Annotated in this window: 56 protein-coding genes (1 of these 56 only partly in view); 31 read left to right on the top strand and 25 right to left on the bottom strand. The window is 60.8% G+C overall.

What is annotated here, in order from left to right:
* From ACXAED_RS24955 to ACXAED_RS24975, 5 genes are all read left to right on the top strand, one after another.
* Positions 1-554 (top strand): electron transfer flavoprotein subunit beta/FixA family protein (locus tag ACXAED_RS24955; protein WP_475054527.1); only part of this gene is annotated, 554 nt, incomplete at its 5' end.
* On the top strand, positions 554-1,480 hold the full coding sequence (locus tag ACXAED_RS24960; RefSeq protein ID WP_274836317.1) for an FAD-binding protein: 927 nt from the start codon (positions 554-556) through the stop codon (positions 1,478-1,480). The genes ACXAED_RS24955 and ACXAED_RS24960, both read left to right, overlap by 1 nt.
* Positions 1,477-2,676 carry a 3-oxoadipyl-CoA thiolase gene (gene pcaF / locus ACXAED_RS24965; RefSeq protein WP_007120599.1) on the top strand — a complete coding sequence of 400 codons (1,200 nt, stop codon included), beginning with the start codon at positions 1,477-1,479 and terminating at the stop codon, positions 2,674-2,676. Before ACXAED_RS24960 ends, pcaF begins: the two co-directional genes overlap by 4 nt.
* A gap of 323 nt (positions 2,677-2,999) precedes the next feature.
* Entirely contained in the window at positions 3,000-3,209 is a 210-nt protein-coding gene (locus ACXAED_RS24970; protein WP_007120600.1) for a helix-turn-helix domain-containing protein, read from the top strand.
* A 76-nt stretch (positions 3,210-3,285) separates the two neighbouring features.
* Entirely contained in the window at positions 3,286-3,486 is a 201-nt protein-coding gene (locus tag ACXAED_RS24975) for a hypothetical protein (RefSeq protein ID WP_007120601.1), read from the top strand.
* Here the strand turns inward: ACXAED_RS24975 and ACXAED_RS24980 are convergent.
* Positions 3,480-4,058 (bottom strand): hypothetical protein, encoded by a 579-nt coding sequence (locus tag ACXAED_RS24980; RefSeq protein WP_007120602.1) that lies wholly within the window; start codon positions 4,056-4,058, stop codon positions 3,480-3,482. The genes ACXAED_RS24975 and ACXAED_RS24980 overlap by 7 nt on opposite strands.
* Positions 4,059-4,190: 132 nt before the next feature.
* Between ACXAED_RS24980 and ACXAED_RS24985 the strand changes: the two genes are divergently transcribed.
* From ACXAED_RS24985 to ACXAED_RS25065, 17 genes are all read left to right on the top strand, one after another.
* A complete protein-coding gene (locus tag ACXAED_RS24985; protein WP_007120603.1) occupies positions 4,191-4,505 on the top strand; it encodes a hypothetical protein in 315 nt (104 codons plus the stop codon).
* A gap of 79 nt (positions 4,506-4,584) precedes the next feature.
* Positions 4,585-5,142 (top strand): lytic transglycosylase domain-containing protein, encoded by a 558-nt coding sequence (locus ACXAED_RS24990; protein WP_007120604.1) that lies wholly within the window; start codon positions 4,585-4,587, stop codon positions 5,140-5,142.
* Between the two features lie 16 nt (positions 5,143-5,158).
* Positions 5,159-5,440: a TrbC/VirB2 family protein gene (locus tag ACXAED_RS24995; RefSeq protein ID WP_007120605.1), complete on the top strand. Its 282-nt coding sequence runs from the start codon at positions 5,159-5,161 to the stop codon at positions 5,438-5,440.
* 15 nt (positions 5,441-5,455) lie between these two features.
* Entirely contained in the window at positions 5,456-5,734 is a 279-nt protein-coding gene (locus ACXAED_RS25000; RefSeq protein WP_038070148.1) for a VirB3 family type IV secretion system protein, read from the top strand.
* Positions 5,709-8,102 (top strand): VirB4 family type IV secretion/conjugal transfer ATPase, encoded by a 2,394-nt coding sequence (locus ACXAED_RS25005; protein ID WP_007120607.1) that lies wholly within the window; start codon positions 5,709-5,711, stop codon positions 8,100-8,102. The genes ACXAED_RS25000 and ACXAED_RS25005 overlap by 26 nt, the downstream gene beginning before the upstream one ends.
* Positions 8,099-8,308 (top strand): hypothetical protein, encoded by a 210-nt coding sequence (locus tag ACXAED_RS25010; RefSeq protein WP_007120608.1) that lies wholly within the window; start codon positions 8,099-8,101, stop codon positions 8,306-8,308. The genes ACXAED_RS25005 and ACXAED_RS25010 overlap by 4 nt, the downstream gene beginning before the upstream one ends.
* Positions 8,305-9,417: a lytic transglycosylase domain-containing protein gene (locus ACXAED_RS25015; RefSeq protein WP_007120609.1), complete on the top strand. Its 1,113-nt coding sequence runs from the start codon at positions 8,305-8,307 to the stop codon at positions 9,415-9,417. The genes ACXAED_RS25010 and ACXAED_RS25015 overlap by 4 nt, the downstream gene beginning before the upstream one ends.
* Positions 9,414-10,181 (top strand): type IV secretion system protein, encoded by a 768-nt coding sequence (locus tag ACXAED_RS25020; RefSeq protein ID WP_274836316.1) that lies wholly within the window; start codon positions 9,414-9,416, stop codon positions 10,179-10,181. Before ACXAED_RS25015 ends, ACXAED_RS25020 begins: the two co-directional genes overlap by 4 nt.
* 8 nt (positions 10,182-10,189) lie before the next feature.
* A complete protein-coding gene (locus ACXAED_RS25025) occupies positions 10,190-10,615 on the top strand; it encodes a hypothetical protein (protein ID WP_274836315.1) in 426 nt (141 codons plus the stop codon).
* Entirely contained in the window at positions 10,616-11,629 is a 1,014-nt protein-coding gene (locus ACXAED_RS25030; protein ID WP_274836314.1) for a TrbL/VirB6 family protein, read from the top strand. It abuts the gene before it with no gap.
* 17 nt (positions 11,630-11,646) lie between these two features.
* Entirely contained in the window at positions 11,647-12,327 is a 681-nt protein-coding gene (locus tag ACXAED_RS25035; RefSeq protein ID WP_274838960.1) for a VirB8 family type IV secretion system protein, read from the top strand.
* 5 nt (positions 12,328-12,332) lie between these two features.
* Positions 12,333-13,067: a TrbG/VirB9 family P-type conjugative transfer protein gene (locus ACXAED_RS25040; protein WP_274836312.1), complete on the top strand. Its 735-nt coding sequence runs from the start codon at positions 12,333-12,335 to the stop codon at positions 13,065-13,067.
* Positions 13,068-13,069: 2 nt separating this feature from the next.
* Positions 13,070-14,494: a TraB/TrbI/VirB10 family type IV secretion system protein gene (locus ACXAED_RS25045; RefSeq protein ID WP_274836311.1), complete on the top strand. Its 1,425-nt coding sequence runs from the start codon at positions 13,070-13,072 to the stop codon at positions 14,492-14,494.
* Positions 14,491-15,507 carry a P-type DNA transfer ATPase VirB11 gene (gene virB11 / locus ACXAED_RS25050; protein WP_274836310.1) on the top strand — a complete coding sequence of 339 codons (1,017 nt, stop codon included), beginning with the start codon at positions 14,491-14,493 and terminating at the stop codon, positions 15,505-15,507. Before ACXAED_RS25045 ends, virB11 begins: the two co-directional genes overlap by 4 nt.
* Positions 15,508-15,599: 92 nt before the next feature.
* Positions 15,600-16,682 carry an ABC-three component system protein gene (locus ACXAED_RS25055; protein WP_274836309.1) on the top strand — a complete coding sequence of 361 codons (1,083 nt, stop codon included), beginning with the start codon at positions 15,600-15,602 and terminating at the stop codon, positions 16,680-16,682.
* On the top strand, positions 16,670-17,161 hold the full coding sequence (locus ACXAED_RS25060; RefSeq protein WP_165198482.1) for an ABC-three component system middle component 2: 492 nt from the start codon (positions 16,670-16,672) through the stop codon (positions 17,159-17,161). Before ACXAED_RS25055 ends, ACXAED_RS25060 begins: the two co-directional genes overlap by 13 nt.
* Positions 17,158-19,005, top strand: a complete 1,848-nt coding sequence (locus tag ACXAED_RS25065; protein ID WP_475054534.1) for an AAA family ATPase — start codon at positions 17,158-17,160, stop codon at positions 19,003-19,005. Before ACXAED_RS25060 ends, ACXAED_RS25065 begins: the two co-directional genes overlap by 4 nt.
* 15 nt (positions 19,006-19,020) lie before the next feature.
* Here ACXAED_RS25065 and ACXAED_RS25070 read toward each other — a convergent pair whose 3' ends face one another.
* The 6 genes from ACXAED_RS25070 to ACXAED_RS25095 form a co-directional block, all read right to left on the bottom strand.
* Positions 19,021-19,938 carry a GIY-YIG nuclease family protein gene (locus ACXAED_RS25070; protein ID WP_274836307.1) on the bottom strand — a complete coding sequence of 306 codons (918 nt, stop codon included), beginning with the start codon at positions 19,936-19,938 and terminating at the stop codon, positions 19,021-19,023.
* Between the two features lie 63 nt (positions 19,939-20,001).
* Entirely contained in the window at positions 20,002-21,915 is a 1,914-nt protein-coding gene (locus ACXAED_RS25075) for a type IV secretory system conjugative DNA transfer family protein (RefSeq protein ID WP_274836306.1), read from the bottom strand.
* Between the two features lie 16 nt (positions 21,916-21,931).
* Positions 21,932-23,872 carry a relaxase/mobilization nuclease domain-containing protein gene (locus ACXAED_RS25080; RefSeq protein ID WP_274836305.1) on the bottom strand — a complete coding sequence of 647 codons (1,941 nt, stop codon included), beginning with the start codon at positions 23,870-23,872 and terminating at the stop codon, positions 21,932-21,934.
* The gene (locus tag ACXAED_RS25085) at positions 23,865-24,485 is read right to left on the bottom strand and encodes a helix-turn-helix domain-containing protein (RefSeq protein ID WP_274836304.1); all 621 of its coding nucleotides are present in this window, start codon (positions 24,483-24,485) and stop codon (positions 23,865-23,867) included. Before ACXAED_RS25085 ends, ACXAED_RS25080 begins: the two co-directional genes overlap by 8 nt.
* A 411-nt stretch (positions 24,486-24,896) precedes the next feature.
* Positions 24,897-25,073: a hypothetical protein gene (locus ACXAED_RS25090; RefSeq protein WP_165198475.1), complete on the bottom strand. Its 177-nt coding sequence runs from the start codon at positions 25,071-25,073 to the stop codon at positions 24,897-24,899.
* Between the two features lie 634 nt (positions 25,074-25,707).
* The gene (locus ACXAED_RS25095; protein WP_017470241.1) at positions 25,708-26,046 is read right to left on the bottom strand and encodes a DUF736 domain-containing protein; all 339 of its coding nucleotides are present in this window, start codon (positions 26,044-26,046) and stop codon (positions 25,708-25,710) included.
* Positions 26,047-27,162: 1,116 nt separating this feature from the next.
* Between ACXAED_RS25095 and ACXAED_RS25100 the strand changes: the two genes are divergently transcribed.
* Both ACXAED_RS25100 and ACXAED_RS25105 read left to right on the top strand, forming a co-directional pair.
* Positions 27,163-28,536, top strand: a complete 1,374-nt coding sequence (locus ACXAED_RS25100; RefSeq protein WP_274836347.1) for a hypothetical protein — start codon at positions 27,163-27,165, stop codon at positions 28,534-28,536.
* Between the two features lie 190 nt (positions 28,537-28,726).
* Positions 28,727-30,106: a hypothetical protein gene (locus tag ACXAED_RS25105; RefSeq protein WP_274836346.1), complete on the top strand. Its 1,380-nt coding sequence runs from the start codon at positions 28,727-28,729 to the stop codon at positions 30,104-30,106.
* Between the two features lie 245 nt (positions 30,107-30,351).
* Here ACXAED_RS25105 and ACXAED_RS25110 read toward each other — a convergent pair whose 3' ends face one another.
* A complete protein-coding gene (locus ACXAED_RS25110; RefSeq protein ID WP_274836345.1) occupies positions 30,352-30,777 on the bottom strand; it encodes a hypothetical protein in 426 nt (141 codons plus the stop codon).
* Between the two features lie 5 nt (positions 30,778-30,782).
* Complete coding sequence (locus tag ACXAED_RS25115) at positions 30,783-31,316, bottom strand: helix-turn-helix domain-containing protein (protein ID WP_274836344.1); 534 nt, start codon at positions 31,314-31,316, stop codon at positions 30,783-30,785.
* A 498-nt stretch (positions 31,317-31,814) separates the two neighbouring features.
* Here ACXAED_RS25115 and ACXAED_RS25120 point away from each other — a divergent pair, with 498 nt between their 5' ends.
* Positions 31,815-32,597 (top strand): hypothetical protein, encoded by a 783-nt coding sequence (locus ACXAED_RS25120; RefSeq protein WP_475054539.1) that lies wholly within the window; start codon positions 31,815-31,817, stop codon positions 32,595-32,597.
* 89 nt (positions 32,598-32,686) lie between these two features.
* On the opposite strand, the gene ACXAED_RS25125 is transcribed toward ACXAED_RS25120, so the two are convergent.
* The 6 genes from ACXAED_RS25125 to ACXAED_RS25150 form a co-directional block, all read right to left on the bottom strand.
* Complete coding sequence (locus ACXAED_RS25125) at positions 32,687-33,259, bottom strand: hypothetical protein (RefSeq protein ID WP_274836342.1); 573 nt, start codon at positions 33,257-33,259, stop codon at positions 32,687-32,689.
* Between the two features lie 105 nt (positions 33,260-33,364).
* Positions 33,365-34,384 carry a S8 family serine peptidase gene (locus tag ACXAED_RS25130; protein WP_475054541.1) on the bottom strand — a complete coding sequence of 340 codons (1,020 nt, stop codon included), beginning with the start codon at positions 34,382-34,384 and terminating at the stop codon, positions 33,365-33,367.
* Positions 34,317-35,831, bottom strand: a complete 1,515-nt coding sequence (locus ACXAED_RS25135; RefSeq protein ID WP_475054543.1) for a S8 family serine peptidase — start codon at positions 35,829-35,831, stop codon at positions 34,317-34,319. The genes ACXAED_RS25130 and ACXAED_RS25135 overlap by 68 nt, the downstream gene beginning before the upstream one ends.
* Positions 35,737-36,819 carry an AAA family ATPase gene (locus tag ACXAED_RS25140; RefSeq protein ID WP_274836340.1) on the bottom strand — a complete coding sequence of 361 codons (1,083 nt, stop codon included), beginning with the start codon at positions 36,817-36,819 and terminating at the stop codon, positions 35,737-35,739. Before ACXAED_RS25140 ends, ACXAED_RS25135 begins: the two co-directional genes overlap by 95 nt.
* A 176-nt stretch (positions 36,820-36,995) precedes the next feature.
* A complete protein-coding gene (scpB, locus tag ACXAED_RS25145; RefSeq protein WP_274836339.1) occupies positions 36,996-37,610 on the bottom strand; it encodes an SMC-Scp complex subunit ScpB in 615 nt (204 codons plus the stop codon).
* Positions 37,611-37,612: 2 nt separating this feature from the next.
* Positions 37,613-38,497 (bottom strand): DUF1403 family protein, encoded by an 885-nt coding sequence (locus tag ACXAED_RS25150; RefSeq protein WP_274836338.1) that lies wholly within the window; start codon positions 38,495-38,497, stop codon positions 37,613-37,615.
* Between the two features lie 224 nt (positions 38,498-38,721).
* Between ACXAED_RS25150 and ACXAED_RS25155 the strand changes: the two genes are divergently transcribed.
* From ACXAED_RS25155 to ACXAED_RS25170, 4 genes are all read left to right on the top strand, one after another.
* Complete coding sequence (locus ACXAED_RS25155) at positions 38,722-39,594, top strand: tyrosine-type recombinase/integrase (protein ID WP_475053963.1); 873 nt, start codon at positions 38,722-38,724, stop codon at positions 39,592-39,594.
* Positions 39,595-39,606: 12 nt separating this feature from the next.
* The gene (locus ACXAED_RS25160) at positions 39,607-40,809 is read left to right on the top strand and encodes an IS91 family transposase (RefSeq protein ID WP_475053965.1); all 1,203 of its coding nucleotides are present in this window, start codon (positions 39,607-39,609) and stop codon (positions 40,807-40,809) included.
* Positions 40,806-41,030, top strand: a complete 225-nt coding sequence (locus ACXAED_RS25165; RefSeq protein ID WP_475053968.1) for a hypothetical protein — start codon at positions 40,806-40,808, stop codon at positions 41,028-41,030. Before ACXAED_RS25160 ends, ACXAED_RS25165 begins: the two co-directional genes overlap by 4 nt.
* A gap of 410 nt (positions 41,031-41,440) precedes the next feature.
* Positions 41,441-42,466, top strand: a complete 1,026-nt coding sequence (locus tag ACXAED_RS25170; protein WP_274836337.1) for a tyrosine-type recombinase/integrase — start codon at positions 41,441-41,443, stop codon at positions 42,464-42,466.
* Positions 42,467-42,478: 12 nt separating this feature from the next.
* Here the strand turns inward: ACXAED_RS25170 and repC are convergent, their stop codons facing one another.
* The 4 genes from repC to ACXAED_RS25190 form a co-directional block, all read right to left on the bottom strand.
* Positions 42,479-43,759 carry a plasmid replication protein RepC gene (gene repC / locus ACXAED_RS25175; RefSeq protein ID WP_274836336.1) on the bottom strand — a complete coding sequence of 427 codons (1,281 nt, stop codon included), beginning with the start codon at positions 43,757-43,759 and terminating at the stop codon, positions 42,479-42,481.
* 226 nt (positions 43,760-43,985) lie between these two features.
* Positions 43,986-45,008, bottom strand: a complete 1,023-nt coding sequence (locus ACXAED_RS25180) for a ParB N-terminal domain-containing protein (RefSeq protein ID WP_274836335.1) — start codon at positions 45,006-45,008, stop codon at positions 43,986-43,988.
* Complete coding sequence (locus ACXAED_RS25185; protein WP_274836334.1) at positions 45,005-46,360, bottom strand: ParA family protein; 1,356 nt, start codon at positions 46,358-46,360, stop codon at positions 45,005-45,007. Before ACXAED_RS25185 ends, ACXAED_RS25180 begins: the two co-directional genes overlap by 4 nt.
* A 209-nt stretch (positions 46,361-46,569) precedes the next feature.
* Positions 46,570-46,908: a DUF736 domain-containing protein gene (locus tag ACXAED_RS25190; protein ID WP_165198474.1), complete on the bottom strand. Its 339-nt coding sequence runs from the start codon at positions 46,906-46,908 to the stop codon at positions 46,570-46,572.
* Between the two features lie 640 nt (positions 46,909-47,548).
* Between ACXAED_RS25190 and ACXAED_RS25195 the strand changes: the two genes are divergently transcribed.
* Together ACXAED_RS25195 and ACXAED_RS25200 are read left to right on the top strand one after the other, a co-directional pair.
* Positions 47,549-47,890, top strand: coding sequence for a type II toxin-antitoxin system RelE/ParE family toxin (locus ACXAED_RS25195; RefSeq protein WP_274836333.1), 342 nt, complete (start codon positions 47,549-47,551; stop codon positions 47,888-47,890).
* Positions 47,887-48,180 (top strand): helix-turn-helix domain-containing protein, encoded by a 294-nt coding sequence (locus ACXAED_RS25200; RefSeq protein ID WP_274836332.1) that lies wholly within the window; start codon positions 47,887-47,889, stop codon positions 48,178-48,180. The genes ACXAED_RS25195 and ACXAED_RS25200 overlap by 4 nt, the downstream gene beginning before the upstream one ends.
* 8 nt (positions 48,181-48,188) lie before the next feature.
* On the opposite strand, the gene ACXAED_RS25205 is transcribed toward ACXAED_RS25200, so the two are convergent.
* The 6 genes from ACXAED_RS25205 to ACXAED_RS25230 form a co-directional block, all read right to left on the bottom strand.
* Positions 48,189-49,100 (bottom strand): DUF2493 domain-containing protein, encoded by a 912-nt coding sequence (locus ACXAED_RS25205; protein ID WP_274836331.1) that lies wholly within the window; start codon positions 49,098-49,100, stop codon positions 48,189-48,191.
* A 298-nt stretch (positions 49,101-49,398) separates the two neighbouring features.
* Complete coding sequence (locus tag ACXAED_RS25210) at positions 49,399-50,445, bottom strand: DUF7146 domain-containing protein (protein WP_475054549.1); 1,047 nt, start codon at positions 50,443-50,445, stop codon at positions 49,399-49,401.
* Complete coding sequence (locus ACXAED_RS25215) at positions 50,442-54,839, bottom strand: strawberry notch-like NTP hydrolase domain-containing protein (protein ID WP_274836329.1); 4,398 nt, start codon at positions 54,837-54,839, stop codon at positions 50,442-50,444. Before ACXAED_RS25215 ends, ACXAED_RS25210 begins: the two co-directional genes overlap by 4 nt.
* A 515-nt stretch (positions 54,840-55,354) precedes the next feature.
* Positions 55,355-55,990 carry a hypothetical protein gene (locus ACXAED_RS25220; RefSeq protein ID WP_274836328.1) on the bottom strand — a complete coding sequence of 212 codons (636 nt, stop codon included), beginning with the start codon at positions 55,988-55,990 and terminating at the stop codon, positions 55,355-55,357.
* A 104-nt stretch (positions 55,991-56,094) separates the two neighbouring features.
* Positions 56,095-56,571 carry a DUF6915 family protein gene (locus tag ACXAED_RS25225; RefSeq protein ID WP_274836327.1) on the bottom strand — a complete coding sequence of 159 codons (477 nt, stop codon included), beginning with the start codon at positions 56,569-56,571 and terminating at the stop codon, positions 56,095-56,097.
* Position 56,572: 1 nt separating this feature from the next.
* A protein-coding gene (locus tag ACXAED_RS25230; protein WP_274836326.1) for a DUF6878 family protein crosses the window boundary here: on the bottom strand, positions 56,573-56,811 show its 3' portion. 145 nt of this gene lie beyond the right edge of the window; the window shows 239 of its 384 coding nt (coding positions 146-384); the start codon falls outside the window, past its right edge; it ends in the stop codon at positions 56,573-56,575.

Below are 56,811 nucleotides of genomic sequence, written 5' to 3' on the forward strand. Positions count from 1 at the left end.
AGGAAACGCTGCGCACGGCGCTGGCGATGGGCGCGGACCGGGCGATCCTGGTTGTGGCCGCTGACGACGTGCACCAGGACATCGAGCCGCTGGCCGTGGCCAAGATCCTGAAGGCCGTGATCGACGCCGAGGCACCGGGCCTGGTGATCGCAGGCAAGCAGGCGATCGACAACGACATGAACTCGACCGGCCAGATGCTGGCGGCCCTGCTGGGCTGGGGTCAGGCGACCTATGCCTCTGAGGTTGCGATCGAGGGCGACAGCGCCGTCGTGACCCGCGAAGTGGACGGCGGCCTGCAGACCGTCAAGGTGAAGCTGCCGGCGATCGTCACCGCCGACCTGCGCCTGAACGAGCCGCGCTACGCCTCGCTGCCCAACATCATGAAAGCCAAGAAGAAACCGCTGGACGAGAAGACCGCCGCCGATTTCGGCGTCGATGTCACGCCGCGCCTGACCGTCGTCAAGACGGCAGAGCCCGCCGCGCGCTCGGCCGGGGAAATGGTTGGCTCGGTCGACGAGCTGGTGTCGAAGCTGAAAGAAAAGGGGATCGTGTAATGGCTGTTCTTCTCCTTGCAGAAATCGCCGGTGGTGCACTGGCGCTGGACGCCACTGCCAAGGCGGTGACCGCTGCCAAATCGCTGGGCGATGTGACCGTTCTGGTTGCGGGCCCCGCTGCCGCAGGCGAGGCCGCCGCGAAGATCGACGGCGTGGCAAAGGTTCTGGTGGCGGATGACGCCGCCTATGCCAACGGCCTGGCCGAGCCGGTCGCCGATCTGGTGGTCAGCCTGGCAGGCAATTATGAACATATCGTTGCCCCCTCCACGGCGAGCGCGAAAAACATCCTGCCGCGCGTGGCAGCCCTGCTGGATGTGATGGTTCTGTCGGACGTGACGGCCATCCTGGACGGGTCCACGTTCGAGCGCCCGATCTACGCGGGCAACGCGATGCAGACGGTAAAGTCCAACGATTCCAAGAAGTTACTGACCGTCCGCACCACCGCCTTCGACGCGGCTGGCCAGGGTGGCTCGGCCGCCGTCGAGGCCATCGCAGCAGCCGGCAACGCGGGCCTGAGCGCCTGGGTCGAGGACAAGGTCGCGGCGTCGGATCGTCCGGAACTGACCTCGGCCAAGGTCGTGGTCTCGGGCGGGCGCGGCGTCGGTTCCGAGGAAAATTTCGCGATTATTGAAGCACTTGCGGACAAACTGGGTGCTGCCGTCGGCGCCTCGCGCGCGGCTGTGGACTCTGGGTTCGCACCGAACGACTGGCAGGTCGGCCAGACCGGCAAGGTCGTGGCGCCCGAGCTGTATATCGCGGTCGGGATTTCCGGGGCAATTCAACACCTTGCGGGGATGAAGGACAGTAAGGTCATCGTCGCCATCAACAAGGACGAAGAGGCCCCCATCTTCCAAATCGCCGATTACGGCCTCGTCGCAGACCTCTTCGACGCAGTCCCGGACCTGACAAAGGCACTCAAAGAATGACAAACGTCTATATCTGCGATTACATCCGCACACCAATCGGTCGCTATGGCGGCGCGCTTTCTTCTGTGCGAGCCGACGATCTTGGCGCAATCCCACTCAGGGCCTTGGCCAGCCGAAACCCGGGGCTAGATCTAGCGACCATTGACGAAGTGATTTTTGGCTGCGCCAACCAAGCGGGAGAGGACAACCGTAATGTTGCTCGCATGTCGCTTCTACTAGCTGGATTTCCGGATTGTGTACCGGGGACAACAATGAATCGGTTGTGCGGGTCGGGCATGGATGCGATAATCACGGCCGCCCGCGCTATCAAATCAGGAGAGGCCGATCTCATTGTCGCAGGTGGTGTGGAAAGCATGTCGCGTGCTCCGTTTGTGATGCCAAAAGCTACAACAGTATTCTCGCGCGAGAATAGTGTGGAAGACACCACCATCGGCTGGCGCTTCGTCAATAGACTGATGAAGAGCCAATACGGCGTCGACAGTATGCCTGAAACGGCCGAAAACGTGGCTGAAGTCTTCGGCATCAACCGCGCCGACCAAGATGCTTTCGCCCTACATTCCCAGCAAAAGGCGAGCGTTGCTATGGCGAACGGTCGTTTGGCCCGTGAAATTGTCCCGGTAGAGATTCCTCAGCGAAAGGGGGAGCCAAAGATCGTCGTACAGGATGAACACCCTCGCGCGAGTACGACTTTGGAAGCGCTCGCCCAACTGAAAACTTTCGTAAAAGCGGATGGCACGGTAACCGCAGGGAATTCTTCAGGCGTGAACGATGGTGCCGCAGCATTGATCCTTGCCACCAGCGACGTCGCAAAAAAATTTGGCCTCACGCCGGTCGCAAGGGTCTTGGGCGGCGCAACCGCCGGCGTTGCACCGCGCATCATGGGTTTCGGGCCGGCACCGGCGTCGAAAAAGCTGATGGCGCGACTTGGACTGAAACAAGAAGACTTCTCGGTGATCGAACTTAACGAAGCCTTTGCTTCGCAGGGTCTGGCCACACTACGGCACCTGGGGATCGCGGATGATGATGCCCGCGTGAACCCAAACGGCGGCGCTATTGCTCTCGGCCATCCGCTTGGCATGTCGGGTGCCCGCATCACCGGCTCAGCGATGCTGGACCTCAAACCTGGAGAAAAGTCGTTGTCGACCATGTGTATTGGCGTGGGACAGGGAATTGCAATCGCACTCGAAGCTGTCTGAGGTGCCGTGACAGCCTAAAAATTACCATAATCATGATTACGCGATTATTGGTCGACCCCAAATTTTCCGTGTAGAATTCGCCCTCTACCACCTCCCTGTGGGCGATACCCTGGCGGTACCGGAACCTCTCTCCGGTGCCGCCCTTTCCTGAAAGAACGATTGAACGGCCCATAATGTTTGCGAGACGGATCATCACGTGACCTGCGTTTCGGCAGGCATTCCATTCCGGCGATCTCGCGCCATCCCAAGATTTCTTCTCTGCACTTCCGAATGTAACATATATCGCGTGGCGATATTTCGCGCATCGTGTCCGTTTCAACGGCATGAACTTGCGGGACCGTGTAGCACTAAACATCCAGGAATTGAGACGCGCCCGCAGCCTCAGCCAGGAGGAGCTTGCTCATCGGGCCGATGTGAGTCGCGGCCATATGGGCAAGCTCGAGAACGCCAAGTTCGCGGCCTCCCTCGACCTTCTCGAACGTATCGCCAAAGCACTGAACGTAGATCCAGCAGAGCTCTTCACAAAACGCTAGCCAGTTTTTGCCAGCCCCTGATGCGTCCTGGAGCGGAACGTCTCAAGAGGTAGTCAAATGGAGTGCAGAGAGTTCGATGGGTAAGAAGAAGACAGGCTGGCCCTTCCAGAACGGGTTTCTGAACGACGGTGCGCAGGAGATTCACCTGTTCACCGATTACCGTTGGAATGATGGCTCGGTGAGCCGCCGCTGGCATGTCGATCCAGAACGCTTTGATGCTTGTCTGGTCGAGCTTCGCCCAGTTTCCCTGAAGGCATCAGACCGTTCGGATCAGTAGGAGAACCACTCCGAGTGGCCCATGTTGCCCTCGTAGTCGCCGTATTCAACCATGATACTGCGCAAATAGAAGTACGAGGAACCTCCGCCGGTCGGATAGGCGATCTCCTGACCGCCTTCCGATACGAATGCCTCGGGCCAGGGCGTGTGGGATCGGTAGACCCGCTGGATGTACCGGCAGGTGCGGTTCTCTCGGTCGCAGGAACGGAGAGACCAGTCCCAATACTGTTCACCTCCCCTTTCTCTATAGGCTTGACCGGTGAACCAGATCACATGGGTGCGGTTCAGCCATTCGTATTCGGGCAGAGTGGTGTCGAGCTCGCCCTCCCCGCCGGGCCCGCCCAGCTCGACCGGCACATGTGCGAAGGTGCAGACCCCGAAGGGCGGCAGGCTCGGCCAGGGCGTGATGCGGCGGATCATAGTGCGATAGGCCCGTGCACAGACTGCGCTCGGGGGGAAGCCGCCAGCCATGCAGAGCATGATGGCGCAGTCGATGTCATAGGCCTGCGCCTTCCCCGGGGCTCCGAACACCGCCATCACCCCCATCGCCGCTGCCATCGCCTGTCGCTTCATGTCGCTCTCCCGCAAAAGTTGCGCAGACTATCGCGCAATATGTATTTATCTGCAATATGTCGTATTGACTCCATATGACTTTATGGATTTAAGCGCAGGAAGTAGAAGGGCTCTCGTGGGGAGAGTCCGAACATGCCGATAGCGCGCAACCAGATCCTGATCACCATCGATGGTGTCAAAGACCTGTCCGAACAGGGCATCGCGTTCCGCTGCCGGTATGAACTCGTGGGGTTCACGGACGATGGCAAGCCGCGCTACCAGTGCATCTACCTGCGCGAGGGTGAGCCGGAAGCCATTCTGGTCTCGACCCGGATCACCCCGCACGGGCCTGAGCCGCGGTATTTCAACATATGGCCAGGGCTCTTCAAACATCATCTCGAGTTCGGTGACGGGCGCGATCTGCGCTTTGGTCCTGACTACAGCATCACCCTCGAGGAGCGCGGCTGACGTTATCGCCTTCGGCCGCGACGGCACAGCCCGGACTTCGGGCTGGACCTTTCACGGTGAGCGCCCTGCCTGGGCTGGTTTGGAACATAGCGCTGAAGCCGAGGTCGTTCTGGCCTCGTTGGACGCCACGCCGCCTTCCAGTCGCGACGACACCCTCTCCCTGATCCGCACGACTGCCGTCCGCCACCAGGGGAACCGTGCCCTGCGGCAGGTCAGCCTTGATGCGGACGACTGGCAAATTCTGTTCCGCGCCCTGGTCGAGGCTGAAAGCAGCTACAACCCGACCGCCGTCAGCCCGAAGGATGCCTATGGTCTTGGCCAGCTGATGCCGGATACTGCCCGTGCGCTCGGCGTCGATCCGCGCGATCCCTCCCAGAACCTCGATGGCGCGGCGCGGTATCTGCTCGCACAACTCGGAACGTTCAAGGACATCGACTTGGCGCTCGCGGCCTACAATGCCGGACCGCACCGGGTGGTCGAGTATTCCGGCATCCCGCCTTTCATCGAGACCCGCGACTACATCGCGCGCATCCACCGGATCCGGTCCCGACTTGCGGGTACACCTGTTTCCGCGCCGGACATCCGCGTCGCAGACCGGGTTCCAGCCCGCGCGCCGGTCCTCATCGATCTTCAGTAAAACAAGGGAACTTCGCATGCTTCGACATCGCCTCAGCCGCCTCTTGCCTGCCACCACAACCTTGGCGGCTCTCGCAAGCCCTGCCTTCGCGCAGGACTTGTCGCCGATCCAGACCATGCTGGAAACCGTCGAGGCCGCGCTGACCGGTCCGATTGGGATCGCGGTTGCCACACTCGCCGTCATCGGCACTGGTTTCATGTGCATGATGGGGCGGCTGAACTGGGGCTGGTTCGCCTCGGTCATCATCGGGATCGTGCTGATCTTCTCGGCCGGCACCATCGTCGACGGCTTCTCCTGAGGTTGGAGAATAGAGTTGGCAGAACGATCCCCCCTTTTTCTGGGCCTCGCCCGACCGCCCAAGTATCTGGGCCTCCCTGTCGGATACCTCGTGGTGCTGGCGACCGGGGTCGTTCTGCCGTTCATCTGGACCAAGTCCATGGTCTTCTTCCTGATCGGCCTCGTCGCCTATCCGATCCTCTGGTTCGTCGCCGACCGCGAGCCGCATTTCTTCGAGGTCCTGCGCGTTTCCTACGGCTCGGTGCGCCCGACGAAGAACCGCGCCCTGCATGGAGGCGACAGCTTTGGCGCTTGATGCGGGCACACTTTCCACTCACGGAACCGCTCTGCTTCAGGCTGGCGGCGGGGAGTTCGCGCGGGAGAGCTATCTCGCTGATCACCTGCCGTATTTCGCGCTTGCCGATGACGATGTGATGGTGCTGCGCGAGGGCGATCTGATGGCGACCCTGCGCCTTGATGGTCTGAACCCGATGACCAGCGAAGACGCACGGCTCGATGCGCTCAAGCGCGCGGTTGCCGCCATCGTCGCCCAGACCGGCAATGCCTTCGGCTTTTACATCCACCGCATCTCCGTGCCACAGGATCTGGGGATGCGCCCCATCGAGGGCGACAGCTTCGCCGCCGCGATAGATGCCCGCTGGCAGGCCCATGTGAAAGACCTGCGCCCGGCCAAGCGCCAACTCTATCTCAGCGTGATCCGGCGCCCCGATATCTCCGCGCGCATTCCATTCCTTCGGACGCTGGCCCGCAAAGCCTGGGTCAAGGACCGCGCGACGCGCCTGCAGGAGCTGAACGAGGTCATGGGCTTTTTCGAGGTGGCTCTGTCTTCGGCCAACCCTGTGCGCCTGACCCGCACGGGTGGTGAATGGCTGGGCTATCTAAACACGCTGAACGCGGGCAGCTTCTCCCCCATAGCCTTCGGACAAAGCGCTCTGCCTCTTTCACATATTTTGAGCAATTGCCGCGCGACCTTCGACGGCGACGTCGTCACCCTGACCGACGCCGTGACTGGGCGGGTCAAATACGGCGCGCTCTTTTCGATGAAGACCTACCCGGCATTGACCGATGTGACGCTGCTCGACGCGCTCGACCTGCCGCTCGACATCGTGCTCACGAACTCCTTCAGCCCGATCCCGAACAACATCATGGCCGAACGCATCCAGCGCATCATCCGCCAGATGCAGGCCTCCGACGATGCGGCCGTCTCCCTGCGCGAACAATTGGGCCAGGCTGCCGACGACCAGGAGGCAGGACGCATCGCCTTCGGGGACCATCACCTCTCCATCGCGGTCTACGCGCCGGACCGCGACACGCTCGAACGGGCCGCCGCCCAGATCAAACGCGTGGGTCAGGAGATCATGTCCGTCATCGTGCGCGAGAACATGGCGCTGAAAGCCACCTACTTCGCACAATCCCCCGGCAATTTCGGCTACCGCGCTCGCAAGACGCCGATTTCCTCCATCAATTTCGCCGACTTCGCAGCTCTGCATGGTAGCGTCGAAGGACGCGGTCCTGATCAGTCGCCCTGGGGTCAGACCATTTCGGTCCTGCCCACGGTCGGCACCTCTGGTTATCGCTTCAATTTCCACGAGGCGGGAGCCCCAGGCAAGGAACCGACCGTTGGCCATACGCTGGTTCTGGGGCGCACCGGGACCGGCAAGACGCTCACCACTGCCTTTCTCGCAGCGCAGGCGCAGCGGGTCGGCGCACGGCTTTTCTTCTTCGACAAGGATCGCGGCCTGGAGATGGCCGTGCGCGCCCTCGGCGGGCGCTATAACGAAATCCGGGCTGGCGTGCCGACAGGTCTGAACCCGCTCGCCACCGAAACCGACGAGCGCGGCCGCGCCTGGCTCTCGGACTGGCTTGCGACACTTCTCACACGGAATGGCACGCTCTCGGGCGAGCAATCCCGCCATATCCAAAGCGCGGTCGGCCAGAACGCCGATGCGGGGGCGGCGCTGCAGCGTTTCGCCAGTTTCGAGACCCTGTTCCAGTCACTCGATGATGATGGCGAGCTGCAATCCCGCGTTGCCGAATGGGCCCCCGGCGGGCGCTATGGCTGGGTGTTCGACGAGCCCGAGCGCGGCGCGGGCCTCAAGCTCACGGGCGACATCGTCGGGTTTGATATGACCGAGATCCTCGACATGACGACCGAGCGCATGGCGGTACTCTCCTACATCTTCCGCCAGATCGAACGCGTGGTCGAAGACCGCCGTCCCACCATCATCGTGCTCGACGAAGCGTGGAAGCTCTTGGACGATCCGTATTTCGGGGCGCGGCTGGAAAACTGGCTGGTGACGCTTCGCAAGATGAACTGCGTCGTCATCATGATGACGCAGTATCCGAGCCAGTTGCGCGACAGCCGCGTCGGCAAAACCATCGTCGAGACGGTGCCGACGCAGATCCTCTTCCCGAACGATCGCGCCACCGTCTCCGATTACGATTTTCTCCGCGTCAACGCCAAGGAGGCTGCCCTTCTCGTGCAGCCGACCATCGGCCAGCGCATCGCGCTTATCCGCTCGGCGGGCGACAGCGTCTTCGTCGATGCCGATCTCTCCGCACTTGGCGACCTCCTTCCCATCCTTGGCGGCGGCGCCACTGGCGAGGCCCGCGTGCCTGCCGATTGGCGCGCCAATCCCGATTTCTGGAGACATGTGATATGAGTTCGAAACCCCTCCTCGCGCTTTGCGCCGCCGCGAGCCTTCTTTCCGCTTGCGAGAAATACACCGAGAAAACCTCGCCCTGTTTCGGACGCAATGGCGAGCCGCAAGTGACGCGGTCCGCCCTGTCCTTCTCGACCATGGGCGCACCGGTGCAGGAGACGGCCAAGCCTGACTGCACCTTCGAGCCCCTGCCCCGTTCGGAATGAGCCGCGCCGCGATCATATCCGCCGGGCTCTGCCTCGGCCTCAGCGCCCTGCCTGCGCATGCCCAGGGCGTGCCGACACAGGACAATTCCGCGATCGGTCGCGCCATCGCCCGGGTGAGGGCATTGGCCGAGGATCTAAGCGTCCAGCAGGACAAGGATCGGACCGAGTCCACGCTGGCGGATGTGCAGGCCGACCAGCTGCGCGTCCTCGAGGAAATGACCGCTGCCATTACCGGGCCTGGCTTCGACATCCGTGCGCTCGAGGGCAATGCGGATTTCGGGGTGGCGGCGGTCTATCCCAATACCGATCCAAGCCCGATGAACAGCCGCCTCTTCGGCGAGGGCCGCGAGACGGTCGAGATGATGATCGTCGAGGTCGCCGGCGAGTTCGCAGGCGCGCCCGGTGTGGCCCGCGCCGGTCTCTCGGCCACCCAGTGGCGCTGCCTCTTCCAGGCTCTGATTAAACAGGAGAGTCGCTTCAACGTCGCCGCTGAAAGCCCGGTCGGGGCTTATGGCCTGACCCAGCTCATGCCTGGCACCGCCTCCGATCTCGGCGTCGACCGCTATGACGTGAAAGACAACCTCCGCGGCGGCGCGCGCTATATCACCACCCAGCTCAACCGCTTCGGCAACATACCCCATGCGCTCGCGGCCTATAACGCGGGGCCGGGTCGGGTCATCGAATACGGGGGCGTGCCGCCCTTTGCCGAGACCCAAGGCTATGTGCGCAACATCTCGAAATTCTACAACGAATACCTCGCTGTGGTGGGCGGTGCCGACGCGCTTGGCACGCTCTCGCCCTCGGATTTTGCGCTCGCCGAATATGCCAGCATCTCCGAGGCGGGCGTCTATTACGCCGCCGACAGTTCGGCAACGACCGAGCAAGTGATCAACCGCCTCCGCGCGATCATCCTGCAGATCGATGCGCAACCCAATGCCAAGGCGGCCTGGGAACTCAACACCTACGCCAAGGCCGAGATTGGCCGCATCCTCAACCTTCGCGTCCGGCTGATGGCCGCCAACCAGCAGCGCGAGGCGGTCTATGCGCAGCACCTCGTCGCAGACCGGTTGGCGGAGCGCGACTTCATGCAGATGGGAGTTCCCGAATGAGACAGCTTCTCCTGACCGTGGCCGCGGTCGCCACACTCGGGTTTACCTCGCCCGCAACGGCCCAGGGCGTCCCAACCTTTGATGGCTCGCAGCTTGGTCAACTCGTGGCGCAGCTCGAACACATGGCCGAGGACCTGAATGTCCAGATGCAGCAGCTCGCCACAATGCGGCTGGAACTGGAAACCCAGCTCTCGCAGCTCACGAACCTCGAGGCGCAACTGACCTCGCTCATTGAAGGCAGCGGGCTCGGAGAACTCTTCGCCACGGTCGAAGAATTCCGAGCGCTGCGCGGCAAGCTGGTGGCGCCCCTCAATACCGCACAATCGCTGGCAAGCGGCGATTTTCTCAGCGGCTTCAATCCGGGTGCAGAACTCTCGGCCTCGGTCGAACGGGTGCTTTCGGGCAGCGGGTTTACTTCGGAACGCCTGAGCACGCTTTCGGGCTCCGATCAGCCCGCCGACAACCGCATCGCCGCCTCGGCCGGGGCCAGTGCCATGCTCTCCGTCGCGGCACAGGAAAGCCACGAAGAAGCGGGCCAAAGCCTTGAGCGGCTCGAGACCATGGTCGGGCTGATCGACGATCAGGATGGCTTGAAGGCTGCCGTCGATCTCAACACCCGCGTCACCGCCGAGCTTGGCATCATCCTGACCCAGATCTGGCGGCTGGAAGCGGCGCAAGGCGTCAGCGCCGGCCAGCTTGGCGTCGTCGATGCCGCGACCCTCGCGGACGAGCGCAAGTTCCGCTCGATGGCGGTGGATCCATGAGGAAGTTCATGACCCACAACTTGGCGCCAATTAGGGCGCTTGGTCTCGCGGTTATGGTCCTGGCATCCCTGCCCTGTGCCGTGCGGGCCCAGACCCCGACCACGGACCCGTCCGGCGACACGTCCTTCAACTCGATGGCCATCGCACGGGATGAGGCCGACGCCTGCCGTGTCCCAAAACCGCCCACCGATCTGGCCGAAACCGCCTATCTGCGCAATGGCTACCGCGCGATCTTGCGCATCCTGATTGCCGAAGAGGCGCTCGCTTCGGAAACCTGCACCTGCCTGCTGGATCAGTTCGCCTGGGATCAGGTGCTTGCCGCCCTGCCCCGGTTCAAGACCTCGGACAACCCGCGCCTGCCCTTCAACGTGCTCGAGCTCTACGCCAAGGCGGACGCGCTCGAGGCGCAAGTTGTGGAGGCCTGTGCGGAGTAAATGGGGATCATTCGCGACATCCTGAGCCAGGTCGACACCGCGGTGGATACCGTGGCGCAGGACGGCTTTGTCTCCTCGGCAGCCTCGGTCGGTAATGTCATCTCGGCGGGCGCGACGCTCCTTGTCGTCCTCCTTGGCATCAACGCCGTGATGCAGCTCCGCCCCCTGCCCTTCGGCACGGGCTTTGCCTTCGGGATGAAAGTGGCACTGGTGGGGATCTTCGCGCAGAGCTGGGATAATTTCAGCGTCATCTATGACATCGTCACGCGGGTGCCGGACTCTGTCGGCGCCTCGATCCTCGCGCTCACCGGCTCGGGCGACGAAGCCGGGGTCTATGAAAGCCTCGACAATATGGTCGCCCGCATCACCGCCTATGGCGACACGATTGGTGATCGCGCGGGCTGGGTCTTCGGCGCGGTCCTGGGCGCGATCTTCTTCGTCCTTTCCGCCGTCTTCGCCGCGGTCACCGCCGGAATCATCGCCTTCGCCCGCATCGTCTTCGCGCTGATGATCGTCATCGCCCCCTTCATGATCGTGACCTCGCTCTTCAAGCCGACCCAATCCCTCTTCGAGGCCTGGACCCGCGCCACCATCGGCTATGCGCTCATGCCCGTCGCCGCTGCCGGGGCTGCGGGCATCATCGTCGCCATCGCCGAGGCCATCGGGGATGCCTCGGCCGATCCCGGCGATGTCGAAACCGTCAGCCTCATCCTGCCATTCCTCGTCATCCTGATCCTCAGCGCCGGGATCATGGCCTCGGTGCCCTACATCGCCTCCAACCTCACCGGCGTTGTCGGCATTGCCTCGAATGCCGTGGGTCTTACCGGCCTCGCGCGGCAGGGCTTCGTGAACACGCGCCAGTATGGCACGGGTGCCGCCTCGCGCCTCGTCACCGGCAAGTCTCCACACGAGCTGAACCAGATGGCCAATGCGGGTGTGGTGAAGACCGGCGAGATGATCCGGCAAAGCCCCGGCGCGCTTCTCTCCGCCGCCAAGGCTTTCCGCAAACCCTGATGTGAAAGACGACTGACTTGAAGAAGCTTGTGACCAGTTCCCCCGCGCCCGACCGCGACGCTTTTGAGGCGGATTTCATCTACGGGCCAAGACGGCGCGAGCGTTTCGCCTGGTTTGTCGCGGCGGCAGGCGTGCTGGTCGGTGTGACAGGCATGGTTGCGGGCGCGAGCCTCTTTCCGCTCAAGTCCACCGAGACCTTCGTGGTCGTGGTCGACAAGGAAACCGGCGAGATGGACCGCGTGGCCGCCGTACAGGCGCTGACGCTCTCGGAAAGTGACGCTATCATCCAGGCCAACCTCGTGGCCTATGTCGATGATCGGGAAACCTATGACCTGACCGATGGCGAGCAGCGGATCAACTCGGTCCTCGACCGCTCGGATGGTGACGCCGCCCGCACATTGCGCGATCTCTGGTCCTCTACCAATGAGGACTATCCGATCACCGTCTATGGGCGCGACGCCAAGATCGAGGTGGTCATCAAGTCCGTCAACCAGATCGAGCGCGGCGTGGCCCAGGTCCGCTTCACCCGCACGCTGCGCCGCCCGCGCGATACCCGCACCGTGACCCGGTCTTACGTCGCGACCGTCGGCTACGACTTCCAACCCGAAACCCGCCAGCGCCTTCAGGACGTCTGGGCCAACCCCTTGGGCTTCGTGGTGACCTCCTACCGCGTCGACGCCGAGACCCTGGAGAACTGACCCAAATGAGATCTCTACCTGCGCTCCTCACCACGCTTCTCCTGGCGCTTGCTCTTCCTGTTGCAGCCATCGCCGAGGCCACGCCGCAAGGCGGCCCGCTCGACATCCGCATTCGCACCGCGGTCTACAACGAGAACCAGGTCTACCGGATCGAAACTGACTTGCGGCATTCGACCACAATTCATTTCGGGGCCGGGGAGAGGTTCGAGGCGGTGATTGTCGGCGACACCGAAAGCTTCCAGGTCGATCCGATCCCCGAGCTTGGCAATGTTCTCACGATCAAACCGCATGTGGCCAATGCCTCGACCAACATGACGGTGATCACCAACCGCCGCACCTATTCCTTCCATCTGCGCGAGGGCTCGATCCCGAACCGCACCGGCATGTTCTTCGAAGTCCGCTTCCGTTATCCCGACGAAGAACGCCGCGCGGCGGGTGCGACCCAGCCCAAGGGATTCGAGGCCCCGCGCAACTACAACTACCGCGTCTCGGGCGAGGGCGACTTCCGCCCCAGCCATATCTATGACGATGGGCGCTACACGTATTTCGTCTTCCCGGAGAACGGTCGCCAGCCCGCCCTCTTCAAGGCCGATGACCAGGGCCGTGAGCGCACGGTCAACTGGACCCAGCAAGGCAACACGGTCCGGGTGCTTGGGGTGAACACCTACTGGTCGCTGCGTATCGGCGATGAGGCGATCTGCGCCTGGCGCGACGAGAGCGCCATCTACGTGAGCAACTGACCATGGCCGAACAAACCCCTCCCGACCTTCAGGACCGTCTCGACCAGTTCAGCCAGCGCGGCAAGTCCAAGCCCCGCGGAAACAGCCTCGGGGTCGGCGCGCTCGCGGCCGCCCTCGCCCTTGGCGGGGCCGGGGTCGCGTATTTTCTGGCCACCGGTCTGCAGGAAGGTGACAGTGCGCTTGAGACCTCCGATGTCGAGACCTTTCAGGACCGCCGCCCCGGCTCCGGCGGGCGGCTGAAGTTTCCGCCCGACGAGACCGAGCAACGGGTCAATGACGCACTGATCGCCGTCGAGGAAGCGCTCGACGTGCCCGCCGCCCCTGCCCCGGAACCGAGCGCCGAGGTGCTGGCCGAAATCGCCAAGCTCCGCGAAGCCCTCGCCGCCAGCCAGGCTGCCCGCAACTCGGAAATCCAATCCGCTGTCGCGGACCTGCGCGAGGCCTTCGACGAGCAAAAGGCCGCGCTCGAAGCAACGCTCGCCGCAAAGGAAACCGAGCTGGCAAACCTCCAACGCCAGACCGAGACTCGCATCGAGGGGCTGCAGGCCATGCTCGATGCCGAACGGGCGCAGCGCGAGGGGCTTGAGGCCGAGCTCGATCGCGAAGGGGTGATCGCCGATCAGCGCCTTCTCGAACAACGCCGGCGTCAGGAAGAGGAGCAGCGTCTGCGCGAGGCCGAACGCATCGCCGAGGAGCTTCTGACTGCCCAGATCAAATCCCCCGCCGTGGTCTATGCGGACGGTCCACGTGGTGGTGCGAGTGGCGCGGCGGTGGCCGATCCTGCCGCCGCTGGCGCAAGTGGACCGGCCCTCTCGGGCAACGAGCAGTTCTTGCAGAGTGCGCGACCGCTCGAGGTGCAGGAGGCCGCCCGCCTCATCCATCCCGAACGCACGCTGACCCAAGGATCCGTCATCCAGGCGGCGCTGCAAACCGCTATTAACAGCGATCTGCCCGGCTCCGTTGTCGCGGTGGTCTCCGAGCCGGTGCTGGCGTTTTCCGGAGACCGGATCCTGATCCCCCGGGGCTCCCGCCTTTTTGGCCAATACCGCTCCGGGATCGAAATGCACCAGAAGCGCATCCTGATCCTCTGGACCCGCGTCCTCACCCCGGACGGCACTTCGATGGAAATCGCCGCCGTGGGCGGGGACCAGCTCGGGCGCTCGGGCCTCACCGGTCTGGTAGACACCAAGTTCGCCGAGCGCTTCGGCGGAGCGGCGCTGATCTCCGTAATCGGGGCGGCGCCAGCCGTCGCGGCCGAAAGCGCCAACAATGAAACCACCAGCGTCGTTCTGGGCGATGTCGGCAGCGACCTGCAGGATGCCGTCGGCTCGGTCATCGCCGACCAGGTGTCGATCGCGCCGACGATCTATGTCGATCAGGGCGCCTCGGTCACCGTGCTCGTGGACCGGGATGTGGTGATATATTGACCCGGACTGACAGCCCAGCCTCTTACCTCGAGCGGTATCTCGACCCGTTCCGCGATCTTCTAAGGCGTGACGACGTGGTCGAGATCGCGATCAACCCGGACGGCAACGTCTGGCTCGAGGTCGCGGGTGACGCCACCATGCGCCACGAAGGCCAGACCGTGGACCGGACGACCGCGCTCAACATGGCCCAAACCATCGTCGGCGATGCCAAGGCCCGCGTCTCTGAAAAGAACCCGCTCGTCTCCGGCAAGGTGGAATATGCAGGCCGGCCCCTCCGGGTCCAGGTCGCCGTGCCGCCCGCCATCGATCGCGGCGCCTCGATCACCATCCGCCTCTTTGCCTCGGGCAGCGTCCGGGATTACGCCCCCGCCTATCTCTTCGGCAAAGCCGTCTCGCTCGATGCCCTCCGCGCCGAGAAGATGAAAAACATCGCCTCCCTCGCCGAAGAGAACCTTGAGGCCGCGCTGCAAACCCTGGTCGAGGCGCGGCTCAACGTCCTGATCAGCGGCGGCACCTCAACCGGCAAAACCACGTTCGCTCGTCACCTCCTGACGCATGTCAGTGAGCACGAACGGCTGATCACCATTGAGGACGCCTTCGAACTCTTCCCCGGCCAGCCGAACACGGTCGCCCTCCTGGCCGACCGCGGTTCCGGCTCGCAACGCAGCGCCAACGCCCTCCTGCAGGCCTCCCTCCGCATGCGCCCTGACCGGATTATCGTCGGCGAGCTGCGCGGCGCAGAGGCCCTGACCTATCTCGAAGCCATCAACACCGGCCATGGCGGGTCGGTCTCAACCATCCACGCCGAAACCGCAGAACTCGCCATCGACCGGCTTGCAATCATGGTACTGCAGGCTGGCACACCGCTGACATTCGCAGAAGTGCGGGAATACATCCGCAAGTCCATCGATGTGATCGTCCAGCTCGGGCGGGCCGAGGGGAAGCGGGGGATTACGGAGTTTTATCTGCCGGGTGGAGGCAAACGCCGCCCCGATCTCTCCTTACCAAGTTAGGCCCATCGCACTACAAATTGCAGATTGATCACCGAGGAACACTTGATATTGTGAAAACACTTTTAGGTAGAGAAATCTGATAATTGGTCTCCATGATCGAGTTCGAATGCGCAATCAAGGAACTTCCCCACGATACGACCCTCTCCGCCGCGGGCTTTGAGGACGGCCCAAAGATCGATCCTTTAAGGCTGATCTTCACCTACGACTCCGATGAGTGGGAAACATTCGTCGATGAGTGGGTTCACTCACTGAAGGAGATCTATGCCGACGTGGTTCGCCCGACCGGTTCCGGCGACAAAGGGATAGACGTGGCGGGTTTCATGGATGCCGACTGCTTCTTGGGTGACTGGGACAACTATCAGTGCAAGCACTATGCACGTCCACTTGGCTTCACCGACATCGCGCCAGAGATCGGGAAGATTCTCTGGTACTCGTTCTGCGGCGACTACAAAGCACCAAAGGCCTGCTTCTTCATCGCCCCAAAAGGCACAACACCCACTCTCGATCTGCTTTTGGGCAATGCATCCAAGCTAAAGGGAAAAGTGATCGAGGGATGGGAGAAATCCATTTCCAAAAGGGTAACTGACAAGCAGGTTATCGAACTTGTCGGCGACTTCTCGAAATACGTGAACAACTTCGATTTCCGTATCTTCAGTGCTCCTGCAGCACGAAAAGTGATCGAGCAGCATGCCAAGACTCGATATCACCAAAGGCGGTTTGGTGGCGGACTTCCGCCTCGGCCGAAGTCGGAAATGCCTCCCGAGGAAGTCGAAGCTCACGAAAGGAACTATGTAGATCGGTTGCTTGAGGCCTATGCGGACCATGCCGGCGAAGCGCAGATATCCTTGTCCGAGATCACAAAGTGGAAGCCTCTCAACGACCATCTCAAACGCTCGCGTGAAGCGTTTTTTCACGCTGAATCCCTACGTGTGTTCGTTCGCGACAAAACCGAACCCGGCACATTCGAGTCGCTGCAGGATGAAATCCACGATGGCGTCGCTGACACGCATGACAAGTCGCACCCGGACGGCTACGCGAGAGTTGTCGCAGTGACGGACATGGCTCAGACCTTGGCTCTCGATGCGCATCCCCTTAATAGAGCCGCACGGCCGGCGGACAGAAGAGGCGTTTGCCATCAACTCGCCAACGACGGAAGGCTGACATGGAAAAAGTAGACAGCCTGAACCGATCACCATTCAACGGCGCGCTTGAGACCGGGTTACGAGCGGTTATGGCCCTGCACGCAAGTTTTCCGCGGGAGCTCGACATTCAGCGGCTCACTGCTCTCGACTACCTGGTCGTCAGAACAAGTTTGCTGGATGGTCCCGAAGACCTGCATCCATCGACGCCGATCACCACACCGGTGACACAGGTTAGGAGAAAGGCGGTTTACGCGGCACTGGATCTACTCATGTCTCGCGAACTTGTTGAGCGTTCAATTACCGACCAAGGGATCTACTACCGTGCAGGGGAGTATTCCTCCTTCTTTGTTGAAGCGCTGACCACATCGTACGCGCAGCGCTTGCTCGATCGTGCCAAATGGGTCGCCCAGTACTTCGAAGAATACAATGAAACTCAGTTCGACACGTTGATGTCTGAGCTCTTGGATGACTGGGTTGCCGAATTCCAAGACGATTTCACAGGTTCCGAATGACCTATCGCGGGATTCAAATCGAAAGCCTTGCTTTCCATGACCCAGATAAAGTACCGGCCATTGTCACATTTAACGCAGGCTTGAATGTGATCTATGGCGCATCGGATACGGGGAAATCCTTCATTGTTGAAGCCATCGACTTCATGCTTGGCGCGAAGGGTCCACTAACCGACTTCAAAGAATCCAATGGGTATGAGCGCATTCTTCTGGCGGTTTCTTCTGGTGATGTGAATTTCACCATTTCCCGAAGCATGTCTGGAGGGGCATTCGAGGTCTTTGATGGTCTGTTTTCCGATATCCTGCCCGATGGGCCGGGCCGGGCATTGGGTGATGTTCACAGCGCAAAAGACACTGAGAACCTGTCGGCGTTCCTGCTGGATAAAATTGGACTATCCGACAAGAAAATAAAAAAGAACCAAAAAGATGAAACTCAGAACCTGAGCTTCAGGAATCTCGCTCGCCTGTGCATCGTCAACGAGGAAGAGATCATCCAGAAGAGGTCGCCGCTTTCGGATGGAAACTATACCGCCGACACCGCCAACACGTCTGTGTTCAGATTGTTGCTAACTGGGCTCGACGATTCCGCTTTGACAGCAATCTCTCAGAAATCTCCAGAAGAGCAGAAGCGAGAAGCGCAGCTTGAGCTACTAGACCAGCTAATAGGGGGCACAGAACGGCGTATTAAGGATCTCTCTGGCAGCAAGGACGACCTGGAAGCGCAAGAGGACCGCCTTGCAGCAGCTATGGAAGAGCGCTCAAACCAGCTTTCCGTTACTGAGGAATATTACAAACGCATTTCCACTGACCGCCGTGGTTTGATGAAGCGCCGCGAAGATAACCGAAATCGCCACGCCGAGGTCGCAACGCTTCTGGTGCGCTTCCAACTTCTGAGAGAACATTACCGGTCGGACATGGAACGCCTTTTGAGCATTCAGGAGGCGGGCAGCATTATCGCAACGATCGATGCCAATGTTTGTCCGGTTTGTGGTTCGTCCGCAGAATATCACAAGACCGACGTTTGTGCAGGTGATGTGTCGCGCGTGACTTCTGCAGCGACATCTGAAATCAAAAAGATTGACCGCCGTGCTGGAGAGTTGGAAGAGACGATTTCATCTTTAGAAAAGGAACAACGCCGGCTTGAAGGCGCTTTGCCGGGTATTGAGGCAAGACTTCGAGAACGGGAAACAGAACTGCAGCAAGTTGTTGCTCCTGATCTCCGAAAACAACGAGCTTCCTACAAGGAACTTGCAGACAAAGGTGCAAATGTCCGAGAAGCCTTGGGGCTGTTCGAAACGATGCAGGATCTGCTGGCACGCAAATCAAAACTAGAACAGGCGGGTAGTTCATCGGGAGAGACCACCACTTCAGTATCTCGCCTTACCGACACCATGGTGGCGCCTTTCTCCGAGTTGGTCGAAAAAACTTTGAAGAGCTGGGCCTTTCCAGGAAGCGACCGCGTGCATTTCGATTTGCAGGTCAAAGACCTGGTGATCTCAGGGAAGGCCCGCACATCATACGGAAAGGGACTCCGGGCGATCACTCAAGCTGCTTTTTCGATCTCACTTCTTGAATTCTGTGCGTCAAAAGACAAACCGCACCCTGGGTTTGTCATACTCAACTCGCCGTTATTGTCGTACAAAGAACCAGAGAGCGCCGACGATGACCTGAGTGCCACCAATCTGAACGGAAACTTCTATCGATATCTCCTCCAACTTAAGTCTGATCGGCAAGTGATTGTTGTCGAAAACACAGACCCCCCATCGGATGTCGAGTTGGGCGACCGCGTCGAGCATTTTTCAGGGATGGAGGGCGAAGGTCGATTTGGATTGTTCCCCGTGTCATAGAAGAGCTTGGCAAAACTACCCAATCTTGTCACCCGTTTCAGCTTCATACCATTCGGCAACACGCTGACACAGCAACCCGACGAAGACATCAAAGATGAGGGGCTCAGTCGCGCCGTCTGGAAAAAAGGAGGGATGGGCGTTTTCATCCATCGTCCAGGTGCCAATGATTTCCCCATCCTTGGTAATCACCGACCCATCCTCACAGAGGTTGATCTTAAATCGCAACGGTTGACTCAGCGAAACGCCATAGGCCTGCACCATCTCAGCCGCTTCCACCTCGGTCCACTCGACCTGCTCAAGTGCGATTTCCGGTTGCCTTGGCGACTTGCGTTCTGTCTTCCGACGGGTCTTTTTGACCGCCCATGGCGGCTCGGAATTTTGCGCAGCGGCATCGACTTGGCGTCGCAGGTTCTCGGGGTGAAATGCCCCGCAGACGCTCTTTTGATCTTGGAATACTGCGGCGCTGCCGACCACCTGCGGCATTCGGGACAAGCTCTTGGCGATGCTCGGGAGGGATGTGTTGAAGCGGGGTGCGTAAGTACGGATCGCCGTGCTTTCTAGTTCGTCCATCTCGTCCGGAGAGCAAGGTGCAAAAGCAATCGACCACGGCAGTTTCGTGTCCGCTACCCTGTGGTAGTGGTTGCCCAAGCTTTCGATTGAGCGCCTGACCAAGTCCCAGGATTGCCCGACATAGACGATCTCACCCGCGCAGCCGATCAGGTATATCCCGGACGAAAAATGCCGCGTAGACAGGAGCCGATCGAAATCTTGATGCCGATTTCTCAGGAATACCTGGCGTTTCCATAGATGGTAGAGAGCGCTGTTTTTCATGCAAATTGACGGATGATGGCCATTACAGACAGATAGGTGCTGTTGAGCTGTCACCGCAACCCTGCAGCTGAGCACAGCATTCCATCCGACTTGAACCTCCATTCCGCTATCCCCGAAAATGGTACTACATGTGGCATCGTTTTGTTTGGGTGGCCTATTTCACCCTCACCCACCCAACAGCTCCTCGATGAAGTCCTCCTGCCGGTCGAGCGCCGCCTCCCATTCCTTCGGCACGGCGGCTTCCCGCTCGAGCGTCTCCGGCTCTAGTTGCCCGCGCCCAGCCTCCATCGTCTTCAAGCTCATCGCGCGCGTTTCGCGGCGCTGCGAGCGATCCCGGACTGGCGCGCGTTCGGCCGGTTTCGCCTGCTCGTCTGCGCCGATCTCGTCACCACCATCGCCGCCCCAAGGTCCCACGCCTTGCACGCTCGGCGGATAGGGGAACGGCTTGCCCTCCTGGCGGGTCAACATTTCCTTGAAGAAGGGATCGTCGTAATACTTGATCCGGCTCGCCTTGATCGGATGCTGGGGCGAGGCGAGGATGATGACCTCGTCGGGATCCATAAGGCGCGCTTCGGTCTCGGAAAGCAGCGGCCGTTCTTCCAGACGCGCTGAGGTCGAGGTCGCGCCAAGGAAACCCTTGTTGCGACCATACATCCGGGTCACCGCCTCGCGGGTGGTGCTGCCGACCGCGGCGGAAACTTCTTTCACCGTCCGCTGGTCCCGCGGGGTGATGTAGAGCTTGAGCCCCGCCCCGTTCTCGAGGCTTTCGCGGCCCTCGGGACCATAGATCCGGTCGAGCGAAGCGAGCGACTGTGCAATCATTGCGACGCGGCCACCGTAACTCGCAAGCGAATGGATCGCGCGTTCGAGATAGGGCATCGCCCCCATCTGCTGGAATTCGTCGATCATCATCATGACCGGCCAGGGCTCGTCCGGGCCGGGCTCGTTCAGCCGGATCGAGGCGATGAGATCGGCGAACATCAGGCGCAAGAGCGGCGCCAGCGTCGCGATGTGATCCTCGGACACCGCGATGTAAAGCGACTGAGGGGTCTTCCGGAAGGTCGAGAAATCGAAGTCGCTCGCCTCGGTGGCCGAGCGCACCGCCGGGTTGTCCCATTGCTTGAGACCGGCCGTCATCAGCGCCTGAATGTTCGAGGTCAGCAGCCGCGACGAGGCTGAGGCCGCATTGGTCCAGAGCTCGCGCAGGATGTCTTCCTCGGCCTCGTCGGCATAGGTCTTGTACTGGGCGTTCTTGTATTCGCCCCCGGCGACGATCTTGTTCACCTCGCCGAGGTTCGGCGTGCCGCGTTGGATCGCCAGCAGACAGGCCGCAACGAAGATCGACTTGCCGGCCTCGGAAAAGGTGTCGAGCGTCTTGTTGTCCTTGTCGAGGAAGAGGTCTGCCAGGATCGAGACCTCGGTGAAGCGCTGCGCGAATGTCGGGGCCTTGGCAATCCGCGCAAGCGGGTTGTACCGATGCGTGGCATTGGCCCAATCAAACGGGCTGAACCGATAGACCTCGTCGCCGTTGAGCGCCCGGAGCCGCGCGGTCTTCTCGAAGTTCTCGCCCTTCACGTCCAGCACCACAACCGAGCCCGCAAAGCTCAGAAGATTCGGGATCACGAAGCCAACCCCCTTACCGGCCCGGGTCGGCGCGACCATCATCACATGCGGGATGGTGGTCGAGGAGATGAACTCAGCTTTGGACGTCGGGGCTCCGAGCTTGCCACAGACAAAGCCCTTGCCAGGCGCTTGAAGCATGTCGTTCTTCTTCAGCTCCGCCTTGGTCTGCCAGTGGGCCGAGCCATAGTCGTCCCGCTCCTTCTTCCAGGTCCAGGCAAGCGCCAGGGCGCCGAGGCCAATCGCCCCGAAGCCTACGGCGCCAAACCCCACCTTGAACGCTTCGGGATGCGCCGCGCGGGTGCCCGCGCTGGCTTTCCAGAGCGCCAGCATGTCAAAACTACCAAACCCGGTTTTCAGGGCCAGGGTCAGGTAGAAGGCGGCGACGATGGTGCCGATGACGGCGCCGCAGATCACCCCGAAGAGGAGCGCGGCCCAAAGGGGGAGTGTCTTGGTCATGGTTGTCATCTCCCCCTTAGAATTCCATCTCGTCATCGAGACCACGATCTAGTGTTTTGTTTCGGGCAAGTTCACGCCCCATTTCCTGCGCCTCTTGCTGGCCGCGCATCCGCGCCACCTCCGTCGCCTTGTCCTGCTGCAACCCGGCGGCGCGGTCGGTGAAGACTTGGTCGCCGGTCTCCTCAAACGTCATCTCGAGGAATTCCTGCGTGACGGTGATCTGGTCGAGCTTGCTCGGAAGGGCCGCGTCCAGAACCTCGAAGTTGCCGCGGCGAAGCTCGGCCAAGCCCTCCTCACCCAGCTCCTTGAAGAGCTCAGATTGCAGGGTCCGCTCAACCACCTCTTCCTGTTCCTCGGTGAGCTTGCCGTCCCGAAGCATGTCGGCCAGGTCCTGCAGGTAGGGATTGGGCGTCCGGTCGTCTTCGTCGATGAGGGGCAGTGTCGCCTCCTCTTCGTCCGCGAGGGTTCGGCCGATCTCGACGCCCAGTTCCTTCGCCCGCTCCATCAGTGCGTCCATCACGCCGTCGACCTTTTCGAGCGCGGCATCGAGCTGTTCGTCACTCGCGGTCTCCACGCTGAGACCGTCCTTGGCCAGCACCGCGTTCATGTCGCGCTCGACCCAGTCTTGCGCCATGCCGTAGTTGCGCGTGCCGCCGGCAGTGATCCGGGCTACCAGCTCCTCGCTGTCCATGCCCACCTCCTCGGCGCGCTCGAGCACGTAGCGCAGCCCCTCGTCATTGCCGGATTGCAGCGCCGCAATCAGCACTTCGCTGCCCGCCCCCGGCGGATAGGGTTCTTCGAGCTGCTTGCCAAAGCGCGCGCGCAGTTCCGGGTCCGGCACCATCTGAGAGAGATCCGCGATGATCGGTGCGGCCTTGGCCTCGAATGCGGCGCGCTCGGCCGGGTCCAGTTCCTCGGCCTTGAGCCTGAGCGCCTCGATCGTGCGCTCTGAATAGTCGATCGCATCACCGACGGTCTTGATGTCCTTCATGTCTATCTCTCCTTCGGTGAAGTTCCACGGCGTGCCCGAGCCAAGCCCGTCCGCCATGCCGCGCACGGCGCGCGCCATGTGGCGCTGGTCTATCCGGTCCAGCAGGTCGGCGAGGTTCTTGTAGTCCTTGGCGAAGCCCACCACCTGCGCCTGCGCCATGGCGGATTCCTGGGCCGTCATGACGATCTCGCGCGGTAGGCGGGCCTCTTCCTTGGCACGGTAGATCTCCTCGATCCCGGCGGGCTTCTCGAAGATGCCGCGCTCGAGCCGGGTGGTGGCGTCGAGCATGACACCATAGCGTTCCGCGATCTCGGCCTGCTTTTCGCGCATCAGCTGCGGCGACATCACGCCCTCGGCCCAGCAAGAGAACCAGGTGCCGTTTTCAACGCCGCGATTGTTCAGGATGATGTGGGCGTGCTTGTGCGCCCGGTCGTCATGGACCGCGAGGACATAGTCCCACTGATCACCGTATTCGCCGCTCTCGAAGAAATGCTCCGTCCAGTCCATCGCGATGTCGCGCACCTGATCGACCGTCACGTCTGTCGGGAAGGACAGCAGCATGTGCGAGGTGAAGCCGAGCTTGGTCGAGCCGCGCCAGGTCCCGGCCCAGTCCTCGATGATGTCCTCTTTCTGCTCCTCAGAAAGCACCGCCGCATCGGTCAGCGCATTGGTCATCGTCGAGTAGGTGTAGACCGCCTTGTCGTTGATGTAGGAGATCTGCGCGCCGAGCGAGGCACGCGTCTTGCAGCCTCCTGCCCGGATCCGCTTGAAGACCGCCGCGCGGCTCTGCCCCGAGGCCGCCTTCAGCGCGTTGCGCGCCGACATGGAGCCGACGCGCGCGAAACTCCGCCCCTGCCGACGCCCCGCCAACCGCGCGTCGATCCGCGCCGCGGCCTGACCCCGGATGCGCTCATCCTCCCAGAGCCGCCCCATGACCGAGGCGTAGAGGGCGAGGGGATCAGCCATTTCTGACGAGCCTCAAACCTGTCACGGTCTCGCGCGGGCTGCCCTCCAGAACCGCGCTCTCCGCCCCCTGCCCGTCTTCCTTTTGCGGCCACTCCTGAGCACGCAGCGACTGCGCCGCATCCTTCAACCGGCCCATCTCACGGCTCATGGACTGCGCCAGATCGAGCAGTTCGATCAGCACCGCGCGGTCCGCCTCCGAGACCTCGAGCCGACCGCGATGCACCGCCTTGGCAAGCACCAGTCCGGCGTCACTCACGTCCTTCGCCTGACGCCATGCGGCACAGAATTCCTCGACCAAATCACGGGGTATATCGAGGAAACCGCACCGTCCGCGCAGCACCGCATTCAGCGCCTGCGACCGGTTGGCATAGCCTCTTTCGCGCCATTCTGCATCGAAGGCATCCAGCTCGGATCGACTGGCCCGGAACGCCACCGTCTCGCTCGGATCGCGCACTGCGATCCCCTCGCCCGCCTCCTCTTTCGCGAGCCGGTTCACGTGGCGCGGAGAGATACCGAACGCCGCCGCCAGCTCCTTCGCGCTCTCGCCCGCCGTGAAGCGCCGCGCCACTTCGATGCGCTCTTCAAGCTTCAGGTTTTTCGCTGGCCTCGGCACGGGTCAGACCCCTCGGACAAAATGTGCAAACATTGGCCATATCCTGCCAACGTCTTCCTTCTCTCCTTTGCTTATACTTCAATACATCACATTGCGCAATATAACGTTTTGCATGTTGTGTCTTTTTGCTGGAAATAGGGTGCAGTCAAGACTGCTCCGCAGCGCGACATGGAACGCCGCCGTCCTCATCGATGCGCGGCAATCTGGTCGAATTAATCTGCCTAAACTTGCGCTGGAGCAGCACGCGATGTCAGGCAAACCGAGCGCCCGAGCCGGTCACGGATCGGGCGCCAGGAAGTCGAAATCTGCCCGCGCGAGATAGCGCGGGTCCCACCATTCGAGGGCGTCACGAAGCTTCTGAGAGACGGTGTCAAACCCCTGCGGATCAGTAGACCCGCAGGGGTGTCTGGGTCAGTGACCCAGTCCCTGAGAGCGCAGGTCGTCGTAGCGGCTGCGGGCGATCAGCGCCTCGGTCTCGAGGCTGTCGAGTGTCTCGGGATGGGCGTCTTCATCAAACGCGGCGAGGTAGGCATCAAAGGCCATGTCGGCTTGCAGTTCGGCGAGGTCGATGGATTGTTCGAGTGTCATGGTGTGATCCTTTCCGTTGATCGTCGTTGGACGGATCGTGGAAAAGACCGGGGGCATGAGAGCGGGCTGCACCCGGCACGGGGCGGAATGAAATGGAGCACGCCGGGGGCAGGTTTGTTGTGAGCGGTGCACCGCAGCGCTCAAGGCGCAGCCGTCCAGAAACCTGCCCCCAGCGTTGCCGGCCGCTCGACCCCGGGCTAGCGATCTGAGAGGCCAACAGGTCGACGGAAAGGCGCGCGACGGTGGCCCTGACGTGAGACGTCGCCCCCCGGACGCATGACGTTGATCTGCGGTTTACACCCTCGCGGCAAAGGGTGAGTTCGGCACCCTGGCAGCCTCGCCAACACGACCCAAGCGCGGGTTGCTCGACTGAGAGAAGGGGTGCGCTTACCTCGCACAGTGGGCTCCCATTTTTCCCCTGCTGACTTTCGGCTCACCCTCGGGTTCGCGCGATCCACTCTGTCCCTCAACAGAACGATCAAAGCTGCTTCTGCGATCGATCCAGTCAGACTATCCGCCTCGGTGTCAGCGTCCGAAATATGCCGCATCCTTCTGACACGGGTTTCGGACCCGAACCGCTGCCATTCCTCATAACGAGAAATAGCCAGACCGCCGGAGCGGTCTGGCCCTTGGCTTAGGCGGCGTCTTTCGGGCCCCAGGGGATGACGGCCTGCAGGGACAGATCGTCCTGGTTCGCGGCCTTGCCGAGGTTGGCGTTGAAGCCGTGGTCGCGGATGGTCAGCGTGTAATAGTCGGCGCCGGTCTCCTTGTTCTGCTTCTTCCAGATGCCACCGCACTCGACCAGCTTGCCGCGCGGGGAGCGGCCGAGGACGCGGTGCGTGGGGGCCATCGGGTTCGTGCTTGCGACGGGTTCGACCGTGATGTCGAGGTCGAAGGTCAGGGTCGAGATGGAGCCGACGCCCTTGGCGGTTTCGATGTCGGCGCTGGTGAATTTGATGCAGTTCGTGGTCATTGCTCTTCTCCTTGTTTGCGTTGCAATGATGGTCACCTTGCAGCTGGCCAAGGCCCCGCCACACCGAAGGCGAAGCGCAGCGGAGAGGGGCAGGCGCCGGTCTTTTTGATCCGCGAGGAATGGCCCGCAGGGGCAGGGGAAAAAGATCGGCGACAACCTTTGTGGACGGGACGACAGCTGCGACCAGCATGTCATGCAACTCAGACAAAGGGAGAAGTGCGGTGGCCGCGAAGGAAGGTAGGGGAACTGCAAACAGAGATGCTGCGGGGGGGCGGCGTCTTCTCTGTCCTCTTGCCCCGATCCGCACCCGGACGGGTCAGAGCTTTGCCTGACCCTGGCTCACGTGCCGCGACGGCTGGTTTCCGTGGCAAAGCGATGTGTGTTGTCTGGAAGAGCAGCAGGAAGACTGTCGGAGCTGCGACAACCTGTTCGGATCACCGGGATTTCGAACGGACCCTCTACGGCAACCCGATAGCTTGGGTTTGCACAGCACGACCATCACCGGCCTTCTGACAGCTGCGGCCAATGCAATCCGGCGGTCGTCGGACATCGTTTGCGACCTATGATCGCGGCGCGGAGCTGCGTGTCCGGCAAAGCGAGGATCAACACCGGCCAAGACGCGAGAGACGTGATCACTGATGTCACACCCCCGCCCCAGTGACCGTAACCGGAACGGCCGAGATGAAGCGTTGCCACGACCATGCGACGGCTGGGCGGGCTGGCTCCGGAGGAGACTGCCCGGCCAGCGGCACGTCGCAGGGAGAGGCTGCGTTTCAGCTCGGGGAGGTCGGCTGCGCGCAGCCGACCGAGTAGGGCGCGGTCCTGGCCAAAGGGCAGGAGGGGCCAAGATCATCGAGAGGGACCCACAGGTAGTTGCTTGCCGAACGTCCAAGATGTATGCTCGAGAAGCTCACTTGGGGCTGGCGCGCTGTAAAGTACAGGTCGGCGCAGCAGGTGGAAACCAACCCAGCGAACCTGATCCGGGCCCATTGGATCCTGGTTTGCCGAGCTTCTGGACATTCATCGGTTTGCTCAATCAGCTGCACGCTTTCCGACTCCTGCTAAAGGGCCCACGGCTTGAATTGGTATCGGAGGCACGCCAGAGGAATGAGCAAAATGAACCTGAACACTGATTTGCAGTCAGCCGAGACCTTACCGATCAAGCTCGAAGACCTGTCAAAAGGCGTCGACCGAATTCTGGAAAGATGGACCGGCGAAAATCGCCCTACCAAGCTGACACTCTTGAACGATCTTGCCGCCGCAATCTCCCCGGGCTCAAACTGGGGCGCGCTGAAAGCAAAACAATTCAAGCGAGCCCACCCACAGACGGGGCAGAACACCAGTTTCATCCCCGCGATCAATCGAAGCGCGAAAGAATTCCCCGCGCGCTTGGCTGAAGTGAAAAACAGCGGGAATGGAATTGACCTCGCACACCTCGTCGATGAGATCCGCCCCCTATTTGCGATGCGGCACGCAGGCAATCCAATCGTTGGTTTGGAACTCAGCGTCGTAGAAGGGAATGGGTACAGCGAGGCGTCCATCTATGCAAAACTGATCTTGAATCGTGGGGACACCATTTGCATCGCCGAAGCCTATGCATCGGACCTTGAACCGGTCGTTGCGCAAATCGTCTACAACGCAATCCAAAACCTGAACTCCATCGAATTGTACCCCACCTTGGCGCAGAATGCTTGCAGTGCGCTTCGGATCGTAGTCGGTCCCTTCGATTGCGTGCTGTCTATTCCGGAATTCTATGGGCGTACGCCCGACGAAAGCCATGCATCTCAAGGGGTGCGGGTCCTTCTTGATGAAGGCGATACGCCGTCGGTCACCGATCTAGATCTGGCGTTGCGCCTGTTATCGGCAGTGGCCCCCCATCTCGGCCAGAAGCAATTCGCGGAACATGGGAGCGTCCGGTTCCGGTTGTCCCAGCCGCTCATGCAGGTTTGGAAACCGATTGGGTTTACGGCGCCTGACCTTCTCGATGATCGGCCCATGTTCTGGATTCCTGACGGCGAATACTGGGCGCATGAAGGCGATCACTACCTCCTTGATCACAACATTTGGACGCACAGCACACTTGGCGAGCCGCTCGATCTGGCTTTGGCGCTGATCAATATCGACGACCCGGATGTCTACCTGAAGGTCGCGCTGACCCCGATGCCAAAGAGGTCACAGAGATCCGGCCAACGGCAAGGGAACTCGCGGGGCGGGTTTCATCGCGACTTTCAGGTCCTGCGGATACGTGCCGGCCAACCAACGCAAGAACTTCGCCTGGACGCAGAAACAAATAAACGCTTTGAAGCGGGGTTCCTTGGGTGGGCGATGCATGAAGGGCACGAGGTAATCGACGACAGAACCCTGGCTAGGACGGAAGCTCTTATCCCGCGGAACCTAAGGCGTGCCTCGCAACACCTCCTTCAGGTGGAGGCGATTATGAATGGCGTCGACCCCAGAGACAAAGAACTGTTGCGGGGTTTCAGAGCATGACGTCAATAGCCTGCGGCGTATCCGGCAGCATTGAATCAGTTCGAGCGCTCTCGCGAATCGCAGGAATCGCGGACCTCTGTGAGGCTGAGTGCGCAGATCCATTTGAGATTTGCGTTCAGCTTGGTGCATTCAGTTTTCATGGGTTTCAGGTCCGGCAAATACGGGGACAGGCACGAACTAGGAGTGCAGTGTGAACAGCGATCAAGTAAACAGGGAGCATTTCTTCTACGTTGCCGTAGCGCGGTTTGTTTTTCTGCATCAAAAGCATGGTATCGTTTCGGTCCGTGATCCGATCAGGCTCGCAGACGCCGAGACGTTTGGCCTCTCCCCGCTATTGATTTACGGCCTTAACGTGGCTGGCCTGCTGCCCCTGCGCTGGATGACCTTTTCAACACTTGATGAACCAAGGCCCATCCTGTCCGTTCTGCAGGAGGCGTGGTCGCAAGCCGAAGGCCTGCGCGGATTGCCGGACACATTACGGGTTAATCGCCACCTGGCCTCCGCCGCCCCCGGTTTGGCTTCTGACCTCGCGAAGATCGGCGTTCATCTCGCGATTACCGACGCTGCAGACAAGACCCATCCAGCTGCACTGCGAACGGCACAAGACGCCGCCCGGTGGTTGTTGAGCCGAAACAGGAACGAGACGGCCGATAAAGACCCGTTGCTCGCGCTTGTTGAAAATGCAGCTCGCGACCACCGTTATGACAGCCAGCGTGGGGCAAACAGTGCTGCGCCCGCGAAAGTGCGGCAGCAAATTGAACATTGGCTTGCCCTCCCGGTTCGCAAGGCCGAATTACGTCCCACCGAAGGGATGGATTGGACCCCTGGCAAATGGCTCTACCCTCAAGAGGCCTCAATACCGCCGAAGCAACCACGGTACTTCCAGCACGACGGCTTCGACGGAAGGGTTTGGTTGCTCACTGGGCATGAGCAAGATGGGGACTGGATGGACGTCGACGATGAACCAATTAGCGACGGTTTTGAAGAAGTGGCCTCGCTGCTGCGGAACCTCGTCGAGTGCTGGCCAAACCCACCAGCCGAAATCGCGACTGCAGTTGGAATCACACTTCGACAACTCAAGTGGTTTATCTCCGGCCGCGCTGATCTTGACCTAAACGTCCGCCATCGTCTCGAGAGGCTTCTTGGCATAGGCGTCGATGAGCGCTCAGGCTGCCTCACCGCACTCGGCCCGTATGTCCTGATCGCGCGCAAACCACAGGCGCTGGAAGACATCTATACCGAGAGTTCTGGCGGTGGAGACGCAAACCCTTGGGAACTGCTTCCCAGTACCGGTGCAGCCGATCCAAGCTGGCGATATATCCTGATCAACACTTACGGGTCGCCACCTAGTTTCGTCATGGTTCCCCGTGGCGATCGGATTTCTGATCGGCTCGACGACCTGATTCTCAACTTTGCTGGGCCTCGCTCGGTCGCCCGATCCTTCTATCAGGATGTCGTGGCAACCTGCGCTCGCGCGAGCCTGAGCCCTGAGGTAAACATTTCGTCGACTACCGAGTTTGCTCGGCGGCATGAGCAGCACTGGACAGATCGCGTATGGCAACCTGAGTAGCGGTGCGGTTCGGCACGATGACTGTAACCGTCCCCTTAACTCTGCGTACGCAGCACAATCCTTGACTCTCTGCGCTCAATCATTATCTTCATGGCGTGCCATAAAGAGCATCTTGGGCCGGGTTACCTTGGATATCGCTCCGCCCACTTGGATGATGGTTCTGCCAAGAGAGCCATTTGCAGGACACGTAAGGGTGGCGTCCGACCCCTTGAGCTAAGGACGCGCTGCTACTGCGAGCACATCGATCAACGCACGGTTCCCACACGGGTGCCGTGCGTTTTCGTTCCAGAGAAGGCCGTGATCACCGACCAATGCGCATCCTCACCACGCGGGGTACGGTGTTCAACAATCGCGGTCCCGGTCCGCGAGCGGACAGCCATAGCCCTGAGAGACCGCCAACTGTGATCCCCGAAGAATACGGGAGTGCCCTCTCGGACAATCGTCGCGACATACCCGGCCACGGACTCAAAATCGGGAAAACCGGCCGCGATCATCTCGCGCTCGTGTTCAGCCCAGATGTGTTCGGCGCCAAAGCCGCGATTGGGACCAGTGTGCCGACCACGAAAAAGGCGGATCTCACCGGCCGGCAGGATAATGCCAGGCGCGCGCATCTCAAGCAGCCGTCCGAAGGCGAGGGCACCCGAAGGATGCCGGATCGGGGTCATCGACATCGATCTCAACCCTCGGTCTTTGCAGTTGTCGCACGCTGCTTGGCGGCGGCTGCCCGCGCATTTGCCCGAGCATTCGGGCGCTCTGTTTTCTGACGCGCGGCCTCACGTTCAGCCCGCTCGTCGTCAAAATCCGGGGCGAGCTTCTTCAGTTTTCGTACCAGCCCATCGAGGTGATAGATGTTGGATCCAAAATCCCCTGCCGGTGTCGTTTGCTGCTCGCGCCGCAGAAAACCCTGTGCTTCCAAGTCGCGAATATGCTTCTGCAAGGTCGTCTCAGACATATCCAGGCGTTCCAGCAGCTTCCGTTTTGACGCGAAGGGTGGCTTTGCCGGGTCCATCCAATAGCTCAACAACTGAACCAGAATATTGAACTGGGCCGTGTTCAACCCAAGACGCTTCTGGCCCCGAACGAGGATGTTCGGAACACCGGTAAAACCATGACTCATCACGGCGGGGCCGAAGATCCTTTCGGTCGAGGACTTCTGACGCTTTGCCGGGTTGGCTTCAGCCTTTTGTTGCGATGTCTTCTTCTGGGGCATGGCTCGCGCCTCCTTTCGGCATTCGATCTACGAGCCACGTTTCCCTAGAACAAGGCGCCCCACGAGATTGGCGGTGTGCAGTTTCTGTGCCCACCCGTATTCCGTTATCCCGGTGACTGCCATATCCCGTTATCTGGATGACGGTACTTAGCTGTTCAGGTTCTGGGGTCAGGTGGATCGAAATATACACCTACCCGTGGGGGCAATTATTTGCCATCGCGAAATGCGGTTGGATCCCAAAATTATGCTGGTTCCACCACTTGAGTAGCGGGTCTTCCTGGCAAATACCACACTGAGTGGGCCACCGAGCGCCAGCCAAACCCGCAGCCTTGCAAAAGATGATGTTGCAATGGCTGCGCCTCATCACTAGCTTCGATCAGCAAGGGTGAACCCCGTAGCTGTCGCCGGCTGAAACCTTCGTCTCCTGATACTGCACTTGACCTCGATCTCTCACTCGATGGTCGTGTCTAACCGGCGATCACGGCCTTGGAGATGAGCATGATCGACGCCACCATTCCGTTTCACCTGTCTGCAGCCGACTTGCCTAACTTGAAAAAGGCCGAGGCGCTGCATCTGCCGAGTATTGCCCCCAGCCTCCGCCCGGAACTAATTGCGCGCGCCTTTGGCTTTCACACCGCCACTGGCTTCCGGCAGACGCTCGAAGCGGCGCCTGATCGCGAGCATGACATTAAGCTCTCTTTCCAGACGGCAGCAGACTTCGCCCGCTCCCGCGACCTCGTCGTGTCGGCTCGGAACATCTACGATATCCTCGCGACGACCGTGATGGTGAAGGAAGCTTCACGCGATCCGGAAATCAACGACATGGGATATGGCAACAGATATCTCTGGCCGGAAAACCGCCATATCCGGGACGAGCTGGCTGATGTGCCTGTCCACATGCAGGGCAATGTCCGGTCAGCAATTTGGCGCAAGCGGATCAGCAAGTCTCGTGCAAAGGTAACGGACATCGCGAAACGTGACAGCCTCCTTCATGCGCTGGCCTATGCGTCCTGCCTGGAGAAGATCAAGACAACGCAAGAAAAGGGCGCCTACTTCCTGAAGCACCGAGCCGAAGAAACGCCCTTCCGGCTCTTCGGAGACGTGGTGATCGGACACAATTACGTTTCGAATACGGATATGATCATCGCCATGCTACATCTTGGGTTCCAGATGAATGGTCGAAACCGGTTGGGGGAAAGGCTGCACCCACGGTTCAATTATTCAATGAAATCGGTTGTCGCGATGAAGCCGCATTCTGTCCGACAAGCAGATGCGGCTTGAAGTATTCAAGTATGGCGGAAGATCCGTATAGACTTGTCGCCGGAATTCATTAGGGGACAATTCATGCCCTAATGAGAAAAAAGAGGTCGCTATGCCTTCTGCCCATGATAACCACGTGCCTCGAACTCCAGTCGGCCAAGTTCGGAAAGCAAAGCGACCTCAGGGGACTGGTTACCGTACGACCGCTTCCTATTCATCAGCATTTCAATTGTGTTCACACGCGATTGCAATCCGGTTGGGCTGACGGCCATCTTCAGTCGACTCAGCGCGGCTTGGTCACGGTCTTTCTCAAAGGCTGTCAGCGCATCGAGGATCTCCTCACCTCTGCTTCTAGGCCGATCAGAAAAGTCAGGCTTGCTATCTCGGCCAAGCATAGGATCTGCCGCAGCTGCGACCAGCCCCTTGTCGATGGCGCTCGTGATTCCTTCAATCAATTCGCGTCTATAATCTTGGGACCCCGAAAAGTGGGCATTGCCGACAAAGAGGTTCGGAAATTGAAAGTGCCTTGCAACAAGTCTAGGAAGCATCTCTTGAATATGAATGACACCGGACAGCAACTGATGCGTGCTCTCTGCATCGCTGTCTGAGCGCCAAGTTCCAAATCCTTCCAGTTTCTGAAGAATGCTGTCGACGACAACATCCCCAGTGTTCCAGTATTTCATAATTACCTCACCACGGCGGGATGAAGCCGCCCCTTCAGTTTTCCATTTTCGTCCTGCGGCGAACAGTAATGCGCTGCCTGAATGTAACCCGAGCAAGTGGGTGGCCTAGACAGCAATCGCCGCTTGGGCTGCAATGAGTGCTTCAACTGCAACCTGAACCTCGGCATAGAGCTCCGCTTCGAGCTCGCCTGCATCGATCTCGACAATCAGCGCATAGCGCACAGATGGCAAACCTTCGTCCAGAAGCTTTTTCGACTTCCACCATCCTGTGACGGGGTGAACAGCCAGCAAGTTGCGCCGCGCTAGATCTGAAGCCTTACACGTCAGCTGATCGATATGGAGGGAGCCTACATGGCGCCGATTGCTACCGAAGTCCCAAAGATCATCCTCGTCGTTTGCAGGACCATCGGGTTGTTCGGCCGCCTTGCTGATCCGAGCCAAGAATTGGGCTTCGTTCTCGCCAGCGCGATTGAGTTGGAAACGTAAGTTGTGGGACGCGTAGCGGTACCGAACGCCGCGCGAGGCTTCGGACGGGTTCGGAGCGATAAAGCTGCTGAGTGCCACCCGCAAGGTCACATCGCCATTGCCGAGCGCGCGCAAGGCCTCAACGGGCCAGGGAAGGGCGAACAGCTTCATTTCATTGTGGACATCACCGCCGGTCTTTTCAGAAATTCCGTAAGGCGTAATCGTGTCTTCCACGATGAGGGTCAGCGCGTTCGACGCGCTGCGGCGGGCACGGGCCATGTCCGGCACACCATATCCATAGCGCTGAAAAAGGGGCGTGTAGTGACCCTTGTTCGGCTGGGCAGGCAGATGTGCACGCATCTGCTGCGTCCACCGCGCTGAAGACACATAGAGACCACGGACTGTCTCGGGCCAAAGCGCCGGATAGTCCGACCAGAGTTCCGTTACGTCCTTCGCTGCAAGCGCTGTCGCCGCGCTGGTGTCGAAGGTAAATGTAAAGGATCGGACCGGATAATTGTGGTGCGTCGAAAGGAGTGATAACCATCCGTGCCGCATTGGCGGAGGCATGGCACTTAGCGCCCAGTTTCCACCCTCAAGAACGATGTCCGGCTTGTTCGGCCAATGGGATGACCACGATGCAGTTCGCGAAGCTGGCGACAAGTCGCCGAATGGTGCAAGCGCTTGGGCCGGCTTCTCCGTCTGGCAGTACGGTCTTCTCTGTAAAGGCTCCGACAGACACAACATTCCACGCCTGGGCCGGTGACTCGATTTCGTTGTCCTCGTGATCGCATCGCTCGAGATAGTTTCCGGCACCAAATGTGAAGTTGTCGGTATTCCCCGCCGAGACAAGTATCAGGCGCTGTTGTTTGATGTCGCCTGATACACCGGCGACAAGCTGATCGACTTCCGTTGACCAGGAGGTGGGGGCTCCGTCGTGCGGCGTATCCTCACCTGTCGTCGTCGTCATGGTAAATGTACGGCGTCGGTGGCCAACCAGCTCTACTGTATTGATCGCCTGCCTGGTTACCGCGCCGAGGAGATGATGCGGGTTCATCCCAGCATCAGGCAACAGCTTCACGGATTCCAGACGGTTCACAACAGAAACTGGATTCGCCTGGTGCAGTTTCGGCGTCAGATCTCCAAAGAGCGCCAGTCCTCCCATCTCCGTGCCATGGCCCTTCACATCCTCCAGTCCCCAGGCCGGGTTGGCGGCATGTCGGTCCTCCACGCTGAGCGCCGGCTGAATGAGAGGATGAGCGCGACTGACACCGGTATCCAAAAGCGTAACGTAGCCAGGATCGGGATTGTCAGTGTAGGTCGTTCGACCCGCGAGTTCGTGGACCCACTGCGCCTGTTCGGCCACTGGCAAGCCGTCGAAGAAATCCGCTGTGATGGTCGGAGCGGCAAGGGCGCGCACGCCGCCCAGTCGGCGGACGGCTTGAGCGAGCTGATTGCGATCGGCGTGTACGACCACAACGGTATCTTCGGGAAACTCCAGCCGATCCGCTCCCACGGTGACCCCATAGTTTGGTGCTGCCGCGACGAAGGCTTCGGTCATTTGAGGCTCCAGCCAAACCTCCCAGACGGTCACTACATCCGCTGCAGGAAATTTGCCTGGAGGGCTGCGCCAGAGGGCACGCAATCCCGCTTCCGTGATGGCAGCAACGCTTTGCACCAGGTCCGCGTTCTTCGGACGCCCCTGGACGATTTCACCATCTTTCTCGCGATCAGGCGTGTCTTCAGTCCGAAACTGCTCGACCTTCTTGCGCAGCTTTTCGATACCCTTGGCTGTCGCAAACACCGTCGCGCGCTCTTCGGCGCCGCCGAGAACTGGAGCATCTTCGATGCGCAAAAGCATCAGGCCGCTGGAGTCCAAGCTGTCCTTTTTCAGACGTTCGTCCACTCGGGAGCGGACTTCCAGATAGACGCCGGGAAGTTCGGCTGCTGGAATATCCGGCAGCGCGTCGATTGCCTGAAGCAACGCTTGGGCGTGCGCTGCGCGGTTGGGGACATCACTTGGTCTTTTGGACCCGCCCCCGCCCTTTGCTTGGAACGGGCGAGGTTGTCCGAGATTGCGAAGGTGGAAGTGCTGAAGGTCTCGTGCCATTGTCATCGGTCCCTAATTCTTGGAGCGACCGTCGGCGTTCGAGGGCATCAAGCAAATCCTGTGTCGCAATCTTGTCGGTATCATTCAGCACGGCACGTCGCGCGGCATCTTCCGCCGCCGCCACAACATCGGCCGTCGAGAGGCCTGAGGCCGCATCTGTCACCCGCTTCCATCCCATCCGAGCCAGCGAGAATCCGATCAGGCGGCGTTCGAGCGCCTGCCGAATGGCCGGTCCATCGGGCATGACATATGGCAATACGAGATCGAAGCGGCGCAGCACCGCGCGGTCAAGAATTCCCGGCAGGTTTGTTGTGGCAATGACGATCGAAGGCCCAGTATCCTCATCAAGAAACTGCAGGAACGAGTTCAGAACCCGACGGGCCTCGCCGACGTCATTCTCACCGCCCCGGGCCGCCGCCAAAGCGTCGATTTCGTCGAAGAGATAGATACCACGCGTCGTCTTGACGGCATCGAAGATCATCTTCAGCTTTTGCGCTGTTTCGCCCATGAATTTGGTGATCAGCCCGTGCAGCATGACCGAAAAGAGGGGGTACTGCAGCTCACCGGCAAGCGCTGAAGCACTCAGGGTCTTGCCGGTTCCGGGAGGACCGGAGAGGAGAACGCGCCGCCGTGGCTTCAACCCTTTTGCCTCGAGCTTTTCGCGCATTCGTATCTCGACAACGAGATGCGCGAGTTCGCTCTCGATCCTGTCCGGCAAGATGACATCGACAAGGCGCTCGGTCGGATAGGACGCGGCAAGGAACTCCGCCAGATCACCGCGGGGTGTTGCGATAGGAGTGATCGCAGGGGTTCGCTTCGCAGGCGGCTTCTGCCCCGCTTCAGCCCATTGTCGCAACTGTTCAGCCAGCCGGGTATGCCCCTTCTGCTCTTCGGCCGCAGAGAGTTGCATCGCCAGATCGTAAAAACGATCGGCGTCTCCCTCCGCGTGGCTCTTGACGAGGCCGATGATTTGCTGGGCGGATGCCACGGCTAAGCTGCTCTTTCTTCGAGGTTTTTTATCGACGTAGGTTACGATGAGATTCTATACATAAATCGTCCAATGGACCAGAAAAATCGCGATGCTGTCCGCCGAGTGTGGCGCTCGAGTCCCCTTTTCCCGCAACCAATGTTGGCAAGAAGCAGAGTGTGAAGATGAGTGGGAACTCAGCCAACACCAACCTGAGGTGGCTCCCCCTGAAAACCCGAATCCTCCAATTGCTCCCGATCGGGAAGATCGCGCAGGCTCTCCAAACCGAAGGCGACCAAAAACTGCTCCGTGGTCACGAAGGTATAGGGGGCTCCCCGCCGCGGTGATCGTGGCCCGGTCCCGATCAGGTCGCGCGCATGTAGCCGCCCGATCAGGTCACGGCTGATCTCCTTGCCGAAGATGTCCTTGAGCCCGTCGCGGGTTATCGGCTGGTGATAGGCAATGGCCGCCAGCACCGCGACGTCGAATTCGCTCAGATCGAGTAGCTGGTCCCCGACATCCGCCGCAGCGCGGATCGCGGGCGCATAGGCCGCCCGGGTCCGGAACATCCAGCCGCAGGCGACCTGGGCGATCTCGAAGGCCCGCCCCTCCAGATCGGCGGCGAGGTCCTCGACCAGCAGATCGACCGACACCCCCTGCCCCACCACGCGCGCCAGGTCGTCGCGCGGCACCGGCGAGGCCGAGGCAAAGAGCACCGCCTCGATCCGGCGCATCCATTCCCGCCAGCGCATCTCGGGCGGCAGATCGGCGAGTTCGCGGTCGAGCCCGGGTTCGGAGCGATCCTTTGCCATCGCTACACCCCGTAGAGCCGAAAGGTGTCGCGCCCGGTCAGCTCGCGTACCGCGCCGAGCTCGACCAGCCGGTCGCAGAGCCGCCGCGCGGCGCGATCCGGCAGCGGCAGCGCCGAAGGGGCAACAGCGTCCCGCGTCAGAAACATTTCGACCGCATCCCCCGCCCCCTTGGCCCGCAGCTTGGGCGCGACCGCCTTCAGATGCGCCGCCTGGCGCGCGAGGTCCGCCGCCTTCCGCACGGCCTCCACCGCCGAAGAGATGAGTGCCCGATGACAGGCGAAGCGAAGATCACCGCCGCGCTTGCGCAGGTCGGCGCGCTTCAGGCCCGCGGCCAGCAGCGGCACCAGATGATCCCAACCGAGGGCTTGGGCGAGGGCCGCATCTGCAAGGATCAGGGCCGCTACGTCTGCGCGTGGCGCCTCGCGCAGAACAACTTCCAGCACCATCGCAGCCCGGGTCACCGGCGCCCCCTGCCCCGCATCTAGCCACGTCGCGGTCTGGCCCGGCTCGAGGGTCGGCAAGGCTCGGCCCAGAGCCTTGATCGACAGCGGCCGCTCCACCGCGCGCCGCCAGGCGAGGCAGGTCTCGCCCGCCGGTCCCGGCAGATCGCCAGAGCGCAACAAATGCACCGCGTCGCGCAGATCCCCTGCTCTCTCCAGGCGCCCCGAAAACGCGACACAGGCCTCCGCTGCGCGCAGCGCCAGCCGGTCCCGCAACAAAGCTTGGGGCACCTCCGCGCGTCCTAGCACAAGATGCAGGTGGTTCAGCGCCGCGCCCGACAAAAACGCAACATCTTCAAGGGTTTCAGCGCGTGCGGAGGTGACCCAAGCAGGCATCCGGGGTAGCATATCAAGGTCGATGGAGTGATCAGGTCGGGCAAATGTCATGCCTGAAGCCTACACATGCACGGCGCTTTCTGCCAGAAAATTGCACAGGAACCGCCTCACCCTCCCGGTCCCCCTTATGTCCAATAAGTTTGCATTGGACTAAACCGCTCGCGCGGTACAGGCGCCCGTTCCCACTGCCCCGCGCAAAGCCGGCCGCGGTCTTTGCAGAAAGGTACAGCCGTCGTTTGATTGGGACCTTCTCAATCAAACGACAGGAGGTTCCCATGTCCAGTGAACATGTTTCGGCCCTGCGGCGGCGATTTCTTGAAGACATGCGCATCAAAGGCCTGAAGCCAATCACCCAGACGATGTATTTACGTTCGGTGCGGGAGTTCGCCAGGTTTCTGCGGAGGTCACCTGATTTGGCCACACCTGAAGATTTGCGGGCCTTCCAGCTCGATATGAAGGAAAAAGGCACCTGCGCGCCGACTTTCAACCACCGGCTTTCGGCGCTCAGTTTTTTCTTTTCCGTGACCTGCGACCGGTCAGAAATGAAGCGCTATCTTCGCTACCAGCGGGAGGCAAAGAAGATCCCGGTGGTGCTGAGCCCGAGGGAGATCGCGCAAATTCTCGCCGCGGCACCGGGTCCGGGACTGAAGTACAGTGCCGCACTCAGCGCCGCCTATGGATGCGGTTTGCGCGCGAATGAAGTCACCCATTTGAAAGTGTCCGATATCGACAGCGACCGAATGTTGATCAGGGTCGAGCACGGCAAAGGCCGCAAAGACCGGCAGGTGATGCTGTCACCCCACCTACTTGACCTGTTGCGCGCATATTATCGAGAAGCGCGTCCTGCGGGCTGGCTTTTCCCTGGCCGCAACCCAGCGGACCCGGTCTCAAACAGGCAGCTAAGCCGGGCGTTCCATGCCGCGTGCGACTTTGCAGGCATTAGGAAAAACGTGTCCCTCCACACTCTGCGGCACAGTTTCGCGACCCACTTGCTGGAAAACGGAACCGACATTCGGGTGATCCAGGTACTGCTTGGCCACTCCGCCTTGGAAACCACGACCGTCTACACCAAAGTGGCGGTCAAGACGATCCGGGCCGTGACGAGCCCGCTGGATCTGCTGAGCCTCGGGAAGGGCAGAAGAAGCTGACGGAGGGGCTCCGTGTCCCGGTCGTCACTCGAAGTCGCTGACATTTTCCGTACCTATGGACCAGCCTGGCGACGTGCAAATGCAGGTCATCTGAGCCTTGCTCAGCTCAAGGTCATGTCAGCAATCGAAAGCTGCCGGACCGCAGCCCTCGGCGGGCATGTCGCGGCTTGCGCAAAGTGCGGCCACCAGCACGTTTCCTACAATTCGTGCCGCAACCGGCATTGTCCGAAGTGCCAGGGACCAGCGGCCCGCAATTGGATGCAGGCCCGTGTCTGCGACCTCTTGCCAGTCGAATATTTCCACGTGGTCTTCACCCTGCCGGCACCGATCGCCCGAATTGCTCTGCAGAACAAGGCGGCTGTCTACGATCTCCTGTTCAAGGCATCGTCGCAGACACTCCTGACGATCGCTGCCGACCCCAAACATCTGGGCGCAAGGATCGGCATGACAAGCGTTCTGCACACCTGGGGATCCGCGCTGAGCCATCACCCCCATGTGCATATCGTCGTGCCGGGAGGCGGCTTGTCGCCTTGCGGCAGGCAATGGATTTCCTGCCGTCCAGGCTTCTTCCTGCCAGTGAGGGTCCTGTCCAGTTTATTCCGGAGGCTATTCCTGGAAGGCCTGAAAGCTCTCCATAATTCGGGCAAACTTGTCTTCTTCGGGGATCTTTCGGCTTTAGCCGATCCGGATAGCTTCGAGGCCCGTCTCTCCCCTCTTCGCAAGATTGCCTGGGTAGTCCACTCCAAACCGCCATTCGGCGGGCCCGAGGCGGTTCTGACCTATTTGAGCCGGTACACTCACAGGGTGGCCATCCCAAACTCGCGCCTGATCAGCGCCGACTCCGAGACGGTCGCCTTCCGATGGAAAGACTACCGGATCAAGACCTCCAATCGCCTGAAGGTCATGCATCTCGCGACCGGCGAGTTCATTCGCCGGTTTCTGACCCATGTCTTGCCATCGGGGTTCCATCGCATCCGCCATACCGGTTTCCTTGCCAATGGTGTCCGCCGCGCAAAGATCGAAATCATCAGACTTCGGCTGGCAGCGGCACTGCAAAACCAGCAGGAAACCGGCAACGACGAGCCTGATTGCTCAGATGAACAATGCGGGCGGCAGCGATGTCCTGAATGCGGCGGCACAATGGTCATAATCGAGACCTTCCCGCGCGGTCAGCCGCCGAAATCTCGCTCACCACCCGGGAGGACTGCTGCATGACGCGAAGGCAGGCACCACGACCGGCCGAACACCGCCCCGGCGGTGCATCTATTATTTTGTTTTTAAAAGAAAAATACGACTTCCAACGCACAATAGAGCCCGACAAACACTTCGACCAGAAAGATCAGCCAGCGTTTTCTGCCCCAGCCGCCTCGCAACTTGCCAGAACTCCAGCACGCTGGGCCATCAACCTGCTCAATCGTGACAAGCAATCCCCATAGAAAGAAATACTTCCCGCGCTTTCTTCCAAGGCAGGTTTGTGGCTGCTGGATGACGGGCATCCAGCAGCCACAAACCTATTTCATTATCGGACGTAAAAATGATATGCGTAGAACCATGGTCTTCCGCTCATGTTTCATCACTGGACTCGCCCGAAATCGGCCCTCTCGTCGAGCTCGTTTGTATTTCATTGGTGGACAAGGCTTTAGCTCAAACACTGGACTCCTGACGAAATGCCAAACCAGGTTGAAGCGGACCAAATTCGAGTCGGGGTTCGTGAGACTGGGTGGAGCAGTATTCGTGAGACTGGCGGTGGTTCGGACGCTTCCTGGCATTTTGGCATGCTCTCTCGTGGACCTGCGCGAACTCATGTCCGGCCGAAGGCCTTCAGCTCAACGAGAGAGGTTCTACTATGAGGGAGGATGACGATCGGATTACCCTGCCCGTGCATGTCGCCGGTTCCGGCACACTCGACCGCCTGGTCGACACCGCTCGGGACTACGCCAAAGCCTCGACGGCCGAGAACACGAACAAGGCCTATGCCGCCGACTGGAAGCACTTCGCGCGTTGGTGCAGGCTGAAGGGTGCGGAGCCCTTACCTCCGTCTTCAGAGATGATCGGCTTGTATCTGGCCGACCTGGCCGCGCCGACCAACGGGTCCCCTACCCTCTCGGTCAGCACCATCGAGCGTCGCCTCTCAGGTCTGGCATGGAACTATGCGCAACGGGGGTTCACTCTCGATCGCAAGAACCGCCACATTGCTTCGGTCCTGGCGGGGATCAAGCGCAAGCACCTGCGCCCGCCAGTGCAGAAGGAAGCGATCCTGGCAGAAGAAATCCTCGCGATGGTGGCCACCCTGCCCTACGACCTGCGCGGACTGCGGGATCGGGCAATCTTGCTGCTGGGTTATGCCGGAGGTCTGCGCCGCTCGGAAATCGTCAGCCTCGATGTCCACAAAGACGATACGCCGGATTCCGGTGGCTGGATCGAGATCTTCGAGAAAGGCGCCCTCCTGACCCTCAACGCCAAGACCGGCTGGCGCGAGGTGGAGATCGGCCGCGGCTCCAACGATCAGACCTGCCCCGTGCACGCGCTGGAACAATGGCTGCACTTTACCAAGATCGACTTCGGCCCTGTCTTTGTCAGCACCTCGCGCGATGGCACACGCGCCCTCGATACACGACTCAACGACAAGCATGTCGCGCGTCTGATAAAGCGCACGATCCTGGATGCTGGCATCCGATCCGAACTACCCGAGAAGGAACGCTTGGCCTTGTTCTCAGGTCACTCGCTGCGTGCCGGCCTCGCCAGTTCGGCCGAAGTCGACGAGCGCTACGTTCAGAAGCAGCTGGGGCATGCCTCGGCCGAGATGACCCGCCGCTACCAGCGCCGCCGCGACCGGTTCCGCGTGAACCTGACCAAGGCTGCCGGTCTCTGATCCCCTGCCCCATCACGCAGCCTGCCCACTGAGCCTGCCATAGAAACTGCGCTCGAGATGCAGCTCCCCTGCCCCGGCCTTCTCGACCATGCCGCGCAGATAGCCGCCCGGCGAGGACACTTCGCCCGCGCAATGCTTCTCGAAAACAAGCGCCAGCGCCGCTGTCGCCACCTGTTTGCCCAATCGGTCCTGCGCCACGTTCCAGGCATGCTCGGACACCCCGATCATCGGCCTGAGTTGACCTGCAACCCGGTGCAGATCGCCCCAATCTTTCAGGAACCCGCCCATATTGCGGGCCCAGGACGCGAATTCCGGACAGGCCTGCATGACAGTAGGCAGATCCAGCGCCGCGCGCTTCTTGCGCACCTCGGCCACCCATTCTTCCAGCTCCCTATCAACCTGATCTTCGGGCTGAGCATTGGGCACCACGGCCGCGACTTCCTCACTTTCAGAGGAATTACATTTTACAGGATTAAGTTGATTTGTAATTAGTATATGAGGGTCAGAATTGACCTCCCTGGGGTTCATTTCTTGAGTTTTCTCAGAACCTTGTTCCTTGGTTTCCGGCGTGTTTTCCACAGGTTGGACAACCTCAGTTGCCTTGAGATAGGCGGCCTCCACACGCTCCTGAAGCTCCCTGAACCACGTCAGCAGCCGGGCAAGCTGCTCGGAAGCTTCGTGGCGGCGCGGAAGCCGGTCCAGAAGTTCCTCGAAAAGGCCTGTGAATTGCGTCCAGGGCCCTCGCAGCGCGCTACTGACGGCGGCCTCGATCCGCGCGCGGATCATCCGGCGTGCCACCGTGATCTGGCGCTTCAGGCGCTGACAGAGCTCGCGTTCGGCCTGCAACTCGGCCTGCAGCTCTTCGAACTCTTCGACCCGAGCCGAAAGCGGCGACAGGTCGAAGCCATAAGCCTCGACGATGCGGCCCTCGGTGTCCCTGCGGCCCCACCGTTTGCCATTGGGACTATCCTGGAAGGAGACCACGCCGATCTCAGCAAGACGCCGCGCGTGGCGCTTGAGGGCCGACAGCGAAAAACCCGTCTGCTCCATCAGATAGGCGTTCGACGCCCAGACGATCGGACGCTGCCCCTCTTCCCAGTCCTGGGCCTGCGTGAAGGCTCCCAGTGTATCTAGGAGCATCATGTCGCCGGCCTTCAGGCCGATATGCGCTCCCACACGCTTGAGCGCGACAAATGCTCGTGTTTTGGGTACTGCTACCCGTTCACCGGCTTGCGCAAGCTGCTCAGCAACTCCAAGACCCGGTGTCGGCTTGCGCCAACCTGTATGTTTCATGCCTGTATCTCACCTCCGGTTAAGTGGAGGCAAAAGAAAGCCGTTCGCTCAGAAGCGTTCATCGTTGACAGTGAATCCTGCGAGACTTATCTTGAAAGCGACCAAACCATTAAGATCAGCTCTCAGGCCACACCGCTTGGGGGCTTTTCTTTTGCCTTTGCTTCGATTGTCGTTCCTTTTTTCTCCTTGCCTCGTCGTTCCAGAGAAGATGCCGCTGACATTGTCGTCAGTCGGAATCCTTCCCCGAGCCTTCGGCGCTCAAGTAGTCGGCGACTAAGTCTCCGAGCTTCTCGAGACGCTCTTGGTCAATCGGCACGCCTGCAACCTTGATGGATAAGTTCCCATCGACTGAAGTCGCCGAAAGATTTCGGTTGCCCACCTTGCGTTTGACCGTGAGCTTACTGGGCTTTGCCTTCGGTTTTGGCTTGGGTGTGTTCACCCTCTCCAAGCTCGCCAAGGCCCCTTGCAAATCGCGAAAGCTCATGTCGTAGACATTCTTGAACGCGTTCAAGATTTGATCCTGCGCAGCGAAGACAGACCTTGCTCGCGAGACTAGGCTCTCATGCACGCCAATCTTCTTTGCAAAAGCCACAGCTGTCAGCTTGTCTTCACCAGAAGCCAGCGTTTCATACATTTCACCAATCGAAACCAATCGCTCAAAAGGGCTAAGATTCTCGCGTTCCTCATTCTCGCGAAACCGCAGAAACAACATCTCAAACTTGCTGTTCTCGGCGTTTCGCGCGTCAGGCGGGGCAAGGATTGCACGAAGGGGTACACCGAGCTCTGACGCGGCAGCCAGTCGGCGGCGTCCTGTCAGCATCACGAATGGAACCCCAGCGATATTCGACGGGTTCAACGGATCCGGCTGCCAATCCGGATCCTCGGGCCACACCAGAATGGGTGTGTCCTGCCCGTTCGAGGCAATGCTGCTTACCAGAGACCTGAATGCTTCCTGAGACATCCAGTCTTGACGGCGGTCAGTCCCCATCGGATCTGAGATCTGGTCTGGCGACAGGCTTATCTCGTGGCGGCCGTTAAGGATATCCGAACAAAGCTCGGCTCTGCTTCGCTCCACGGCGGCTTGCGACTGCGCAAGCGCCCCTGATTTCCAAGCGCTGCCGGCTCCCTTGAAAGGAGTGGAAACAGCATCACCTGGTTCTGCCCGGCCTTCGGAACCGGGCGTGCGCTCCTTGGATGCGTCAGGGTTGGTAGCCTTGCTGACCAACGACCTAGGAATACTGCGTTTCATGCTTCGCCCTCGCCGTCATCTTCATAGAATTCGTCCATCCATGTATCAGCGTAGCCGCGTTCGAGTCCTGGCCAGAGCCGCGATACTATGGCGTCATTCACGGCATCGGCATTCGTGATGAACCGGTTGATCCCCTTGCGCTTTCCCGGCGTGTCCGGCTCATATTCGTATACGGACTGATAGACGTCTGACGCATTTGAGATCGCGTCGGAACGCAGATAAAACACCGGCAGAATCTCCGTGGGGCAATGTTCTAGCAGGTTTCCGATGTGGTTAAGGTCCTGCGCATTGGACCGTTGGACGATCGTCGGCAACAGCATGTTCGCACCGGTTCCGATCTCGATCCTTTCATGGGCCAGAATGTGCTGAAGCATCCCCAGCAGGCCGGTCACAAAGGTCGACAGCGTTGCGATGTCGAACCCCTTCATGGTTTGCGGGATGACCAGCGAAGTCGACGCAATCACGTTGTTCAACTGGAAAAGTGTCAACGCGGGTTGATAGTCGATGATGATGACATCGAGGGTCTCGGTCAGCGCAGCATCCAGCCGCTGCTGATCGACCTTGCCCTCGACTACCAATTCGTTGGGCAGCGTCTTTGGTGGGTGGCCCGCCTTCCACCGATTGATGGCATCGCGCAGGTAGCGATAAAAGCTCTTTCCGGCGGGGGCCTCGCGCACAAGCCGCGCAATCTGGATCTCACCCTCGGATGTTTCGCCGTGAGCTGGCAGCAGGCGCAGGCCCGGCCAGGAAGTCTTGAGAAGAAAGCTGTCGAGCGTTTGCGCATCGTGGTCGGTGTATGGCGCGTCTTCCGACTGAAAGAGTCCAGCAAAGTCCACCATGGAGGCGGTGTTTTCATCGGGCATCTGGGGAAGACCCTCTCCCCCGACGAAGTAGAGCGTTATTGTACTTTGCGGGTCGGCATCCATGACACCAACACGCATGCCGTAGTGCAAACTGAGATACTGGGCGAAATGCGCGGCGCTCAGGCTTTTGGCGGTGCCGCCTTTCTGGCTTGCAAACGAGATGACGGGCAAAGGTGCATCAGGCTTCCGCCAGGCCAGGTAATCGTACGGCCGCTTTGCCGAGGCCGCCAGAAGGGCCCGCATGTGCATCAATTCGGAAAGCGTGAAAACGCGCTCTCTTCCAACATATTCGCCCGCAGGAAAGTCGTCGCTCGAATTGGCGAACTTGGTGAGATACTGAATACTCACGTTCAGAAACCTTGCGCACTGGCGCATGGACCACGTGCGCTTGATGCGCTGACGCAAGGTGAGTTCCTTGTTCACTGCCACCATCGTGCGCTCAAGCCCACGTGACAGGTCCGTCAAAAACTGTTCTAGACTACCGCTCATTCCTAAGTCCTGACTTCGGTTGGGTCCGAGTTCGACTCGATTCTGCTTCGATGGTAGCACGGTTTTGGAAGAAAGATAAAGATACCACGCGCCTATGGGTTTCATGCGCTTATTTAGAAGCTCCGCAACCCCCAAAACTCCAATCTTGAACGCGTTCAAGATTGGAGTTTTGATGGGCCGGTCGGCAGGGAGCCGACCGGCCCTAGCCGTCACGCGGCGTCTTTGGGACCCCAGGGGATGACGGCCTGCAGGGACAGGTCGTCCTGGTTCGCGGCCTTGCCGAGGTTGGCGTTGAAGCCGTGATCGCGGATGGTCAGCGTGTAGTAGTCGGCACCGGTCTCCTTGTTCTGCTTCTTCCAGATGCCACCGCACTCGACCAGCTTGCCGCGCGGGGAGCGGCCGAGGACGCGGTGCGTGGGGGCCATCGGGTTCGAGCTCGCGACGGGTTCGACCGTGATGTCGAGGTCGAAGGTCAGGGTCGAGATGGAGCCGACGCCCTTGGCGGTCTCAAAGTCGGCGCTGGTGAATTTGATGCAGTTCGTGGTCATTGCTCTTCTCCTTGTTTGCGTTGCAATGATGGTCACCTTGCAGCTGGCCAAGGCCCGGCCACACCGAAGGCGAAGCGTAAGCTGGAGAGGGGCAGGCGCCGATCTTTTTGCCTCGCGAGGAATGGCCCGCAGGGTCAGGGGAAAAAGATCGGCGACAACCTTTGTGGACGGGGCGACAGCTGCGACCAGCATGTCATGCAACTCAGACACCCGAAGAAGTGCGGGGGCCGCGAAGGAAACTGGGTGAACTGCCGAGCGAGAGGCCGTGAGGGCCTTGGCTCCCTTCTAAACTCACCGAAAATAAGACATAGCCCAGACGTCAAAGCCGCATCCCCCGGGATCACTGCCGCGACCAATGTCCTCGCTGAAGCGCCCACGATTCAGACAAGTACTCGAGGTGATCAGAGCGTGGAACGAAAGGTCGGGTCGTCACGAGACACCGCAACAGTCCAATCTCACGAAATGACAACCCGGCTGGTACGATCGATCTGCCTATGCGAGCGCACATTTGGACAGTTACGCCAATAGCAATTGACCGGGCATACCGGCAGGCTCTGGCAGCAGTTGCCGACTTGCTCTTCCAGCCCGCAAGCTATACGTCATTGACACATACGCCGCCGAAACCTATATGGGACTAAAGATGACACGATTGCAGACAGTGGTTGAACTGCCCGAATTCCAAAGACGGGCCAAGGCAATCATGTCCGACCAGGAACGCGAGGCTGCGATCGACTTCATTGCCACCAATCCGGAGGCTGGCGTCTCGCTTGGTGGCGGGTTGCGCAAGGTCCGTATCCCAAGAGAAGGGGGCGGCAAGAGTGGCGGCTTCAGGACGGTGTATGTTTTTGGCGGGAGCCATATGCCGATCTTCCTGATCACGGTTTTCGCCAAAAACGAGAAGGCCAACCTGTCGAAGACCGAACAGGCCGCCGCGGTAGAGATGAGCAAGGTGCTCGTCGCGAAATATGGAGACGCAACATGAGTGCATTTGAATCCATCTCCAAGGGCCTGGAAGAGGCTTTGGCCTTCGCGAATGGCGACTCGACCGGCGCGAAGGTCCATGAAGTTTCCGTGGCGGAGGTCGATGTCGCCGAAGTCCGGCAACGGACTGGCCTGTCCCAGGCAGAGTTCGCCAAGAGCATTGGCGTCGCGAAAGGTACGCTGCTGAACTGGGAACACGGGCGCCGGCAACCGACAGGCCCGGCACAGGTTCTGTTGGCCCTGATCGCAAAGAAACCGTCTGTCGTGCAGGACCTCTTGCGCGGGGCGTGAACCGGGGCCTAAGCCCCGATCCTCTTGATGCGGATCCCGATCTTGCGGGCCTTGTCGACGATGTTCTCGGTGATACCTGAACCGGGGGTGGCGATCAGGCCTTGGGGCATGGTCTCGAGCATCTTGTCGTTGCGCTTGAAGGGGGCGGCCTTGCCGTGGCTCTTCCAGTCGGGCTTGAAGACCACCTGTGTGACGCCACGGGTATCTGCCCAGCGGGCCGCGATCATTTCTGCACCTTTGGGTGTGCCGCCGTGCAGGAGCAACATGTCCGGGTATTTGGCATGCGTGGCATCGAGGACGGACCAGATCAGGTCGTAGGCGTGATAGTCCCCGCCCGAAAACGCGATCCGCGTGCCTTCGGGGCAGTGCACCTCGGTCTCCTTGCGGCGCTTGGCCGAGAGATAAGCCCGGCTGTCCACCACGGCGGAGGTGAGGCCGCGATGCGAGACCTTGGATCCGGTGCGAGGCAGCCAGGGCGAGCCCGTGGCGGCCGAGAAGTGGTCCACGGCCAGATCGCGCATCTGCTCGAAAGCGTCGCGATGGTCCCAGAGCTTGAGCCCGATTAGCTGGAGGCGCTCAAGCTCGACCGAGGCGACTTCAGAGCCGTCCTGGATGGCGAGGCTTTCCCGGACCTCGAATTCGTTGTCGTCGAGAAGCTTCTGGATATGGGTAAGCCGACGATGGAAGACCGAGGTGAGGGACCAGAGCATCTCTTCGAGATTGTCTTCCAACTGGCTGCCGGTGAGGAGGCCGATAGTGGTGTCAAAGAGGGTCGCCATGGCGAGCTCGACCTCGTCGGGCTGGGGCAGGGGGCGATGGTCGGTATCGCCGGGCCCGGGCGTTGCGCCATGAAGTGCGAGGTGGTCGAGGATGGCGGAGGTCACTCCGGTCTCCTCTTGGATGGCTGTCTGATGGGGCATTGTCTGGTTCCTCTGTTTGATCTGACCCGATTTGGATGGGGCGATAACAGGACCGGCGGCGACCGGGCCGCATCCGTCAGGATCGGAGCAAAGCGGAGAATGCGCCGCGGGCCGGAAAATTGGTCCCGCGAGGAATGAGCCGAAGGCTCAGGGGAATTTTCTGGTTCGGGGGGCATTGCTGCCCGGGCGAGGAGCACTCTGCTCCGACCCGCTGGTCCATCGCACCCCTTATCCAAACGGGATCAGATCGAACCCGCGGACCCTTTGCCCCGTCGGACATCCCCGGGGGGGTTGGCACTCACACGTCCTCGATCTCCAGACCTTGTGCTTTCATGGCCTCTAACAGGGACCGGCGGAGCGCATCTCTGCCAAAAGCTTTCAGATCGTCGTTGAAATCCCCCATGGCCGGCACGAGATCACCACAGGCAATTCCTTGCGATTCCAGTTGGTTACGCAATTTCATGGATGCGTTACGTCCAGGCTCGTCATTGTCCCGCGCGATCCAGACACGCTTGATCCCTGGCGGCGGGATGAAGAGGCCGAGATGGGTGGCAGTGAGACAAGAGGCGAGGTCGTACTCCGGGAGAGCCGTGCCGACCGAGAGGGTGTTCTCGAGCCCTTCGCCGACGATGACATCGCTGCGATGTGTGCCGGACCAGAAGCGAATGGCATGGCCGTGCAGCTGTCCGAGGATCCGCTTCGGGCTCTCGATCTCGGCCAAACCGCCGGTGGACGGGTCGAGATAGACCCTTGCGCATCCGGTGATCTGGCCCCGATTGTCCGTGATCTTTGCGAGCAGGGCAGGGGCTCTTTGCGGCAGACCGGACACGTCCTCGCCCTGCCGCAGGAAGACCCGCGGGTGATAGCGCAGCGCCGGACCCAGCCGTGTGATGCCGCGCCTTTGCAGATTGATGGCGGCCAAGGTGCCAAGCACCGGCTTGCCTGATGCAAATAGCTTTCGCGCCTGCGCAATGCGTTCATTGGAATCCGCATCCGAACGTACCAGGTTCCTAAATTCACGAAGTAAGGCAGGGCAGGAGGCTTCGCCAAGGAAAGACCGGGCCTCCCTTAGTGTCTCCTTGAGCGTGACAGACCCAAGCCGTGCGTGGAGCAGGTCAATCAGGTCGCCATATTCACCCGTCGCGAAGTCTTGCCAGGACCCGGCCTTGCGCCCACCCTGCGCCTGCAGCCGGATGGCTAGGCTCTGACCCTTGGCCCCCGAGGTATCGCCGACCTGCCAATAGTTGCCCTGCTTGCGCCCCTCGGGAAAATACTGGCGGCAGAAACTCTCGGCGCAGTCTGCAAGATTGGCCGAGAGGTCCGCGATACTGCGCCGCGCGCTCATGCGGCAGCCTCCGCTGCGCTGGCGCCAACTGGATGCTCGGCAAGGACCCGTGCCAGAACCTCGGCGCCATCCACCGGGATGAACACACGCGTCTTCCACTGGATCACCTCGGTGAAACAGCCCATCGATTTCAAACCGGGCAAGACCGCGCCCGAGGCGCCAATGAGTTCAAGCCTCGGCTGACCCATAACAAGCGACCGGCGCAGCTGGTAACCCCCAAGCAGGTTGAGGGTCGTCCTGGCTTCCATCACCGCGGCGAAGACCTCCTGTGGCGTCATCTCGATCTGACAATCGAGACCCAAGCGCGCATAGACATTGAGAAGCTGTTCCTGGCTGACCAGACGCCCGATGGCGCGTTCCCCGCCTTCAGTCTGCAGACGATAGATGCGCATGTTGTCGGCGGGCAGCCGGTCCCAGATCGGCAGGAGCAACCCGCAGATCAGCGTGATCTTTGAGGTGGTGAACTCCGGTACCGCCTCGACCTCGGCCTGCCAAAGCTGTTCGAACATCGCATCATCGATCTCTTCCCAGTGTGATTTCGAAAACTCGGCGAGGGCAAGGATCTCGGTGGCCATGGGTCGCAGCAGTTTGACCCGCAGGTTCGGCACGCCGTCTTCGTCCATGAAAGCCGGCGCATTCACCATCAGCGCCGCGCGTTTGGAGGTCTTGTTCCAGCAGAGCCTCGCGCCCTTCGTATCTGCACAGATCGCTCTAACCCGGGGCAGGGTGAGCGGATCGTTGCGATCAGTCCGCTCCACGGTGAGCGCGGTGGCCGTCGCCCCCGTCGCCTTATGCTCGAAAATCACCTTACGATCGACAATCTCGAACTTCTCGGCGCGCAGGGTCTCTAGCCCGACGTCCAGCGTGCCCGCCTGGCGCGCATCCTCGATGATGGCCGAAAGAAACCCGCCGAAGGCCTCGAAGATCGCGTCCTGGATGTCGATGCGGAGCGCGAGACAGCGGTTCAGGAATTGCTGGATCGGCGGCAGGTTTTCCTTCACGGTGCCATCCGCTTCATCGAGCGTCAGCCCGGTCATCTCCTGGAATTTGGCGTAAGAGCAGGCCTCGATCTTACCTGCGCGCAGCTTGTAGAAGAATTGCCGTAGCGCCGCGCGTGCGTAGGAGCTCTCGAGGTTGTCCTCGGCGCGAAACATGTTCTGCCCGCCAGTCTCGCGCTGTCCCTTGGTAATCGCCCCGAGCGTGTCGAGGCGCCGCGCGATGGTGGAGAGAAACCGCTTCTCACCCTTCACATTGGTCGCAACGGGTCGAAAGAGCGGTGGCTGCGACTGGTTCGTTCGATTGGTGCGCCCCAGCCCCTGGATCGCATTGTCGGCCTTCCATCCGGGCTCCAGCAAGTAGTGCACACGGAGGCGCTGGTTCTTTGCCCCGAGATCGGCATGGTAGCTGCGCCCGGTGCCGCCTGCATCCGAGAAAATAAGGATGCGCTTGGCATCATCCATGAAGGCCTGGGTTTCTCCGAGGTTCGACGAGGCGGGGCGGTTCTCAACCTTGAGCCGCCCCTCAGGCGTTTTCACGATGCGCCGCTTGCGCCCTGTGACCTCGGCCACGGCGTCCGCACCGAAATGCCAGAGGATCTGGTCGAGCGCGCCCTGCACTGGGGCAAGAGCCCCCAGATGCTCGACGAGCGCGTCGCGTCGTCGCTCCGCCTTGCGGCAAATAATGGGATTGCCGTCGCCATCGAGGGCAGGACGAGACCGCAGATCCCCGTTCTCGTCGGTGTAGGGCTCAAAAAGCTGCGTCGGGAAGCTGTGCATCAGGTAGTCCATGATGTTCTCCCTCGGCGTGAAATCGACCTGCAGGTCGTCCCACTCAGAAGGCGGGATGTCTTCGAGGCGGCGCTCCATCACTGCCTCGCTGGTCGAGACCACCTGGATCACGGCCGCATGACCCGCCGCCAGATCCGCCTCGATGGCGCGGATCAACGAGGGGCATTTCATGGCGGTGATGAGATGATTGAAGAAGCGCTGCTTGTTGCTCTCGAAGGCAGACCGCGCGGCGGATTTCGCCTGGGCATTCAAGGTGCCCGTCTCGGAGGAAATACCCGAGGCCCGAAGCGCGGCCTCCAAGTTGGTATGGATGATCTGATAGGCGTCGGCGTAGCTGTCATAGATGGCTACCTGGGCGGGCGTCAGCTCGTGCACCAGCATCTCGTATTCAACCCCGGCGTAGGAGAGGGACCGCGCCAGATAGAGCCCGAGCGCCTTCAGGTCGCGCGAGATCATCTCCATGGCGGCAATGCCCCCAGCCTCCATCGCGGCGACAAATTCGGCCCGCGTCACGAAGGGGAAATCCCCGGTGCCCCAGAGTCCGAGGCGGGACGCGTAGGCAAGATTGCCGACGACCGTCGCCCCCGTGGCCGAAACGTAGAGCACGCGGGCATCGGGCACAGCATTCTGTAACGCGAGTCCGGCAAGACCTTGTTGGGAGGCCTTCTTGTCGCCGCGGTCGGACTTTTCGCCGGCGGCGTTCGCCATGGCGTGGCTCTCGTCGAAAGCGATAACCCCGTCGAACCCTTCGCCGAGCCAAGACGTTACCTGGTCGAGGCGGGAGGCTTTGCCCTCGCGTTCAGCAGAACGCAGGATGGCATAGGTGACGAAGAGGATACCCTCAGGCAAACGAATGTCGCTGCCCTGGCGGAATTTCGAGAGCGGCACGATATCGCTTTCACGCCCGCCGAGCGCCATCCAGTCGCGCCGGGCATCCTCGATGAGCTTGTCACTTTTCGACACCCAGACCGCCCGGCGTCGGCCCTGCAGCCAGTTGTCGAGGATGATGCCTGCAACCTGCCGCCCCTTGCCGCAGCCTGTGCCATCGCCCAGGAACCAGCCCTTGCGCAGGCGAAACGCGCCTCCGTCGCCCTCGGCCGCTGCCATCAGCTGGCCTTCGATCTCACCGCGCTTGAACCAACCCTTGAGACGCGTCTCATGCGCATTGCCCGCATAGATGACACTTTCGAGCTGCGGCGCAGAGAGGAGACCGTCCTGGACGAGGGTCTTAGTCAGCACCGGGCGGTAGGTCGGCACGGGTGGTGGCACCGAGGCCATGGCGGCGGATTGGACAAGTGCTGTCGGATGTTCCGCCGCGCCGTCGATCCGGATTGCCTGAAGGTCATAGGCCTCGTAGACCGTGTCCTGCAGCGTGCCCTCGGGTTCGCTCCAGGCTTTTGGCAGGTAGTCGAGCGGTGCCGTCTCGATGTCGTCAAACGGATGCCTCGCGCGTTCTTCGGCGAGGGCGCGGGTTTCCTTGCGGGCGGCGTTGCGCAGGGCGTGCAGGTTGGTCCGCGCCGCGGGTTTCGGCACCGCCAAAGCCGCGCTGTTGGGGCAGGGCGGGGCGCTGCGCCGCGCCGGGCAATGGGCGAGCACTGCGGAGAGAAGATCGGCCGTTGTCGTGCAGATCGGATGGTAGGTGGTCGCGTTGTAGACAGGTGCGGTGTCGCCTTCATCGGCCACACGCTTGTCGATCACCGTAAGCCGCGTGTCGATCGTGGTGCCATGCCGCGCAAAGACCTTGCCGTCGATCGCGGCGGAAAACACCACATCGGCGCTCGAGGCGATCCGATTAAACGTCGACTGGAAGGATTTAGTGGTGGGGCGGAAGCTTTCGCCAGTGATAACGACAAGACGTCCACCCGGCGAAAGGCGCGCCAAGGCGGACAACACGTGCTGACTGGTGGCCTGACGGAACCGGCCCTCCACATGGTTCGCAGCGGAAAAGGGCGGGTTCATAACAATGACCGAGGGCGTGATGGAACGGTTGAGGCGATCATCGATCGAAGCGGCGTCGTGACCTGATACGACGGCTCCGGGGAACAGGTTTTCCAGCAGGGCGCGTCGCGTTTCGGCGAGTTCATTCAGCGCCACGCGCGCACCCGCAATTCGAGCGAAGATGGCCAGCATGCCGGTGCCGGCCGAAGGTTCGAGCACCAGATCGTCGGCCCGAAACCCCGCCGCCTGCGCAACAATGGCCGCAAGCGGCAGAGGAGTCGAGAATTGTTGCAGACGGACGCTGTCTTCGGAGCGCCGCGTGTGGGAGGGGGCCAGACCGGCCAGCCGTTCGATCATGGTAAGGAAAGCTTGCGGCGAGGGTGCCTGACGCTGCATGAGCGCGCCGTAGCGCGAGAGCATCCGGATTTGCGCGACTTCCACCGCTTCATAAGCGTCTTTCCAGACCCAGGCGCCGCTGGTGTCACTCGCGCCAAAGGCATCTTCCATTGCGGCGCGGAGGGCGGCTGCATCGATAGGTCGACCCGCCTCGAACAGGGGGACGAGGGTCGTTGCAGCCTGCATCAAGTGTCCGGCAAAGCCGACAGTCGTGGGCAGGGCAGGGGCCTCGGCAAGGGTTGCAGGCGGGGCGGAATGGGGGTGAGCGTTCATCGGCAATCTCCGGGGTTGAGGATTGGCCCCAAGCCCCGCGCGCACTCTCTCACCCGGGAGGGGTCACCCCTCCCGCCCTGCCTCTCGCTCTTTCATGGGAGTGCTGGACTCCGCCCCGCGGCGGAAACTTATCCCCAGAATCTGGGGATGGGTCTGTGGGCGCTGTCGCGGAAGTCCTTGTCAGCTTGAAGCTTTATCGGTGCGCCCAAGTTTTGGGCAAGGTGCGACCTCGGCATCCAACTAGTGGGCACCTCATTGACCGAACGGCGACCGACAAACCGTGGACAACCTTCAGAAAGAGCTCTGAAAAAGAAAAAGGCGGCATCCGGGAGGAGGTGGATGCCGCCGTTTAGCTTTGATCGGTTCAGGGAGGAGGAGAGAACCGATCACGCCTTTAACATAGTGGCCATGCTGCGACCGCACAATAGCTGCGCCATGACAATTCTGCATTGCAGCAATGCAGATCCACCTGGGCTCTGCGTAAAAGTGAGGTCATTTCCAACTCGTCCCAGCCTCTAAGGGAGAGCCTGCGCTTGAGCGGCAGCGGACTCGCGTGTTTGACCCGGCGAAGATGTGGGCACCGCCTCCCGCGCTTCGGGCAAACAGCCGGTCTCATAGTCACCGACGAACCCCCAGCAGGCGTCGATTTCCTCACCGTCCTGCTCAATGACATAGCCATAGACCCGGCCGCCAAGATAGGCGTCATAGCTGACAACTTCACCGCGCAGGATGTCTTCAGCCTTTTCACGCAGCGACTTGGTGACACGCTTCGCGCCAAACTCCTTCCGAACCTCCTCAAGCGCCACATAGATATAGCCAACCTGGCCGGAATCCCACGGGCAGTGGAATCCGATGGTGTTCATGGCGAGCCCGGAATGGTCATAAAGAAACACTGGCAGCAGCACGGACTTGCGCTCGGCGCGGTCGCGCAACTCGTCTAACGAAAGATCGCTCTGCTCCGAAACACCGGCGAGGTCGCGCAGGAACGCCTCAGGGCTGTCGAACTGGTGGCTGTCGCCAAGCCGGTATCTCCGATGCCAACAGATCAGCGTGGCGAGGTTGCACCACTCACGCGGGCTTTCCATGTCGGTGTCATGGTAGATCTTGATGGTGTGGCCTTGGTAGGCTTCCTCAAAGACGGGGTCTTGCATGTCGGTTTCCTTTCTTGAAACGCAATCGACCCGCCGAGCCTTTTGTGGCCGAGCGGGTCGATCTGTACGTGGTCAGATGGTTGGCGAGTTTGCCGACCGGCGGATCAGGCGGCGGCGCGGTTCTGACGATCTTGGACGTGCTCGACCGAAACCTTCAGGAGCCAATCCTCAAATCCGAGAATGGTCTGGTGACTGGCGACTGTTTCGATCCAAGCCGCGCGCGGATCGCTGCCGATCTGCGTCGGGTCGTTGTCGATCCGGCCATTGGCCATCCAAGGCTCCGGCTGAATGCGTCCGAGCCAGTCCGCCAGCGACGGGATGCGGCCCTGGCAGTCTTCGCGCACATGCTGCTCGCCAATCCAGCGGATCGGGACGACCCGGCCCGCGCTGTTGGTCAGGCTGCGCCCAAACAAACGCTCAGCCTCGAAGATCCCCAGCGTGTGGTGCCGATGTGCTCGGTGGGTGAAAAGCGCGAGGTGCTCCTTGGACGCATCGAACCAATCGTGCACGGCCTGGTAGTCATCTGGAACACCGCCGAACTTTCGGGCCGAGCTTTCGGCGTGGTGGAGGGGATGTGCCATGTCAGAGCCCCTCGTGTTCGGTGGTGTTGGTCTCGATATAGCGGTTCGAGTGGCTGACATCGACCTTGTCCGCCTCGAGCGCCCAGGTCAGTTCGCCATAGCCACCTTCGTTGTTCTCGAAGCCGGGGCTTAGCGCATAGGCGAAATCCCAGCCGAAGTCTTCGACCCGGCGGCGCAACGCCTCTGTCAAGGTGATCGTGTCTGGGGTCACGACGACATCCTCGACATTGCCGGAATCGC

It is taken from the genome of Leisingera sp. ABM4_103 (genome assembly GCF_056158685.1).

Coding starts and splice junctions, on each gene's coding strand:
- ACXAED_RS25080 (WP_274836305.1), bottom strand. CDS start 23,872: ATGGCTGATCCCCTCGCCCTCTACGCCTCGGTCATGGGGCGGCTCTGG.
- ACXAED_RS25005 (WP_007120607.1), top strand. CDS start 5,709: ATGGAGGCGACAGCTTTGGCGCTTGATGCGGGCACACTTTCCACTCAC.
- pcaF (WP_007120599.1), top strand. CDS start 1,477: ATGACAAACGTCTATATCTGCGATTACATCCGCACACCAATCGGTCGC.
- ACXAED_RS25220 (WP_274836328.1), bottom strand. CDS start 55,990: ATGCAAGACCCCGTCTTTGAGGAAGCCTACCAAGGCCACACCATCAAG.
- ACXAED_RS25170 (WP_274836337.1), top strand. CDS start 41,441: ATGAGGGAGGATGACGATCGGATTACCCTGCCCGTGCATGTCGCCGGT.
- ACXAED_RS24975 (WP_007120601.1), top strand. CDS start 3,286: ATGGGTAAGAAGAAGACAGGCTGGCCCTTCCAGAACGGGTTTCTGAAC.
- ACXAED_RS24980 (WP_007120602.1), bottom strand. CDS start 4,058: ATGAAGCGACAGGCGATGGCAGCGGCGATGGGGGTGATGGCGGTGTTC.
- ACXAED_RS25060 (WP_165198482.1), top strand. CDS start 16,670: ATGGAAAAAGTAGACAGCCTGAACCGATCACCATTCAACGGCGCGCTT.
- ACXAED_RS25195 (WP_274836333.1), top strand. CDS start 47,549: ATGACACGATTGCAGACAGTGGTTGAACTGCCCGAATTCCAAAGACGG.
- ACXAED_RS25150 (WP_274836338.1), bottom strand. CDS start 38,497: ATGACATTTGCCCGACCTGATCACTCCATCGACCTTGATATGCTACCC.
- ACXAED_RS25210 (WP_475054549.1), bottom strand. CDS start 50,445: ATGAGCGCGCGGCGCAGTATCGCGGACCTCTCGGCCAATCTTGCAGAC.
- ACXAED_RS25020 (WP_274836316.1), top strand. CDS start 9,414: ATGAGACAGCTTCTCCTGACCGTGGCCGCGGTCGCCACACTCGGGTTT.
- ACXAED_RS25190 (WP_165198474.1), bottom strand. CDS start 46,908: ATGACCACGAACTGCATCAAATTCACCAGCGCCGACTTTGAGACCGCC.
- repC (WP_274836336.1), bottom strand. CDS start 43,759: ATGAAACATACAGGTTGGCGCAAGCCGACACCGGGTCTTGGAGTTGCT.
- ACXAED_RS25065 (WP_475054534.1), top strand. CDS start 17,158: ATGACCTATCGCGGGATTCAAATCGAAAGCCTTGCTTTCCATGACCCA.
- ACXAED_RS25030 (WP_274836314.1), top strand. CDS start 10,616: ATGGGGATCATTCGCGACATCCTGAGCCAGGTCGACACCGCGGTGGAT.
- ACXAED_RS25205 (WP_274836331.1), bottom strand. CDS start 49,100: ATGCCCCATCAGACAGCCATCCAAGAGGAGACCGGAGTGACCTCCGCC.
- ACXAED_RS24960 (WP_274836317.1), top strand. CDS start 554: ATGGCTGTTCTTCTCCTTGCAGAAATCGCCGGTGGTGCACTGGCGCTG.
- ACXAED_RS25125 (WP_274836342.1), bottom strand. CDS start 33,259: ATGAAATACTGGAACACTGGGGATGTTGTCGTCGACAGCATTCTTCAG.
- ACXAED_RS25200 (WP_274836332.1), top strand. CDS start 47,887: ATGAGTGCATTTGAATCCATCTCCAAGGGCCTGGAAGAGGCTTTGGCC.
- ACXAED_RS25225 (WP_274836327.1), bottom strand. CDS start 56,571: ATGGCACATCCCCTCCACCACGCCGAAAGCTCGGCCCGAAAGTTCGGC.
- ACXAED_RS25135 (WP_475054543.1), bottom strand. CDS start 35,831: ATGGCACGAGACCTTCAGCACTTCCACCTTCGCAATCTCGGACAACCT.
- ACXAED_RS25120 (WP_475054539.1), top strand. CDS start 31,815: ATGATCGACGCCACCATTCCGTTTCACCTGTCTGCAGCCGACTTGCCT.
- ACXAED_RS25180 (WP_274836335.1), bottom strand. CDS start 45,008: ATGAAACGCAGTATTCCTAGGTCGTTGGTCAGCAAGGCTACCAACCCT.
- ACXAED_RS25010 (WP_007120608.1), top strand. CDS start 8,099: ATGAGTTCGAAACCCCTCCTCGCGCTTTGCGCCGCCGCGAGCCTTCTT.
- ACXAED_RS25155 (WP_475053963.1), top strand. CDS start 38,722: ATGTCCAGTGAACATGTTTCGGCCCTGCGGCGGCGATTTCTTGAAGAC.
- ACXAED_RS25110 (WP_274836345.1), bottom strand. CDS start 30,777: ATGTCGATGACCCCGATCCGGCATCCTTCGGGTGCCCTCGCCTTCGGA.
- ACXAED_RS25095 (WP_017470241.1), bottom strand. CDS start 26,046: ATGACCACGAACTGCATCAAATTCACCAGCGCCGACATCGAAACCGCC.
- ACXAED_RS25165 (WP_475053968.1), top strand. CDS start 40,806: ATGACGCGAAGGCAGGCACCACGACCGGCCGAACACCGCCCCGGCGGT.
- ACXAED_RS25040 (WP_274836312.1), top strand. CDS start 12,333: ATGAGATCTCTACCTGCGCTCCTCACCACGCTTCTCCTGGCGCTTGCT.
- ACXAED_RS25075 (WP_274836306.1), bottom strand. CDS start 21,915: ATGACCAAGACACTCCCCCTTTGGGCCGCGCTCCTCTTCGGGGTGATC.
- ACXAED_RS25025 (WP_274836315.1), top strand. CDS start 10,190: ATGACCCACAACTTGGCGCCAATTAGGGCGCTTGGTCTCGCGGTTATG.
- ACXAED_RS25090 (WP_165198475.1), bottom strand. CDS start 25,073: ATGACACTCGAACAATCCATCGACCTCGCCGAACTGCAAGCCGACATG.
- ACXAED_RS25115 (WP_274836344.1), bottom strand. CDS start 31,316: ATGCCCCAGAAGAAGACATCGCAACAAAAGGCTGAAGCCAACCCGGCA.
- scpB (WP_274836339.1), bottom strand. CDS start 37,610: ATGGCAAAGGATCGCTCCGAACCCGGGCTCGACCGCGAACTCGCCGAT.
- ACXAED_RS24985 (WP_007120603.1), top strand. CDS start 4,191: ATGCCGATAGCGCGCAACCAGATCCTGATCACCATCGATGGTGTCAAA.
- ACXAED_RS25215 (WP_274836329.1), bottom strand. CDS start 54,839: ATGAACGCTCACCCCCATTCCGCCCCGCCTGCAACCCTTGCCGAGGCC.
- ACXAED_RS25045 (WP_274836311.1), top strand. CDS start 13,070: ATGGCCGAACAAACCCCTCCCGACCTTCAGGACCGTCTCGACCAGTTC.
- ACXAED_RS25055 (WP_274836309.1), top strand. CDS start 15,600: ATGATCGAGTTCGAATGCGCAATCAAGGAACTTCCCCACGATACGACC.
- ACXAED_RS24970 (WP_007120600.1), top strand. CDS start 3,000: ATGAACTTGCGGGACCGTGTAGCACTAAACATCCAGGAATTGAGACGC.
- ACXAED_RS25070 (WP_274836307.1), bottom strand. CDS start 19,938: ATGGAGGTTCAAGTCGGATGGAATGCTGTGCTCAGCTGCAGGGTTGCG.
- ACXAED_RS25015 (WP_007120609.1), top strand. CDS start 8,305: ATGAGCCGCGCCGCGATCATATCCGCCGGGCTCTGCCTCGGCCTCAGC.
- ACXAED_RS25185 (WP_274836334.1), bottom strand. CDS start 46,360: ATGAGCGGTAGTCTAGAACAGTTTTTGACGGACCTGTCACGTGGGCTT.
- ACXAED_RS24995 (WP_007120605.1), top strand. CDS start 5,159: ATGCTTCGACATCGCCTCAGCCGCCTCTTGCCTGCCACCACAACCTTG.
- ACXAED_RS25100 (WP_274836347.1), top strand. CDS start 27,163: ATGAACCTGAACACTGATTTGCAGTCAGCCGAGACCTTACCGATCAAG.